The sequence below is a fragment of the Micromonospora sp. R311 genome (assembly GCF_056780015.1).
Genome location: NZ_JBSWCE010000014.1, coordinates 57,672 through 115,342, shown reverse-complemented (window position 1 = coordinate 115,342; position 57,671 = coordinate 57,672). Strand labels below are relative to the sequence as shown.

General features: G+C 74.5%; 42 protein-coding genes (2 of these 42 cut by a window edge). 23 read left to right on the top strand and 19 right to left on the bottom strand.

What is annotated here, in order from left to right; all coding sequences use genetic code 11:
* On the bottom strand, positions 1 to 1,058 hold the 5' portion of the coding sequence (locus tag AC1WTP_RS14325) for a BCCT family transporter (RefSeq protein WP_481649784.1). 478 nt of this gene lie to the left of the window's left edge; only the first 1,058 of its 1,536 coding nucleotides appear in the window; it begins with the start codon at positions 1,056 to 1,058; its stop codon lies off the left edge, out of view.
* A gap of 655 nt (positions 1,059 to 1,713) precedes the next feature.
* On the opposite strand from AC1WTP_RS14325, the gene AC1WTP_RS14320 reads away from it, so the two are divergent.
* On the top strand, positions 1,714 to 2,646 hold the full coding sequence (locus tag AC1WTP_RS14320) for a 2-dehydropantoate 2-reductase (RefSeq protein ID WP_481649733.1): 933 nt from the start codon (positions 1,714 to 1,716) through the stop codon (positions 2,644 to 2,646).
* Between the two features lie 60 nt (positions 2,647 to 2,706).
* Here the strand turns inward: AC1WTP_RS14320 and AC1WTP_RS14315 are convergent, their stop codons facing one another.
* Positions 2,707 to 3,555 (bottom strand): alpha/beta fold hydrolase, encoded by an 849-nt coding sequence (locus tag AC1WTP_RS14315; RefSeq protein WP_481649732.1) that lies wholly within the window; start codon positions 3,553 to 3,555, stop codon positions 2,707 to 2,709.
* 130 nt (positions 3,556 to 3,685) lie between these two features.
* Here AC1WTP_RS14315 and AC1WTP_RS14310 point away from each other — a divergent pair, with 130 nt between their 5' ends.
* The 4 genes from AC1WTP_RS14310 (at position 3,686) to AC1WTP_RS14295 (ending at position 7,784) form a co-directional block, all read left to right on the top strand.
* Positions 3,686 to 4,534 carry a S1 family peptidase gene (locus tag AC1WTP_RS14310; RefSeq protein WP_481649731.1) on the top strand — a complete coding sequence of 283 codons (849 nt, stop codon included), beginning with the start codon at positions 3,686 to 3,688 and terminating at the stop codon, positions 4,532 to 4,534.
* Between the two features lie 129 nt (positions 4,535 to 4,663).
* Positions 4,664 to 5,548, top strand: coding sequence for an ABC transporter ATP-binding protein (locus AC1WTP_RS14305; RefSeq protein ID WP_481649730.1), 885 nt, complete (start codon positions 4,664 to 4,666; stop codon positions 5,546 to 5,548).
* Complete coding sequence (locus AC1WTP_RS14300; protein ID WP_481649729.1) at positions 5,545 to 7,164, top strand: hypothetical protein; 1,620 nt, start codon at positions 5,545 to 5,547, stop codon at positions 7,162 to 7,164. The genes AC1WTP_RS14305 and AC1WTP_RS14300 overlap by 4 nt, the downstream gene beginning before the upstream one ends.
* Before the next feature lie 89 nt (positions 7,165 to 7,253).
* A complete protein-coding gene (locus tag AC1WTP_RS14295; RefSeq protein WP_481649728.1) occupies positions 7,254 to 7,784 on the top strand; it encodes a DUF3592 domain-containing protein in 531 nt (176 codons plus the stop codon).
* Positions 7,785 to 7,823: 39 nt separating this feature from the next.
* Here AC1WTP_RS14295 and nhaA read toward each other — a convergent pair whose 3' ends face one another.
* Positions 7,824 to 9,143: a Na+/H+ antiporter NhaA gene (gene nhaA / locus AC1WTP_RS14290; RefSeq protein ID WP_481649727.1), complete on the bottom strand. Its 1,320-nt coding sequence runs from the start codon at positions 9,141 to 9,143 to the stop codon at positions 7,824 to 7,826.
* Positions 9,144 to 9,382: 239 nt separating this feature from the next.
* On the opposite strand from nhaA, the gene AC1WTP_RS14285 reads away from it, so the two are divergent.
* Positions 9,383 to 10,009, top strand: coding sequence for a universal stress protein (locus AC1WTP_RS14285; RefSeq protein ID WP_481649726.1), 627 nt, complete (start codon positions 9,383 to 9,385; stop codon positions 10,007 to 10,009).
* A gap of 193 nt (positions 10,010 to 10,202) precedes the next feature.
* On the opposite strand, the gene AC1WTP_RS14280 is transcribed toward AC1WTP_RS14285, so the two are convergent.
* The 4 genes from AC1WTP_RS14280 to AC1WTP_RS14265 all read right to left on the bottom strand — a co-directional run bounded on the left by AC1WTP_RS14280 (position 10,203) and on the right by AC1WTP_RS14265 (position 14,002).
* Positions 10,203 to 10,433 carry a hypothetical protein gene (locus tag AC1WTP_RS14280; protein ID WP_481649725.1) on the bottom strand — a complete coding sequence of 77 codons (231 nt, stop codon included), beginning with the start codon at positions 10,431 to 10,433 and terminating at the stop codon, positions 10,203 to 10,205.
* Positions 10,434 to 10,495: 62 nt separating this feature from the next.
* Positions 10,496 to 12,925 carry a M14 family metallopeptidase gene (locus tag AC1WTP_RS14275; protein ID WP_481649724.1) on the bottom strand — a complete coding sequence of 810 codons (2,430 nt, stop codon included), beginning with the start codon at positions 12,923 to 12,925 and terminating at the stop codon, positions 10,496 to 10,498.
* A gap of 283 nt (positions 12,926 to 13,208) precedes the next feature.
* Positions 13,209 to 13,538, bottom strand: a complete 330-nt coding sequence (locus AC1WTP_RS14270; protein WP_481649723.1) for a hypothetical protein — start codon at positions 13,536 to 13,538, stop codon at positions 13,209 to 13,211.
* A 65-nt stretch (positions 13,539 to 13,603) separates the two neighbouring features.
* On the bottom strand, positions 13,604 to 14,002 hold the full coding sequence (locus AC1WTP_RS14265; protein ID WP_481649722.1) for a hypothetical protein: 399 nt from the start codon (positions 14,000 to 14,002) through the stop codon (positions 13,604 to 13,606).
* Between the two features lie 371 nt (positions 14,003 to 14,373).
* On the opposite strand from AC1WTP_RS14265, the gene AC1WTP_RS14260 reads away from it, so the two are divergent.
* Entirely contained in the window at positions 14,374 to 16,212 is a 1,839-nt protein-coding gene (locus tag AC1WTP_RS14260) for a hypothetical protein (RefSeq protein ID WP_481649721.1), read from the top strand.
* On the opposite strand, the gene AC1WTP_RS14255 is transcribed toward AC1WTP_RS14260, so the two are convergent.
* Positions 16,201 to 16,902 (bottom strand): MmyB family transcriptional regulator, encoded by a 702-nt coding sequence (locus AC1WTP_RS14255; RefSeq protein WP_481649783.1) that lies wholly within the window; start codon positions 16,900 to 16,902, stop codon positions 16,201 to 16,203. The two genes, AC1WTP_RS14260 and AC1WTP_RS14255, sit on opposite strands and share 12 nt — an antisense overlap.
* Before the next feature lie 30 nt (positions 16,903 to 16,932).
* Here AC1WTP_RS14255 and AC1WTP_RS14250 point away from each other — a divergent pair, with 30 nt between their 5' ends.
* On the top strand, positions 16,933 to 17,136 hold the full coding sequence (locus AC1WTP_RS14250) for a hypothetical protein (RefSeq protein WP_481649787.1): 204 nt from the start codon (positions 16,933 to 16,935) through the stop codon (positions 17,134 to 17,136).
* A 43-nt stretch (positions 17,137 to 17,179) separates the two neighbouring features.
* On the opposite strand, the gene AC1WTP_RS14245 is transcribed toward AC1WTP_RS14250, so the two are convergent.
* Positions 17,180 to 18,151 carry an SDR family oxidoreductase gene (locus tag AC1WTP_RS14245; protein WP_481649720.1) on the bottom strand — a complete coding sequence of 324 codons (972 nt, stop codon included), beginning with the start codon at positions 18,149 to 18,151 and terminating at the stop codon, positions 17,180 to 17,182.
* Positions 18,152 to 18,247: 96 nt separating this feature from the next.
* Positions 18,248 to 18,985 (bottom strand): alpha/beta fold hydrolase, encoded by a 738-nt coding sequence (locus tag AC1WTP_RS14240; RefSeq protein WP_481649719.1) that lies wholly within the window; start codon positions 18,983 to 18,985, stop codon positions 18,248 to 18,250.
* Positions 18,986 to 19,108: 123 nt separating this feature from the next.
* Here AC1WTP_RS14240 and AC1WTP_RS14235 point away from each other — a divergent pair, with 123 nt between their 5' ends.
* Positions 19,109 to 20,509, top strand: a complete 1,401-nt coding sequence (locus AC1WTP_RS14235) for a hypothetical protein (RefSeq protein WP_481649718.1) — start codon at positions 19,109 to 19,111, stop codon at positions 20,507 to 20,509.
* Positions 20,510 to 20,602: 93 nt separating this feature from the next.
* On the opposite strand, the gene iolD is transcribed toward AC1WTP_RS14235, so the two are convergent.
* The 4 genes from iolD to iolC are packed head-to-tail and all read right to left on the bottom strand — an operon-like array spanning position 20,603 to position 25,204.
* The gene (gene iolD, locus AC1WTP_RS14230) at positions 20,603 to 22,444 is read right to left on the bottom strand and encodes a 3D-(3,5/4)-trihydroxycyclohexane-1,2-dione acylhydrolase (decyclizing) (protein WP_481649717.1); all 1,842 of its coding nucleotides are present in this window, start codon (positions 22,442 to 22,444) and stop codon (positions 20,603 to 20,605) included.
* Positions 22,444 to 23,340, bottom strand: a complete 897-nt coding sequence (gene iolB, locus AC1WTP_RS14225) for a 5-deoxy-glucuronate isomerase (RefSeq protein ID WP_481649716.1) — start codon at positions 23,338 to 23,340, stop codon at positions 22,444 to 22,446. Before iolB ends, iolD begins: the two co-directional genes overlap by 1 nt.
* Complete coding sequence (locus AC1WTP_RS14220; RefSeq protein ID WP_481649715.1) at positions 23,337 to 24,224, bottom strand: Cgl0159 family (beta/alpha)8-fold protein; 888 nt, start codon at positions 24,222 to 24,224, stop codon at positions 23,337 to 23,339. Before AC1WTP_RS14220 ends, iolB begins: the two co-directional genes overlap by 4 nt.
* Positions 24,221 to 25,204 (bottom strand): 5-dehydro-2-deoxygluconokinase, encoded by a 984-nt coding sequence (gene iolC, locus AC1WTP_RS14215; RefSeq protein WP_481649714.1) that lies wholly within the window; start codon positions 25,202 to 25,204, stop codon positions 24,221 to 24,223. Before iolC ends, AC1WTP_RS14220 begins: the two co-directional genes overlap by 4 nt.
* Before the next feature lie 190 nt (positions 25,205 to 25,394).
* Here iolC and AC1WTP_RS14210 point away from each other — a divergent pair, with 190 nt between their 5' ends.
* The 12 genes from AC1WTP_RS14210 (at position 25,395) to AC1WTP_RS14155 (ending at position 38,539) form a co-directional block, all read left to right on the top strand.
* Entirely contained in the window at positions 25,395 to 26,132 is a 738-nt protein-coding gene (locus tag AC1WTP_RS14210; RefSeq protein WP_481649713.1) for a GntR family transcriptional regulator, read from the top strand.
* 152 nt (positions 26,133 to 26,284) lie between these two features.
* A complete protein-coding gene (locus AC1WTP_RS14205; RefSeq protein WP_481649712.1) occupies positions 26,285 to 27,682 on the top strand; it encodes an extracellular solute-binding protein in 1,398 nt (465 codons plus the stop codon).
* Positions 27,657 to 28,604, top strand: a complete 948-nt coding sequence (locus tag AC1WTP_RS14200; RefSeq protein WP_481649711.1) for a carbohydrate ABC transporter permease — start codon at positions 27,657 to 27,659, stop codon at positions 28,602 to 28,604. Before AC1WTP_RS14205 ends, AC1WTP_RS14200 begins: the two co-directional genes overlap by 26 nt.
* Positions 28,601 to 29,482 (top strand): carbohydrate ABC transporter permease, encoded by an 882-nt coding sequence (locus AC1WTP_RS14195; RefSeq protein ID WP_481649710.1) that lies wholly within the window; start codon positions 28,601 to 28,603, stop codon positions 29,480 to 29,482. Before AC1WTP_RS14200 ends, AC1WTP_RS14195 begins: the two co-directional genes overlap by 4 nt.
* The gene (locus AC1WTP_RS14190; RefSeq protein WP_481649709.1) at positions 29,482 to 30,678 is read left to right on the top strand and encodes an ABC transporter ATP-binding protein; all 1,197 of its coding nucleotides are present in this window, start codon (positions 29,482 to 29,484) and stop codon (positions 30,676 to 30,678) included. The genes AC1WTP_RS14195 and AC1WTP_RS14190 overlap by 1 nt, the downstream gene beginning before the upstream one ends.
* A gap of 2 nt (positions 30,679 to 30,680) precedes the next feature.
* A complete protein-coding gene (locus AC1WTP_RS14185) occupies positions 30,681 to 31,889 on the top strand; it encodes a CehA/McbA family metallohydrolase (RefSeq protein ID WP_481649708.1) in 1,209 nt (402 codons plus the stop codon).
* Positions 31,880 to 32,791, top strand: a complete 912-nt coding sequence (locus tag AC1WTP_RS14180) for a sugar phosphate isomerase/epimerase family protein (RefSeq protein ID WP_481649707.1) — start codon at positions 31,880 to 31,882, stop codon at positions 32,789 to 32,791. Before AC1WTP_RS14185 ends, AC1WTP_RS14180 begins: the two co-directional genes overlap by 10 nt.
* Positions 32,788 to 33,936, top strand: coding sequence for a Gfo/Idh/MocA family protein (locus tag AC1WTP_RS14175; protein WP_481649706.1), 1,149 nt, complete (start codon positions 32,788 to 32,790; stop codon positions 33,934 to 33,936). The genes AC1WTP_RS14180 and AC1WTP_RS14175 overlap by 4 nt, the downstream gene beginning before the upstream one ends.
* Positions 33,933 to 36,680, top strand: a complete 2,748-nt coding sequence (locus tag AC1WTP_RS14170; protein WP_481649705.1) for a glycoside hydrolase family 38 N-terminal domain-containing protein — start codon at positions 33,933 to 33,935, stop codon at positions 36,678 to 36,680. Before AC1WTP_RS14175 ends, AC1WTP_RS14170 begins: the two co-directional genes overlap by 4 nt.
* Before the next feature lie 160 nt (positions 36,681 to 36,840).
* A complete protein-coding gene (locus AC1WTP_RS14165) occupies positions 36,841 to 37,158 on the top strand; it encodes a hypothetical protein (protein ID WP_481649704.1) in 318 nt (105 codons plus the stop codon).
* Between the two features lie 123 nt (positions 37,159 to 37,281).
* Complete coding sequence (locus AC1WTP_RS14160; protein WP_447137151.1) at positions 37,282 to 37,785, top strand: winged helix-turn-helix transcriptional regulator; 504 nt, start codon at positions 37,282 to 37,284, stop codon at positions 37,783 to 37,785.
* A 55-nt stretch (positions 37,786 to 37,840) separates the two neighbouring features.
* Positions 37,841 to 38,539: an SDR family oxidoreductase gene (locus AC1WTP_RS14155; protein WP_481649703.1), complete on the top strand. Its 699-nt coding sequence runs from the start codon at positions 37,841 to 37,843 to the stop codon at positions 38,537 to 38,539.
* 45 nt (positions 38,540 to 38,584) lie between these two features.
* Here the strand turns inward: AC1WTP_RS14155 and AC1WTP_RS14150 are convergent, their stop codons facing one another.
* From AC1WTP_RS14150 to AC1WTP_RS14130, 5 genes are all read right to left on the bottom strand, one after another.
* Positions 38,585 to 42,004 carry a DUF3892 domain-containing protein gene (locus AC1WTP_RS14150; protein WP_481649702.1) on the bottom strand — a complete coding sequence of 1,140 codons (3,420 nt, stop codon included), beginning with the start codon at positions 42,002 to 42,004 and terminating at the stop codon, positions 38,585 to 38,587.
* A 68-nt stretch (positions 42,005 to 42,072) separates the two neighbouring features.
* Positions 42,073 to 43,110: a hypothetical protein gene (locus AC1WTP_RS14145; RefSeq protein ID WP_481649701.1), complete on the bottom strand. Its 1,038-nt coding sequence runs from the start codon at positions 43,108 to 43,110 to the stop codon at positions 42,073 to 42,075.
* Positions 43,107 to 44,447, bottom strand: coding sequence for a hypothetical protein (locus AC1WTP_RS14140; RefSeq protein ID WP_481649700.1), 1,341 nt, complete (start codon positions 44,445 to 44,447; stop codon positions 43,107 to 43,109). The genes AC1WTP_RS14145 and AC1WTP_RS14140 overlap by 4 nt, the downstream gene beginning before the upstream one ends.
* The gene (locus tag AC1WTP_RS14135) at positions 44,447 to 54,037 is read right to left on the bottom strand and encodes a DUF6603 domain-containing protein (protein ID WP_481649699.1); all 9,591 of its coding nucleotides are present in this window, start codon (positions 54,035 to 54,037) and stop codon (positions 44,447 to 44,449) included. The genes AC1WTP_RS14140 and AC1WTP_RS14135 overlap by 1 nt, the downstream gene beginning before the upstream one ends.
* Positions 54,034 to 56,202, bottom strand: a complete 2,169-nt coding sequence (locus AC1WTP_RS14130; protein WP_481649698.1) for a hypothetical protein — start codon at positions 56,200 to 56,202, stop codon at positions 54,034 to 54,036. Before AC1WTP_RS14130 ends, AC1WTP_RS14135 begins: the two co-directional genes overlap by 4 nt.
* A 527-nt stretch (positions 56,203 to 56,729) precedes the next feature.
* Between AC1WTP_RS14130 and AC1WTP_RS14125 the strand changes: the two genes are divergently transcribed.
* Together AC1WTP_RS14125 and AC1WTP_RS14120 are read left to right on the top strand one after the other, a co-directional pair.
* Positions 56,730 to 56,855 carry a hypothetical protein gene (locus AC1WTP_RS14125; protein ID WP_447137144.1) on the top strand — a complete coding sequence of 42 codons (126 nt, stop codon included), beginning with the start codon at positions 56,730 to 56,732 and terminating at the stop codon, positions 56,853 to 56,855.
* Positions 56,856 to 56,857: 2 nt separating this feature from the next.
* Positions 56,858 to 57,671, top strand: the 5' portion of a protein-coding gene (locus AC1WTP_RS14120; RefSeq protein ID WP_481649697.1) for a peptidoglycan-binding domain-containing protein. It continues 50 nt past the right edge of the window; only the first 814 of its 864 coding nucleotides appear in the window; the start codon lies at positions 56,858 to 56,860; the stop codon falls past the right edge of the window.

Sequence of the window (57,671 nt, the reverse complement as noted above, 5' to 3'; positions counted from 1 at the left end):
ACCGAGAACCAGACGAAGCTGACCAGGCTCGGGATGGCCACCACACCGAGGACGAACTGGCGAATGGTGCGGCCCCTGGAGATCCGGGCGATGAAGGCGCCGACGAACGGGGTCCAGGAGATCCACCAGGCCCAGTAGAAGATGGTCCAGCCCGCCATCCACTGCTCACCGCCGAAGGCGCCGGTGCGGAAGCTCATCGGGATGAGGTCGTAGAGGTAGCCGCCCGTCGACGCGGTGAGCGTGTTGAGGATGAAGACCGTCGGGCCCACCACGAGCAGGAAGAACAGCAGCGCCACCGCGAGCACCATGTTGGTGTTCGACAGGAACTGGATACCGCGCTTGACACCGGTGACGGCGGACACCACGAACGCCGCGGTGAGCACCGCGATGATGCCGATCGCCAGCGGAGTGGACTTCGGCACGTCCCACAGGTTCGTCAGACCGCTGTTGATCTGAAGGGCGCCCAGACCGAGGGAGACCGCCGAGCCGAACAGCGTCGCGAGGATCGCGAAGATGTCGATGGCCTTGCCGGGGCCGCCCTCGGCGCGCTTCCCGATGAGCGGGAAGAAGGCGCTGCTGATCAGGCCGCGCCGGCCCTTCCGGAAGGTGAAGTAGGCCAGCGCCAGACCGACCACGGCGTAGATCGCCCACGGATGCAGCGCCCAGTGGAAGAACGAATACTCCATGGCCTCCCGGGCGGCCTGCTGGGAGTTCGGTTCGTTGATGCCGCGCGGTGGGGTACCCAGGTGGGACAGCGGCTCGGCGGCGCCCCAGAACATCAGGCCGATGCCCATGCCGGCGCTGAACATCATCGCCACCCAGGAGACGGTGGAGAACTCCGGCTGCTCGTCGTCGCGGCCGAGCTTGATCCGGCCGTACCGGCTCAGCGCCAGCCAGATCGACAGCACCACGAAGCCGGCGCTGGTGAGGACGAAGATCCAGCCGAAGGCGCTGACCACCCAGTCGAGCGCCGTGCCGGTGACCGACGCCAGGTTGTCGGTCGCCGCGACGCCCCACAGGACGAAGAGCACCGACACCGCGGCGGCCACGCCCAGCACGGTCCGGTCGATGTCCCGCCTCCCGCGGTCCGGCCCGACAGGCGCGTCGCCCGGCAGATTGCTGTCCTCAGGTGCCGCAGGTGTGGCAGACACGGTCATGGTCTGTGACCCTCCGTGGTTCGCGGGACGCGGGCGACATCTGCGGGCGCGACGCGCCCGTTGCCCACATCCCTGGTTGGTCCCGACCGACCGAAGCGCTCGGGAACTCGGAAAGCTGTCGCGGATGCGCAAACGTGAGGACTGCTGGGGCGCGATCCTCCGATGCCGGCGACTGGTGCGCGACCACTCTCGAAGTCAATCTTGGAGGTGGCCCTGCGGTTTCATGACGGTTGCGTGACAAGGCCGACCCACGACTGACACAGACGGGTCAGACGGCCTTCCCTGGCCGATGTGGGGATGGAGGGCGAACCGGGCCGGGGAAGGCCGCCTCTCGCGGCGGCGACCAGTTGGTGTGACGAACCGGGCACCGCGCGGGGCAGCCGGTCGAGCCCCGCCTGCCTAGGGTCGAGGCCATGCGGAATGTTGTCGAGGCGCGGGCATGGCTGGGCCAGCACGACGCCAGGCCGATCGCCCGCCCCGCCGGCACGGACGGCGTCGACCACACGCCGATGGTCCGGACCAACCGGGCTCCGTCGGCCGGTGAGCGGAGCGGATCATGAGAATCGCGGTGGTGGGGGCCGGCGGCATCGGCGGCTACTTCGGCGCACGCCTGGCGGCGGCCGGTCACGACGTCGGCTTCCTGGCCCGGGGCCCGCACCTGGCGGCGATGCGTCGGGACGGCCTCCGGGTGCACAGCGTCGTGGGGGACGTCGTGGTGCCCGACGTGCGTGCCTCCGACGACCCGGGTGCCCTCGGTGAGAGCGAGTTCGTCCTCCTCGCCGTGAAGACGTGGCAGCTCGACGCTGTCGTCGACACACTCGGTCCGCTCGTCGGCCCGAGCACGGCGATCGTGACCACCCAGAACGGGGTCGAGACCCCGGAGCGGGTCGCCGAGGCGTTCGGCCGTGCGGCGGTGCTGCCGGGGACCGCGAAGATCTTCGCGCACGTCGAGGCGCCGGGACAGGTGCGGCATGTCGGCGGGCCGGGTCTGTTGACGTACGGCGAGTGGGACAACCGGGTGACCCCGAGGGTCGAACGGCTGCGCCGCGCGCTCGACGAGGCGGGCGTGGCGAGCACCGTGCCGGCGGACATCTGGCTGGAGCTGTGGTCGAAGTTCCTGTTCGTGGCGCCGTTCGGAGGCCTCGGCGCGGCGACGGACGCCCCGATCGGCGTCCTGCGTTCGCGGCCCGGCACCCGGAAGCTGCTCACCACCCTGATGCGGGAGATCCGTGACGTGGCGCTGGCCCGCGGGATCCGCCTGCCCGAGGACATCCTGGAGACCACGCTGGCGTTCGTCGACCAGCAGCCGGAAAGCGGCCGTTCGTCGCTGCAGCGCGACATCCTGGCGGGCCGCCCGTCCGAGCTTGAGGCGTGGACCGGGGCGGTGGTCCGGCTGGGCGCCGCCACGGGGACGCCGACGCCGGCACACGACATCGTCTACGAGCTGCTGGCCGCACGGGTGGCGCAGCCGGGCGATCGTCCCGGCTGATGCCGGTTGACACGGCGGTGCCGGCGTCCCTGGTGGTGCCGCCCTGACGCTGGCCGGCGGTCAGGACGGGTGTGGCAGGAAGCCGACCGTCGTCTGCCCGAACCACTCCGGATCGTCGAGCCAGGGATAGTGCCCGCCGCCGGGCTGTACGGCCAACTCGGCCTGCGGAAACAGGCCGGCGTACTCGGCGGCGCGCTTCGGGGGCAGCGAGACGTCGTACTCGCCGGCGACGAGCAGGACCCGCGCCTGAAGGCGGCCGAGGGCGGATCTGACGGCCTCCGGGTCGACGGCGCCGGCTGAGTAGTAGGCGGCCGCCGCGTCCGCGTTCCGCTGGGTCGCCTCCCCGGCGACGTGGGCCTGGCTGGCCGCGTCCCACCGGCCCCAGAGGAACGGGGCGATCGCCGCCCAGTCAGCGGCCGTGGCGTGGCCCGACCAGATCCGCTCGAACGCGGCGAAGGCGGCCGGGAACCAGGGCTCCCCGCGGCGCAGTTCGGCGACCTGTCGGCGATCCTGGTCGCTGACCTCCAGGCCGACCGCCCGTGGGCTGGGACAGATCAGCGCGAGGCGGCCGACCCGGTCGGGGTGCCGGGCCGCGTACAGCAGGGCGAGGGCGGCACCCGCGGAGTGTGCGACCAGGTCGAGCCGGTCCAGTCCGAGGTGGACGCGCAGTGCCTCGACGTCCGCGACCTGCCGGTCGCACCGGTAGGTCGCCGGGTCCGCCGGGACGGCGGATTCCCCGGTTCCGCGCAGGTCCAGCCGGACCAGCGAGCGATGTGCGGACAGCCCACCCAGATCACCGAGGTAGGCCGCGGCCTGCATGGGCCCGCCGGGAAGGCAGATCAGCGGGTGGCCCGCCCCGCTGCGCTGGTAGGCGAGCCGCGTGCCGTCAGGGCTGTCGAAGGTGGCCATCCGGAGACCCTATGCGCCGGGATCGGCTCCCGAGCGTCCCAGCCTGCCGGTTGCCCGACAGCGCGGTTGAAAGTACCGCGCCGGCACGGGATGCTGAATGCATCCATGTACGCCTATATAGGAGGGTCGGATGCGCCGCCTGCCGATCGTCGCCCTCGTCCTGGCCACCCTGCTGCTCGGCGGGCAGCCCGCCGCCCACGCCGCCACCGCGCCCGCCCCCGACGCCGCGGCGGCGCTGGCGCAGATCGGCACCCCCGGCACCGCCTGGGGCGTCGACCCGGCCACCGGCCGGGCGACCGTCACCGTCGACGACACCGTCACCGGCGCGGACCTCGCGGCGGTGCGCGCGACGGCCGCCCGGGCCGGCGCCGCGCTGCGACACCAGCCCGGCCAACTGCGCATCCTGATCGCCGGCGGGCAGGCCATCTACGGCAGCGGCGGCGGTCGCTGCTCGCTCGGCGCGAACGTGCGCAGCGGCAGCACCTACTACTTCGTCACCGCCGGGCACTGCACGACGGCCGCCGCGACCTGGTACGCCGACAGCGCGCACAGCACCACCATCGGCTCCCGCACCGCCAGCAGCTTCCCGACCAACGACTACGGCCTGGTCCGCTACACCGGCCGGATCGCCCACCCCAGCGCGGTCTACACCCATCCCGGCCTGCTCACCATCCACGGCGCCGGTACCGCGTACGTCGGTCAGGCGGTGTGCCGCAGTGGCGCCACCACCGGCGTGCGGTGTGGCTCGGTGACCGCGCTCAACCAGACCGTCAACTACGCCCAGGGCAGCGTGTCCGGGCTGATCCGCACCAACATCTGCGCCGAGCCCGGCGACAGCGGCGGGCCGCTGTACGTGGCCGCCACCGGCACGATCATCGGCATCCTCTCGGGCGGCAGCGGGAACTGCACCACCGGCGGCACCACCTACTACCAGCCGATCACCGAGGTCCTCGCCGCCTACGGCCTGACCATTCCCTGAGCCCGCCGGGCGGCGCCGGCGCCGCCCGGCAGGCGCTTCCCCGGCGTGACACCCCGTAGTACGGTGACCGGCGGTGCGCCGGGAAGCCTGGTCGGCAGTCGTGACACGTCGTCGACCGGAGGCGCCCGCATGGCCACACCTGCCGTCCGCACCGAACACCTGACCAAGCGCTACGGGCCACTGCTCGCCCTCGACGGGCTGGACCTCACCGTGCCCGCCGGCGAGGTGTTCGGGTTCCTCGGCCCCAACGGCGCCGGGAAGTCCACCACGATCCGGCTGCTGCTCGGCCTGGCACGGCCGACCGCCGGCCGCGCCTGGATCTACGACACCGACGCGGGCGACGTCGCCGCCCACCGCCGGCTGGCGTACGTGCCCGCCGACGTCGCGCTGTGGCCGCAGCTCACCGGTGCGGAGACCCTCGAACTCCTCGCCGCCACCGGTCCCGGTGTCGACCACGGCTACCGTGACGAACTGGTCGACCGGTTCGGCCTCGACCTGTCCAAACCGGGCCGGGCGTACTCCACTGGCAACCGGCAGAAGGTCGCCCTGGTCGCCGCGTTCGCCACCCGGGCGCCGCTGCTCGTCCTCGACGAGCCGACCAGCGGCCTCGACCCGCTGATGGAGCGGGAGTTCCGCCGGGCCATCGCCCACGCCCGCGACCGTGGGCAGACCGTCTTCCTCTGCTCCCACCAGCTCGCCGAGGTCGAGGCGGTCTGCGACCGGGTGGCGATCCTGCGCGCCGGCCGGCTGGTCGACGTCGCCAGCATCCCCGAGCTGCGCCGGCTGCACCGCACCGAGGTGACCGCCCGCTTCACCGGCCCCGCCCCCGACGTGCGCGGCCTGGCCGGAGTCGACGTCCTCGCCCAGGACTCCGACCTGCTGCGACTCACCCTGACCGGGCCGCCCGCACCGGCCCTGCGCGCCCTCGCGGCTGCCGAGGTGACCGCGCTCACGGTCCGGGAGCCGAGCCTGGAGGAGATCTTCCTCGACTACTACGGCGAGCCGGACCGGTGACCGCCACCGCGCACCCCGGGACGGCCCGTACCACGGCCGGCCGCGCCGCCGCCCGACTCGCCGTACGGCAGATCCACCGGGCGGCGCTCGTGGTGCTGGCCGTGACGGTCGGCATGTCCACGTTGGTCGCCGCCACCTACGCCAGCACGGTCGGCGACGGGCTCGACGCCGGTGCGCTCGCCGCACTGGCCCGCAACCCCGCGATCCGCACCCTGTTCGGCGAGCCGGTCGCCCTCGACACCGCCGGCGGTTTCACGGTCTGGCGGACCGGCACGGTGCTCGCCGTCCTGCTGTCGGTGTGGGGCCTGCTCGCCACCACCCGGGTGACCCGCGGCGAGGAGGAGGCCGGCCGCTGGGACCTCCTGCTCGCCGGCCGACTGACCCCGTCCGCCCTGCTCACCCGGCATCTCGCGGCGCTGGCCGCCGCCATGGCCGTGGCCGGGGTCGCGCTCGCCGCGGCGTTGACCGCCGTCGGCACGCCGGCCGGCGGGGCGGTCCTGCACGCCGCCGGCCTGGCGCTGGTCGGCATGTACGCCGTCGCGGCCGCCGCCCTCGCCGCGCAGGTCTTCCCCAGCCGCGCCGGGGCCACCGGGGGCACGCTGGCATTCCTGGGCGTTGCCCTGCTGGCCCGGATGGTCGGCGACGGCGTCACCGCCCTCGGCTGGCTGCGCTGGCTGCCCCCGTACGGCCCACTGGCGCTCACCCGCCCCTACCAGGACGACCGGTGGGCACCCCTGGTCGTGGTCGTCGGCACCACCGTCGCGCTGGCCGGCGCCGCCCTGTCCCTCGCGGGACGGCGGGACGTCCGGGACGGGCTGCTCCGCGCCGCGGCCGGTCGGCCGCCCCGCCTGCGGCTGCTCGGCTCGGTCGAGGCCTTCGCGGTCCGGCGGGCACTGCGGCCCCTCGCCGGTTGGGCGGCCGGGATCGGCGCGTACTTCCTGCTGATCGGGCTGCTCGCCGACTCGATGACCGCCTTCCTCGCCGAGAACCCCCGCTTCGCCGACCTGGCCGCGCAGGCCGGGTTCGCCGGTCTCGGCTCGGTCCGCGGCTACGCCGCCACGCTGTTCGCCCTGCTCGCCATCCCGGTCGGCGCCTTCGCGGCGGTGCGGTTCGCCGCGTTCGCCGGCGCGGAGGCCGCCGGACGGCTGACCCTGCTCCAGGCCGGGCCGACCACCCGGACCCGGCTGCTCGCCGCCGAGGTGGTCACCACGACGGCCGGCGTGCTCGCCCTCGTCACGGTCGGGGCGGTGGCGACCTGGCTCGGCGCCGCCATGGTCGGCGCGGACCTGCCGCTGCCCGCGGCGCTCGCCGGGACGTGGAACGTGATACCGGTGGCGCTGCTCGGCCTCGGGGCGGCGGTCCTCGCCCTGGCCCGGGGCACCCGGGCGGTGGCCGCCCTGGGTCTGCTGCCGACGGCCGGCGGGTTCCTGCTCAAGGTGGTCGCGGACAGCGTCGAGGCGCCCGGCTGGGTGGGCCGGCTGTCACCGTACGCCCATCTCCGGGCCGTACCGGACGTCGCGCCGAACTGGCCGGCGGCGGCTGTCATGCTCATCCTGGCCGGCGCGGCCCTGGTGGCTGGCGCCTGGGGCTACCGCCGCCGTGACCTTCGTCCATAGTGTCGTGACCAGGAAGGCCGTGCGTGTGGCCGGGCCCGACGGACGGACCTGGGCCGGGTGTTCTCGAGACCGGTCCCCATACTGAGGCCGTGGCAGGTCGACGGGAACGGCGTCGGCGCCGGTGGGCCTCCGGGAAGCAGCCGGAGATCCGCCGGCCGGCGCTGCGCGGGCCGAAACCGGGACGCCGGACGCGGGGCCCCGGCTTCGACCGGCCGAGCTGGACCGCCGTCCTGGTCGGGGTTGCCCTGGGCGGTGCGCTGCTGGCCATCGGCATCGATGCCTGGCGCGATCATCATGTGCTGCGGGCCCGCGGCGTCGTGACGAGCGGTCAGATCCTGGAGGTCCGCGGCGGGAAGACCACGCACCTGACGGTGCGCTTCACGACGACCACCGGCGAGGAGGTCACGGCCGAGGTCAGTGACCCCTCCACGAGGACCAGGCAGGAGCCCGGCGCGCCGATCAGGCTGCGCTACGACCCGGACGATCCGGCCGGCCGGGTGGCCGACGCCGACGACGACACGGCCGCCGTCACGCGATGGCTCCTCGTGGTCGGCGGTGGGGCGATGCTGACGGCGATCGGCTGGGCGAGGTGGCGACGGCCGCTGCGCCCGGGTCGGTGAGGGCTCGCGCGGGACGCGGTCGCCGGGCAGACCCTCAGCTCAGCGGATGTCGGGCCGGTCGGGGTCCGGGTCATAGACGTCCGGCACCCCGTCGTGGTCGCGGTCGACGGCCTCGGCCTCGCACACCTGCCGGTGGACGCGGCTGCGGGCGCGCAGGACCACCGAGGCGAGCAGCGCCGAGAGCAGAGAACCGGCGAGCACGCCGACCTTCACGTGGTCGTCCCGCTCGCTACCCAGGCCGAAGGCCAACTCGCCGACGAGCAGGGAGACGGTGAAGCCGATGCCACCGAGCAGCGCGAGACCGAACGCGTCGAGCCAGTTGAGGCCCTCCTCGGGGTCGGCGTGGGTGAATCGGGAGACCAGCCAGGTCGCGCCCAGGATGCCGATCGGCTTGCCGACGACCAGCCCGACGACGATGCCGACCGCGACGCGGTCGGTCAGCGCGGTGGTCAGGCCGGTCAGGCCGCCCACCGCTACCCCGGCGGAGAAGAAGGCGAAGATCGGCACCGCCACGCCGGCCGATATCGGCCGGAAACGGTGCTCGAAGTGCTCGGCCAGCCCCGGGCCGGCATCCGGTCCCCCGGCGGCCTCGCTGCGGACGACCGGGACGGTGAAGGCCAGCAGCACGCCCGCCACGGTGGCGTGCACCCCGGACTCGTGCATCAGCACCCAGGTCACGCCGGCCAGCGGCAGCAGCAGCCACCAGGAGCGGACCCGGCGCTGCACCAGCAGGCCGAAGACCGCCAGTGGGACCAGGGCGCCGAACAGGGGCAGGAGCGACAGGTCGGTGGTGTAGAAGACGGCGATGATCACGATGGCGATCAGGTCGTCGACGACTGCGAGGGTGAGCAGAAAGGTCCGCAGCGCCGGCGGCAGGAACCGGCCGACCACGGCGAGCACCGCCAGGGCGAAGGCGATGTCGGTCGCCGTCGGGATCGCCCAGCCCCTGGCGCCTTCGTCGCCGGCGATCAGGTAGTAGAGCACGGCCGGCGCCAGCACTCCGCCGAAGGCCGCCGCCACCGGCACCGCCGCGCGGCGTGGATCCCGCAGGTCACCGGCAACGAACTCGCGCTTGAGTTCCAGTCCGGCGACGAAGAAGAAGATCGCCAGCAGACCGTCGGCCGCCCAGGTGGCCAGGCTGAGGTCGAGGTGCAGGGCGGCCGGGCCGACCCGGAAGTCCCGGACCGCCTCGTAGTGCTCCGTCCAGGGCGAGTTCGACCAGAGCAGGGCCAGCAGCGCCCCGACCAGCAGAAGCGCTCCGCCCACCGTCTCCCGCCGCAGGATCTCGGCGATGCGGCTGGTCTCGGTCCACGAGCGGCGGGCGAACAGGCTGGGACGGCGCCGGGTGGCGTCGGTCACGGAATCTCCTCGTCGGCAGGGGTCGCGTCATCCATCGCCGACCAGACTTCCCGGCACACCGGAACCAACGTTATCCGCCGCTGCGCCGGACGCATCGACGATCCCATGCATCCGCCCGTCGGGAGGGGCCTGCCGTAACGTACCCGACCTTCGGCCGACACGGTGCGCTTACCCGTCGCCACGACGGGTAAGCCATCGCATGGTCTGCGCGTCCGGATCGCCCGTCCCGGGGAGCCCAGGTGGCTGAGCTCTGGTGGGCCGTCGTGGCGATCGTGGCATGGCTGGTGACCGGCCTGGTCACCGCGGCGGTGTTCGTCACCCGCGGCGGCCACCGTCACCTGCTCTGGTACCTCGTCGGCGGACTGCTCGGCCCGCTGTTCATCCCGATCGCCGTCGAGCGAGGTCGGGCCGCCCCACAGCGGATCGACGTCCGCTCCCGCGCACCGGCGCCGACCGGGCCCGGACTGCGCGTGCTGGTCGGGCTGGACGGGTCGCCCGACTCCGACCGGGCGCTGCGCGCCGTCGCCCACGCGCTGACCGGGACCACCAGCGAACTGGTGCTGGTCTCCGTGACCGACCCGGACCTGGTCGACATCGAAGCCCACGAGGAGCACCAGCGCGCCCGGCGGATGTTGAACGAGATTGCGAACACCCTGCCGGACGAGTTGCCCGCCGCGATCACGGAGGTGGTGGCCGGCCACCCGGTCGACGCCATCCTGACCGTCGCCGACGCCCGCGACGTGGACCTGCTGGTGATCGGGCGGCGGGGACACGGGCTCGACGAGAAGCTGCTGGGCAACGTGGCGGAGGACCTGGCGCGCCGCAGCCCGCGCGCCGTCCTGCTGGGCAGCCTGCCCGGACGCTGACCAGGCCTCCCCGGGGCGCACGTGAGCCGAGTCACTCCCGCGTGGCGCCGAAGCGGCACCGGCCTCGGCCGGGACGGGGCCCTGGTCGGGGCCGGCGGCGTTCGTCGGAGCTACCGGAACGCGGCGACGGTTCGCGCCGCCCAGTCGGCGTACGGCCGTGCCGGACGACCGAGGATCCGCCGCACGTCGGGGCTCACGCGCTGCTCCGCCGCGACCGGTGCACCGAGCATGTCAGCGTGGCGTCCACCACCGGCTCGGGCATGAACCGCAGCGTCTGCGTCCGGGCCTCCGCCCGGCTCCGCTCGACGGACCGGACCGGCTCGCCCAACGCGTTCCCGATCGCGGCCACCTGCTGGCGCGGCGAGATCGGCGCCGGCCCGGTCAGCTCGTACGTCCGGCCGTCGAAGCTGACCGTTCGTGACACGGCGGGGGTGTGCGGGGCCGGCAACCCCGCACACCCCCTGTGCGCGCTGTTCGACGTCAGCCCTACGGCAGGGCCGCGATGCCCTTGCGGTAGTTCTCCCCGTTGCCGTCCGGACGGTAGTTGTTCTCGACGTTGCCCGCCGAGTCCACCGAGAACCAGTGCACCCGGGTGCCGGCCGGGACGGTCAGCGTCTCCCCGCCCTCCCGGATGCCGGCGGAGCCGTACAGCGTGGAGCTGTACGTCGGAGCGGCGCTGTCGAGGGTGTAGAAGACCGCGGCCGGTTCGGAGGACTCGAACGTCACGTTCACCATGCCCGGCGTGGAACTCGGCGCGACCTTCAACGTGCTCTCCGGCCGCTGCTTGTCCTTGGCGAAGTCACGGGCCACCCGCATCAACTCGACCAGCCCGTTGGCGAACTCCATCGTCTCCGCGTGCGCCTCCTCCCACTGGGGTTGGAAGGAGGTGCCGACCTCGAAGTTCCAGGCGTAGATGCCGTACTTGTACCAGAGCATGTCCCCGGAGTTGCCCGCCGCCGAGTAGAGCACGTCGGAGATCGGGCCGGTGCGCGCCGGGGTGACCGCCATGTTGCGGTGCCGCTTGATGGCGGTCAGGATCCGCGACGAGGCGCCCCAGAAGGCGGACTCCTCGGCCAGCGTCGGCCGCGGCGCCGAGACCCGGTCCGGCAGCGCGTACGCGCCCGGCGACCACATGAAGTAGTTGCCCGAGGAGTGCAGGTTCATCGAGAACCTGATGTTCGGGCGCGCGGCCAGCCAGTCGAGGTTGCGGTTCTCCGGCTCGGACAGCTCGCTCGGCCCGGAGTAGGTGCCGCTGGTGCAGCTCGACGACGCACCCGAGTAGCCGTCGAAGAGGCTGTACTCGGTGTAGTTGCGGTTGTTGTCCACACCCCACGAGTTGCGGGCCAGGAAGTCGGCGGAGCCGGTCAGCGGGCAGTGGTTGGTCATGTTCTTGCGCTGCGAGTTGAAGTCGTAGAACGAGTAGTGCCCGCCGTCCGGGTTGATCGACGGCGCGATCCAGATGTCGAGGTTGTTCAACAGCTGCTTGGTCTGCCCGTCGTGGGCGTAGTTGCGCAGCAGCCGCTCGGCGGTCTCGACGGTGACCAGCGGCGGCACCCACTCCCGGGCGTGTTCCTGGGCGTAGGCGAGCACGCCGAGCTTCGATCCGTCGCGGTGCTTGCCGATCCGGATCGCGTACACCGGGTGCGGCTCCCGGGAGACGCTGGCCGGGGCGCTCAGCCCGTCGGTGAGCGGGGTGCGCGCGGCCGGCGCGACCACGCCGGTGCCCGGGCTGCCCCGATAGGTGTACGCCCGCAGCAGCGAGCCGGCGCGGGCGTTGAGCGCCGCGACGACCTGGGCGGCGGTGCTGGTCACCGTGCCCGCGCCGTCGGTCCCCAGGGTCACCCGTACCGCGGAGCCGGTGACGGCCACCGACAGCGGCGTGTTCGCCGCGCCCGGGGCGGCGATCTCCACGGAGACGTTGTTACCGCCCTCGTGCCCCCAGGCCAGCGAGTCCACCGCGACCCTGCTGTCGTTGGCGGTGCCGAACACCGCCTGCGCGTGCCGGCGGTAGCCGTTGGTCTTGTACGGCAGCTCGACGATCTCGGCCAGGTCCGGGAACTCCGCGGCCAGCTGGTGGATCCGCCCGTACAGCTCGGTGGGGGTCAGGTAGCTGGTGACGAAGTCCTTCTGGTAGCCGGGACCCTCCGGGCCGTCACCCGGGGTCGGCAGCCACTCCCGCACCGTGGCGATCGCCACGTCACCGGTCGGGCTGGTGATCCGGATGCGGTCGGGGCGGCTGGTCACCGTCGCGGCGCCGCGGTGGTAGAGGTAGACGCCGGCGTCGACGAAGCGGGAGATGGTCTGCGTGCCGCCGGAGCCGAACTCGGTGCCCGGGCCGCTGTCCCGCTCGACGGTCAGCGCGTTCGTGGCCGTCTGTCCCTGCGCCCACTTCGCCTCCACGGACAGGACCTGGTTGGTCCCGGAGGTGTAGTAGTCCGCGCGGATGATCTTCACGTCGGAGACGTCCGGCGCGGTCGGGTCGGCCGCGGCGGTGGCGAACTGCCGGTTCTCGGCGGCGTGCCCGGCGATGGTGGCCTCGCGTTCCGCCACCCGCTCCTTGGCGTCGGTCGGCCGGTGCACCACCTTGCCGAGCCGGAAGCCGGCCGCGGTCAGCGCCGCGCCCTCGCTGGCCGTGATGACCGCGTGCGCGACGACGCCGTCCTGCGTGTGGGCGACGTGGTGGTCGAGGTCGACGCCGGTGGCGACGAGGGCGTCCAGCTGGGCGGTGTCGGCGAGCAGCACCTCGACGACGTTCGCCTCCTCGTCGCCGACCCGGACCAGGTCGACGGAGGGCGGGGCGGCGGCCGGGGCGGTGGCCGAGGCCGGGCTGACCAGCAGCACCACGGCCATCGCCCCGGCCAGCGCGGCGGGCAGGGGAAGGCGGCGTCGCCACCGGGGACCTAGGGGATCACGCATCTGTCGACCCTTCTGTTTCTCGGCACGGGTGACCGAATGAGATGGCCGAGGGGCCCGCCCGGGGTACGCGGCTCCGCCCCGCTGGTCGCGGCCACGCTCGCGGCGTCACGACACAAAGGAAGGTGGTGGTGTCCGATTGCGGCGGACCGGCGCTGCCCGCATCGCCGAGTTGCGGGGCGCCGTCGAACTGGTGAAGGAATGGCTGGTCGGTGGCGGTCGGTGGACTGAGGCAATCCTCAGTGTGAACAAAGTGACCTGTCAATCCCCCGGTAGCCGGGAACGCTCAACCGCACAGCCTGGCCCGGGGGCGCAGGACGCCACTCCCACCGCGAACAGCGACGGGCCGGTAGATCGTGACCCTGCCGGTGAGGCCGCCCATGACGTGCCACCCCACCGCGCGTCCGGTCTCCCGGCGCACCCGTTCGGCGGTAAGCCGGAAGACGAGGGCCGGAGGAAGCCAGTCGCTGGGCCAGTCGACAAGGGAATGCCGGCCGTGGACGAGGCGCCACCCGCCCGCGGCGTCGTGCTCCAGTTGGTAGGCATCGATCATCCAGCCCGACGGCGCCACCGCATCATTCACGCTGATCCGCTCCTTGTCCGACCCGTACGCCACGCTCTGACTCCCTCCACGGCGCAGGAGCCGAACCTCAGGCCCGGCTCCTGCGACCGCTCAACGAACTACCTACGCTGCTTGGCCATCCGGACGTCGGCGGTGATGCCGGCCGGGGAGCTGCCCGGGCCCTGCCGAACGACGACGATCGCCACCGTGGCCTTGAGCCAGGCCAGGGTCCGCTTGACGAGATCACGGACCTTGCCGGTGGCGTACAGGGCGCTGATCACCGTGGCGATCGCCAGCCGGGCGAAGAGATCCTGGCCGTGCTCACCAGGCGTCGCGGTGAGGTAGGCGAGCCAGTACGTGGCCACGGACAGGAAGAGACCGACCGCCGTGGGATTGATGACCGGCCACTTCCTCACGATGATCCTGACCGCGAGGGCGATCGGCACCGCGGCCACGACGGCGACGCTGCTGCCCGGCAGATAGATGCCCGCGATCAGCAGCAGAGGCTGAAGCGCCACCCACTCGGTAAGGCTGTGAGCAGCCGGAACTGCTGGACCTACGACAACCGCCCGGCTATCGTGGTTGCTTGAGAACGACACTTTGGGTACCTCCAGGCGATCCAGAGTGTGGGGTGGCCGATCCCGACTCGCGATCATGAATCGGCCACCACTCGGCGGAGGCCCCCTCTACAAAGAGGGGGCCGACTGCTGTTCGCTGCTTGAACAATTTCCGTTCAACCGAACGGCTCTATTCTTGCCCCGATGTGGACGGTGACGCAAGGCAACAAGAAGCATTTCCGCAGGTCAGCGGCCTATCACCATGCCCTGGCACACCGCCTGACAGTTGCCGAAGTAATGATCAGCATTAGTATTGCTGATACCTTTCACTCATGCTCACCACACCCGTCATCGTCGACGACATTGACAGCCCCGAGCAGTTAATTACGTACGCGACGGTGGGCCAGGTGGCGTTCGCGGCGCAGCTGCAACCTCACCCCATCACGCTGACCGCGCTCGCGGACACCATGAGCATGGCGCCCCAGAATCTGGCGGCGAAGTTCCGCCCGACGCGACCGGACCGGGTGACGCCGAGGGCGCCGACCTTCGACGCGCTCCGGGAACTGGACTCGGCGATGGTCACGCTGGCGTCCGAGGTCAGCGGTGCCGGGGGCCTCGTGGCCTTCGCCAACCGGCTGAACAGGTTGGTCGGACGCAAGTCCTTCGGCGCCTCCGTCGAGCCGTCGTGGACCGACGACCTTCTGGCCCTCCTCGGTGAGCGGCCGGAGCCCGTCGGCGTGCTGATGCAGGCCTCGACGCTGCTGTCCCGGCTGGGTGGAGCGAGGAACCGGGAAGACTCGATCATCGCCGAGCACTCGGAACGACTCGACTGGGTCGTCCGGCGTCTGATCTACATCGGGGTGTCGCCGCCCACCAGGCGCAGCATCGAAGCACTCATCCTGCTCGGGAGCCTCGGCGCCTACGACTTCGACCACCTCAAGGCGCCGCTCGATCAGACCCTCGACGGGCCGATGGGCTTTCGAGCCTGGCGTTCGATCACGTCCATCGTGCTTGCCGCTTCCGATATGAAGTCCGCCAGCGCGACTCAACGTCGCCGCCTTCCCCGGCTGATCGACTGGGTGGGCAAGAGCCTGGGCAGGGCGGACGAACTCCGCAAACAGAGCATCTACCCGGCGCGATCGCTCGACCTCGAACTGGCCGTCGCCATCCCGGACCACTGGGACAAAACAGTCGGCGCCGCAGCCGACAGGTTGTTACGCAGTCGGGCGGAGATGGCGGACGCCACGGTCCGGGAGCGCGCTATGGCCGCACACGGGCTGTGGGAACGCGCGGTGCGCCAGGGCCGGCATCGCCAGGAGCACCAGCACGTGCTCGCCCTCGCCGAACTCTTCGAGCAACAGGCCCGCCAGCGGAACAACCACACCGGTCTGCGGTGGACGGCGAGCACGCTCCGCGCCGTCGTGGAGCGCGAGCAACGGGTGTGCAACGAGTGGCCCGACTTCGACGGACCGTTCCGGGACGTCGTCGAATCCGCGACCTCGAAACTCGACCAGGTCCCGGCGGCGCTTCGAGATGCCACGAAGTTCCTCTTCCGGCAGGCGCTCCTGCAGAATGCCGGAGTCTCCCGGCGGCGAGCGGTCGACACCCTCCGGGTGGGTGGATGGGTCGTTCCCGTCACGGAGGCATTCGGGAAGGTGCTCGAAGAGGCCCAGGAACCGTGGATCCGCACCAGGGCCCTGTTCGCTCTCGGATTCATGCAGGTCCGCGGCGCCTTTGTGCAGACCGTGTTCGCGGAAGCCTGCGAACGGGCATTCAACGCGCTGGACGGCTCCCACGAACGCACCTCGGAGATGCACGCGGTGATTTTCGCTCTGGGCGACTGCTACGGTGCCGCCGAGGCCGCCCCCCAGGACGTCCGGAGAATGCTCCGCGCGGTACAGAACATTGTCGAGGATCTCGTGGAGAAGACGCTGACACAGGACGAGCTCTATCCCGTGGCGCGCGCTCTCGTATACCTCATCGCGGTAACCGCGCCGGTGAATCCGGTCCGGTCCCGGGAGTTGTTGGAGACACTCGCAAACCATTCCGACCGGGAGACCCACCGGTTCAGCGTCTGGGCGATCAACGGACTTTTCCAGGGGTATCCCGATTCCGCGGTTCTGCCCCTGCACGCTATCGACATCGACCCCCGGGATCGGCTAGGCCGGTGACCGCGGTGGATCGACAGGGCGAGGGTCGGTCGCCGGCCGCGTAGCCGACCGCGCGGCCCGGATCCGCCGGCCGGCCGCGACGCACAAAATCGCCACGGTGCCGTTGGCCGCGCGCTCCCGGTCAGGGTAGAAGTCGGTCGCGCGGGGGTCGAGGACCACGAACCGGGCACTGTTCGCCGGTCGAACCGGGCCGCGTGGGCATCGGCGGTGGTCCTGCTGCCAGCCACCCGCGAGTTCCCCGCCTCGTCGTCTGGGTACGCGATGGCCTGTTGTCGTCCTCAGCAGGACGGAACTGAAGGTCCATGCGAGCGACTTTGATGTACGGCGCCGGCGATGTGCGCGTGGAGGAGATCCCCGACCCGACGCTGGAGCAGCCGACCGACGCGATCGTCCGGATCGTGCGCACCTGCGTCTGCGGCAGCGACCTGCACCCGTACCACACCATGCCCGCCTCGGAGCAGGGTAACCAGATGGGTCGACGGCACGGTCCAGCCCGGAAAGGTCTTCGACCGCACCATCAGCCTCGACGAGGTACCCGACGGGTACTGCGCGATGAATCGGCGGGAAGCCCTGAAGGTCCTCGTCCGGCCCTGAGTGACTGCTCTTCGCGCTTAGCGGGGACCGAATCCGCTCCGGAACGCGGGGCGGGCCCGCGAGCGCGCGGGCGAACGGCGCGGTCCTCGGCCGCATGGCCGGCACGGCCGTGGGTAGCCGGCAGACATGACTGGTTCGGTTGCGCATCTGCACGGCGGGCCGCTCGACGGGGTGGACCGGCAACTGGCCGGAGCCGCCGACGAACTCGTTGAGTTCACCCATGAGACCCGCGACGGCACCTGGTACGTGGAGTACCGCAGGGATCGCCGCGCCGATGACGGGTGGCACTACGAGGCGACCGGCGGGATGGATAAACAGGACGAAGAGTAATCAACAGCGTCAGCAGAGTCGCCCGCCCGGTGCGGACCTCCGCTCATCGCCGCCACCGGCGGAGCGCGGCCGCGGCCGTCCCGACCAGAAGCGTCCCGGCAGTCGCCGCAAGCCGGCGGGCTCTGACTTGCCGCTCGCTCCAGCCCCCCAGGGTCGCCTCGGACTCCAGGGCCGGCCGGTACAGGTTCCCGACGTTGGCCGGCTCGGGCCGCTGCATGAGGTGCTTCCGGTCGACCTGGATGGCCATCATCCGCTCGACCAGGCCGGGAACCAGCCGGGACTGCAGGAGCAACGCGTGGGCCAAGGTCCCGACGGCCACCTCGCGCCGTGGCAGCCGCACCAGGTTCACGATGGTCCGCGCGACCCGCTCCGGCGGGTACACCGGGGGCATGGCGCGCACCGCCCGGCCGGTGTAGTTGGCGGCGTGCTGGAAGATCGGCGTGTCGATCGTCGCCGGCAGAACGGTGCAGACGTGGATCCCGGAGGCGCCCTCCAGCTGCAGCTCCTGCCGCAGGCTGCCGCTCAGCGCCCGGATCGCGAACTTCGCCATCGTGTACGCATGGGTGTACGGCTGCGGGACCACCCCGACCACCGATGACACGTTGACCAGCACGCCGTGGCCCTGGTTCCGCATCACGGGCAGTGCCGCCCGGGCTCCGTACACGTAGCCCATCACGTTGACGTCGAGAACCCGCCGGAAGTCCTCCTCGGGAACGTCCTGAAACCGCCCGAAGGCACTCACCGCGGCGTTGTTGACCCAGACGTCGATCCGCCCGTACCGCTGGAGGGTCCGCTCGGCCAACTCCCGCACCGCCTGCGCGTCGCTGACGTCGGTCGGCACCGCGATCGCCTGCCCGCCGCGCCCCACGCACTCCTGGACGACGTCGTCCAGCGCGGCGTCGCCCCGCGCCGCCAGGGCGAGGGCGTTGCCCTGGTCGGCGAAGGCATGGGCGGTGGCCCGGCCGATGCCGCTGGACGCCCCGGTGACGACGACGACGAGATCCCGTGTCCGCATGGGCGCCGGATACCCACCCCTGCCGGGTCAACCCCTACCGGCGGCCAGCCGGCCGAACAGGGAAGGGCTCGCCTCCCGGTCGAGGGTTGCTGACGGTCAGGAGACCCGGGTCGCGAAGCGGCGTATCGGCTCCGACCACGCCGTCGGGTCCAGCCACGGGAAGGTGTGGGCGCCCGCGACCTCGACGTACCCGCCCGCCGGCGACATGGCGGCCAGCCGGCGGCCCCACCGGGAGGTACTGATCATGTCGTCGCGGCCGCGGATGACCAGCAGCGGAACCCGCAGACGGGTCACCGGTTGCTCGATCGGATGGTCGAGGTGCGCGCGTGCCAGGTGCAGCATGCGGCGAAGCCCTGCCCGCTTCCATTCGGGGCGGTGCGACTCGGTCAACCCCGGTGGCTCGCGGCGTCCGTCCAGACGCCACCGGATGAGCAGCCGCAGCGGGCCGCGAGCGACGGGATCAATCGTGGGGCTGGCCAGGACGACACCACGCACGTCGGGGTGGCCCACCGCGGCCTGCGCGGCGATCTGGGTGCCGCTGGAATGGCCGGCGAGCACGAGCGGACCGAGTCGCCGGGCGGTGAGCCACTCGGCGACGGCACGCCCGAACTCCGCCACGGTGAGTTCGTGCGGCGGCTCGCCGCTGCCGGCGAAGCCGGGTAGCTCGACCAGGTGGGCCCGGGTCCACCCGCCGAGAGCGCCGAGACCCGGCATCAGGTAGTCGGCCACTCCCATGCCCTGGACAAGCACCACCTCGGGCACGTCGGATCGCGGCTCGCCGACCGCCCGGCTGCGCATCCGGCCCAGCGGGCCGTCGTGGTACGACGTCGCCACGTCCGTCGGGAACGGTGGGGCGTATGGCTCAGGCTTGCTCCGCATACCCGGGGTTACCCGACAGCTGCGGACGGAATCGGGCGTACCGGGCGACTTTCCGGGTAACCGCCTGCGGGAGGTGAGATGAAACTACCCCGTGAGGTGGCCGCCTTCGACTCCGCTTCCGCGATGGTCATGTCAACCGCCCGCTTCCTGCGTGACCGCGACACGCCACCGATGGGTCAGCCGGCGGGCCGCCTCCTGCGTCCGGTGGCCGCCGCCGCGACCCGGCTTCCGGTCCGGCTGCGGGAGACGATCTACAGCCTGGCCAGCGGTGCCGAGGGGCGGCCGGCGGCGCGGATGGCGGCCCTCGACATCGAGGACGTCGCCGCCCGGATGGTCGACCTCTACCCGCGGCGCCGCCGGTATCCGGCGGTGGTCGTCGGCTCGTCCAACGGGGCGCTCGTCCATCTCTGCGCGGCCCTCGGTATCGCGTGGCTGCCCCAGACGCTGCTGCTGCCGCTTCGTCAGCGGCGGGTGGCCCCGGATGATCCGATGCGCGCCCTGCACGCCTTCGACGCCACCGCCCAGGCGCTGCTGGCCCGCAACCCCGACTTCGTCCTGCACCATCTGCACGATCCGAACCAGGATCGGTTGACGTCCCGGCGGATTGCCTACTTCCGGGTCAAACGCACCCGGCTCGGACCCGCGTACGAGCGATTCCTGAACCGGACGCTCGACGTCGGCGGCGTGCTGCTGCTCGCCGAGTGCACCCGGCGGTGGCCGACGACCCGCGTCGGCGAGCGGCACGTCTTCCAGTTCGGCGCCGTCGGCGGGCTGGAGCCCGCGCAGTACCACGCGGGCGACCCGCGAATAGCCGCGTACCTGCGCCGCTACGGGGTGGCGCGGACCCGGTGGGAGGCGCCGACGCCGGACGGCCAGAGCCCCGAGGCGGAGTGGGGGTTCGAACCGGCGCTCCGGGACGACGCGATCGCGTTCGCCCGCCGGCACGGCTACCAGGTGCGGCGACTGGTCTTCGACGACCCCGAGGACCTCAGCCCGCTCGTCGCCGACCTGTACCGCTGGTGGTACCGGGAACGGGGCCTGCCCGCCGATCGGCTGCTGGTGGAGTCGTTCATCCTCATCGACCCCTGGTGGGCGCTGCGGACGGGTTGCGTGCCCTACTGGAGCACCTTCCCCGTCCAGTCCTCGGCCGACGCCCTCGCCCGCTATCTCGACCAGTCGGACCGCTACGGCCACGTCCACGTCGCGCTGTTCTGCCACGGCGTGGAATCGGTGGGACTGGCGCCCGTCGACCAGTGGCACCGGCTGCTGCGACGCGCCGGGGTGGCGGGGTCGTTCGCCGGCGTGGACCCTCGTCGCTACCCGAGCGACCTCTCGACCTTCTTCCGGTTCCAGTCGGCCCTGCGGGCCATACCCGCCCGGTACCCGATGCCCGAGCCGCTCTCGCTGCGGGAGTTCGATACCTTCTTCGCGCGGCACCGCCACCGCTACCCGGCCGTGCAACTGGAGGCCGTCGAGTGAGGGTGCCGGCGGGCGCTCAGACGACCCGGGTCAGGGGCGGCCCGGGAGGGTATGCGGCGGGACCAGGCCCGGGGGCGCGGGAAGCGACGGGGGTCAGGCGGGCCGCAGGTGGGCGCGGCGGCTCTTGCGCCCCGCCTCGTACGCGGCCCGCGCGGCCCGCCCCTCAGCCGTCGTGGACACCTCGGCGACCGGCACGTCCCACCAGGCGCCGCCGTCCGGACCGGCCTCGAACCGGTCGGTGACCACGTGCACCACGGTGGTCCGCGGCGAGGCCTTCGCCGTGTCGAGGGCGGCGCGCAGCTCCTGCGTGGTCGACGCCCGGATCAGGTCGGCGCCGAGGCTGGCCGCGTTGGCGCCCAGGTCGATCGGCAGCGGCGCCCCGGCCCGGTCGGCGTAGGCGGTGCCGAGCCGTTGCGCGCCGACGCTCTCCGACAGCCGGCCGATCGAGGCGAAGCCGGAGTTGTCGACCAGCACCACGACCAGCTTGACGCCCTCGGCGACCGCGGTGGCCAGCTCGCTCGGCAGCATCAGGTAGGACCCGTCGCCGACCAGCACGAAGACCTCGCGCTCCGGCGCGGCCAGCTTCACCCCGATCCCACCGGCGATCTCGTAGCCCATGCACGAGTAGCCGTACTCGACGTGGTAGCTCTTCGGGTCGCCGCTGCGCCACAGCCGGTGCAGGTCGCCGGGCATCGAACCGGCCGCGCACACCACCACGCCGCGCTCGCCCGCGGCGTCGTTGACCGCGCCGATCACCGCGGTCTGGGTGGGGCGCGCCTCCGGAGCGGCGTGCCGGGCGGCGTCCGCCACGGTCGCCCACCGCTCGCGCAGCCGCGTCACCGACTCCCGGTAGGCCGGCTCGGTGGCCCAGCCGGCGCAGGCCGCGTCGAGGGCGGCGAGGCTCTCCCGGGCGTCACCGACGACCTGGGTACCGGAGAGCTTCGCCGCGTCGAAGCGGGTGACGTTCAGGTTGACGAAACGCGCGTCCGCACCGAAGAGGGTGCCGGAGGCGGTGGTGAAGTCGCTGTAGCGGGTGCCCACTCCGATCACCACGTCCGCGCCGGCCGCGATCTCGTTGGCCGCCGTGGTCCCGGTGACACCGACCGCGCCGAGGGCGAGCGGATGGTCGTACGGCATCGCCCCGGTGCCGGCCTGGGTCTCCGCCACCGGCACCCCGCACTCCTCGGCGAACTGGCGCAGCGCCTCGGTGGCCCCGCTGTAGATCACGCCACCGCCGGCCACCACCAGCGGCCGGCGGGCCGCCCGCACGATCCCGGCCGCCCGGGCCAGCGCCGCGATGTCCGGGAGGGGGCGCGGCACGTGCCAGACCCGTTCGGCGAACAGCTCGTCCGGCCAGTCGTACGCCTCGGCCTGCACGTCCTGCGGCAGGGCGAGGGTGACCGCGCCGGTCTCCGCCGGATCGGTGAGCACCCGCATCGCGGCCAGCAGCGCCGCCGGCAGTTGCTCGGGCCGGTTGATCCGGTCCCAGTAGCGGGAGACCGGCCGCAGCGCGTCGGTGACGCTGACGTCGTAGGAGCGCGGATCCTCCAGCTCCTGGAGCACCGGGTTGGCCACCCGGGTGGCGAAGATGTCGCCGGGCAGCAGCAGCACCGGCAGCCGGTTGATGGTGGCGCCGGCGGCGCCGGTGACCAGGTTGGTCGCGCCCGGGCCGATCGAGGTGGTGCAGGCCAGGGTGCTGAGCCGGTCGGTCATCCGGGCGTACGCCGCCGCGGTGTGCACCATGCCCTGCTCGGTACGGCACAGGTGGTAGGGCAGGTCGGCGCCGGCGGTGGCGAGCGCCTCGCCGATGCCGGCGACGTTGCCGTGGCCGAAGATGCCGAAGCAGGCCGGGATCAGCCGCCGCCGCCCGTCGCGTTCGGACCACTGCCGGGCCAGGAACGCCACCACCGCCTGCGCCACCGTCAACCTGGGCATCACGCCTCTTTCGTTCCGGGCCGGGTCAGCGGCAGTCGCGGGTCGACCGGCTGGTCGGCCCAGCTGCCCCGGATCCAGCCGTGCCGGGGATCGTCCACACAGGCCATGGTCCGGGTCGCGGCGGGCCCGGCCAGCACGTTGAGGTAGTACAGGTCGTAGCCGGGCGCGGCCATCGACGGCCCGTGGTAGCCGTACGGGACGAGCACCACGTCGCCGGTGCGCACCTCGGCCAGCACGTCGATCGGCCGGTCGGCGGTGCCGTAGACCCGCTGGTAGCCCGCCGGACCGGTGCCGGGCGCGCCGCCGGCGACCTCGAAGTAGTAGATCTCCTCCAGCGCCGCCTCCACCCGCCCGCCGTCGTGGACCCGGTCCTCCTCGTGCTTGTGCGGCGGGTACGACGACCAGTTCCCGCCGGGGGTGAGCACCTCCACGGCGACCAGCCGGTCGCAGTCGAAGGCGTCCGGCGCGCAGAAGTTGTTGACCTGCCGGCTGGCCGGGCCGGCGCCGCGCAGCTCCACCGGCACGTCCCGGGCCGCGCCGTAGCGGGGCGACAGCCGGCGGGTGGCGGGCGCCGACGGCAGCGCGAAGCGGCCCTCGCCGCGGATCGTCGCGGTGGCGTCCCGGGGCAGGTAGGCGAAGTCGGTGACCGCGGCGAACACCGACTCGCGCCCGCTCAGGGTGAGCCGCAGCCCGTCGCAGTGCACGGTGGCGGCGCCGGCCAGCGGCAGGACCAGCATCTCCTCGTCACCGGTGGCGAAGCTGACCGTACCGCCGGCGGGCAGGGTGAGCACCCGCAGCCCGGCGTACCGCCAGCCGGCCCGCTCCGGGGTGACCTCCAGCGCCCACGGCTCGCGGGCGGTGCCGCCCCACGGCAGGTACGCCTCGCCGGTCCTCATGCGTCCTGCCCGGTGGGCAGCAGCGACCCGGCGACGTCCACCGCGGCGGCCACGTCGTCGTCCGGCGGGTAGAGCAGGGCCCGGCCGACCACCAGGCCGCGCACGCCGGGCAGCCGCAGCGCCCGCTGCCACCGCGCGTACACCACGTCCGGCGCCTCCACCGGGTCACCGCCGAGCAGCAGGACCGGCAGCGTGGTCGCGGCCATCACCCGCTCCATCTCGTCGATGGCCGGCAGCTTCAACCAGGTGTACGCGCTGGTCGAGCCGAGCGCCTGGCCGACGCTGACGCCCTTGATGACCGCCTCCGGGTGCAGGTCGGCGGCGACCCGGCCGCCGGTGCGGGCCACCCAGAGCGGCTCGACCAGGGCGACGGTGCGGTGCGCCGCGAGGGCGGTGACCGCCTGGGCGCACGCCTGCAGGGTCGAGGCGGTGCCCGGGTCGTCCGGGTCGATCCGGCAGAGCATCTTGCCGCCGTCGTAGCGCATCGCGGCGATGCTGTCCGCGTCGTAGGCGGTGAACCGGTCGTCGAGCTCGAAGGTGGCGCCGGAGAGGCCGCCGCGGTTCATCGACCCGATGGCCAGGCGGTTCTCCAGCGCTCCGAGCAGCAGCAGGTCCTCCAGGATGTCCGGGGTGCCGAGCACGCCGTCGACGCCCGGCCGGGACAGCGCCACCCGCAACCGGTCGAGCAGGTCCACCCGCCCGGCCATGGCCATCGGCCGGTCCCGCACCCCGAGGGCGCCGCGGGCCGGGTGGTCGGCGGCGATGACGAACAGCGGCCGCCCGGGCTCGGGCCAGGGCCGGCGGGTACGGCGGGCGGCGGCCTCGGCGATCGCCTGCGGCCGGTGCGCGCGGGTGCGGGTCAGCGCGTCGTACTCGGTGCTCACCGGTCTTCTCCTGTCAGGACGGCGGTCGACGACGCCGAACGCGGTGCGGGGTGCCCGGCCAGCGCGGCCGTCTCGGCGTAGTCGGGCATGGCGGCGGAGCAGGCCAGGCGGGAGGCGACGATCGCGCCGGCGGCGTTGGCGAAGCGCAGCGTCCGCTCCAACGGCCAGCCGCGCAGCAGCCCCAGGCAGAGCGCGCCGCCGAACGCGTCGCCGGCGCCGAGCCCGTTGACCACGTCCACCGGCACCGGCGGCACCCGTACGCTCTGCGTCGCGGTGCGGGCCAGCACGCCCGCCGGGCCGAGCTTGACCACCGCGAGCCGGGGCCCGCGGTCGAGCAGCAGGTCCGCGGCCCGGTCCGGGTCGCGGGTGCCGACCGCGACCTCCACCTCGTCGAGGTTGCCGACGGCGACGGTGACCCGGGGCAGCGCCTCGGCGACCGCCGCGGTCGCGGCGGCCGGGTCGGGCCAGAACATCGGCCGGTAGTCCAGGTCGAGCACGGTGTGCGGGCGGCCGTCCCGGGCGGCCAGCGCGGCGGTGTGCGCCTCCCGGCTGGGCTGCTGGCACAGGCCGGTGCCGGTGAGCCAGAAGATCCGGGCCGCCGTGATCGCGTCGAGGTCCAGCTCCTCGGGGCGGATCTGCAGGTCCGGCGCGGTGGGGGTGCGGTAGAACCAGAGCGGGAAGTGGTCGGGCGGGAAGATCTCGCAGAAGGTGATCGGGGTGGGCAGCCCGTCGACCGGGCGGACCTGGCTGTCGTCCACACCGAACTCGCGCAGCGCCCGGTGCACGTAGTCGGCGAACGCGTCGGCGCCGGTGCGGGTGACCACTCCGGCGCGCAACCCCTGCCGGCTGGCCGCGACCGCCACGTTGGTGGGGCTGCCGCCGAGGAACCTGCCGAACGTCTCCACCTCGGCCAGCGGCGTGGCGACCTGCAGCGGGTAGATGTCCACCCCGACCCGGCCGATGGTGAGCACATCGAGCATGCGGCGCCCTCCGTCCCGGCCGGCGTCGGCGTGCCCGCCAGCTCGATTCCGTCCCTGATTGGTAACAGTGCTCTGCGAGTTGTGTCAATGTGTTGTCATGACATCCGTGCTCTGCGCTCGGTGACCGCTTCGGTACAGTGGCGCCCATCATCACGCCCCGATCCCGCGCAGCCGAAGCGAGGAGGCTTCCGTGACCGGCCCCGAGATCGCCGTCGACCGCAGCAGCCCGGTCCCGCTCTACTTCCAGGTCGCCGAGCAGTTCGCCGCGGCGATCCAGCGCGGCGACCTGGCCCCGGGTGACCGCCTGGACAGCGAGTTGCAACTGGCCGACCGGCTCGGGCTGTCCCGGCCCACCGTGCGGCAGGCCATCCAGCACCTGGTCGACAAGGGGCTGATCGTCCGCCGGCGCGGCGTGGGCACCCAGGTGGTCCGGGGTGAGGTCCGCCGGGCCGTCGAGCTGACCAGCCTGCACGACGACCTGGTCCGGGCCGGCCAGCGACCGTCCACGTCGGTGTTGGAGCTGGCCACCGTGGCCTGCCCGCCGGCGGTCGCCGCCGCGCTCGGCCTGCCGCCCGGCAGCGAGGTGCAGCACCTGCGCCGGCTGCGGTTCTCCGACGGCGAGCCCCTCGCGGTGATGGAGAACTGGCTGCCGGTCGACCTGCCGCGGCTCACCATGGAGGCGTTGCAGGCCGACGGCCTCTACGCGATCCTGCGCGCCGGCGGACGGCGGATCCGCGGCGCCCACCAGCGGATCGGGGCGCGGGCCGCCACCGCCGCCGAGGCGCAGATGCTCGGCGAACGGCGCGGCGCGCCGCTGCTCACCATGACCCGCACCGCGTACGACGACCAGGGCCGCTACGTCGAGCACGGCGCGCACATCTACCGGGCCAGCCGTTACTCCCTTGAGGTGACCGTCGCCGAGCGGTGACGGTGCATGTTCCGCGCTCATTTCAGTGACAGGTATTTACGTCGTCAAGCTGTCATGACATTGTGGCCGCAAGCACCGCCGGCGGCGGACGTGCGGCCGGTGGTGACCCCGCGAGTCTCTTCGAAGTCTCTCCTTGCGAAGGGAAACAGCCCATGTCAGCCAAGCCGAGACACGCAGCAGGCGTGCTCGCCGCGCTCACCGCCGTCGCTCTCACCGCCACGGCCTGCGGCGGCTCGGACGAGCCCGCCGGCAAGGACGCCAAGAACATCACTCTCACCATCTCCGCCAACGCGATCGCCGGCGGCAAGAACTCCGCGGGTGCGGAGTGGATCGAGAACTGGGTCATCCCGAAGTTCGTCGAGGCGCAGAAGGCCAAGGGGGTCACCGCCAAGGTGACGTTCGTGCCCAGCGGCGTCGACGACGAGCAGTACAAGACCAAGCTGGCCCTGGACCTGCGCTCCAAGGGCGGCGCCGACGTGATCGCCGTGGACGGCATCTGGGTCGGCGAGTTCGTCCAGGCCGGCTACCTCAAGCCGCTGTCCGAGGTGGCCGGCGACCAGGTCGACTCCTGGGAGGGCTGGTCGCAGATCCCGGACACCGTGCAGGGCCTCGGCTCGTTCGAGGACAAGCGCTACGGCATCCCGCTCGGCACCGACGGCCGGGTGCTCTACTACAACAAGAAGCTCTTCACCCAGGCCGGCCTGCCCGCCGACTGGCAACCCAGGAGCTGGCAGGAGATCCTCGACGCCGGCGCGAAGCTCAAGGCGCTGCCCGGGGTGACCCCGATCCAGATCAACGCCGGCACCGCGATGGGCGAGGCCACCTCGATGCAGGGCGCGCTGCCGCTGCTGGTCGGCGCCGGCGGTGAGATCTACGCGGGCGGCAAGTGGGCCGGGGCCAGCCAGCCGGTCAAGGACATGCTCGACTTCTACACCAAGGTCTACGGCGGCGGGCTGGGCGACCCGAAGCTGCAGCAGGAGGCGAAGGGACGCGACAAGTCCTTCGCGGAGTTCGCCGCCGGCAAGATCGGCATCCTGGCCGAGGGCGACTACTTCTGGCGCAGCGTGGTGAACCCCAAGGACGGCATCGCCAAGATGGCCGACCGGGACACCACCGTCGGCTACGCGATGATCCCGGCCAAGCAGCCCGGCGCGGGCATCCGCGGGCAGGACTTCGTCAGCATGTCCGGCGGCGGCGTGCGGGTGCTCAACCCCAACTCCAAGTTCCCGTCCCAGGCGTGGGAGCTGCTGTCGTTCATGCACTCGGCGGAGGCGGTCAAGGCGGAACTGGCCGGGGCCACCCGGATCACCGCCCGCACCGACGTGAACAAGGAGGTCCTCGCGGCCGACCCGATGCTCAACTTCGTCGCCGAGAAGGTGCTGCCGATCACCGCGTACCGGCCGCCGCTGGCGGTCTACCCGCAGGTGTCGGTGGCGCTGCAGGAGGCCACCGCCGACGCGACGGCGGGCAAGAGCGTGGACGAGGTGGCCGCGGCGTACCAGAAGAAGGTCGAAGGGTTCGTCGGTGGTCCAGGTAACGTCACCTCCTGACGAGGTGGTCGAGGGAGCGCGCCCGGTCACGGGCGCCTCCCCGGCCCCCGACGCCGCCGGGCTCGGCCGGGCCCGGGCCACCGGGTTCCTCGTGCCCGCCATGGTGCTGATCCTGGTCTTCCTGGTGGTGCCGGCCGCGTGGACGATCTACCTGGGCGTCACCAACTACCGGCTGACCGGGCTGGCCGCCGCCAACCCGGAGATCGTCGGGCTGGACAACTACACCCAGGCGCTGGGCGACGAGCGGTTCCGCACCTCGCTGCTGCTGACCCTGCAGTTCGTGCTCGGCTCGGCGGTCATCGGCCAGGCCGGGCTCGGCTTCGCCATCGCCTTCGCGCTGCGCGACCGCCGCGGCCCGCTGCGCCGGGTGGTCGAGGGGTTCGTCCTGCTCTCCTGGATCCTGCCCAGCTCGGTGGTCGCCTTCCTGTGGATCGCCCTGCTCGACCGGGACGCCGGCACGCTCAACGCGCTGCTCGGCATCCCCGGGATGGCCTGGCTGCTCGACTACCCGATGCTGTCGATCATCATCTTCAACACCTGGCGGGGCACCGCGTTCTCGATGATGCTCTACGCGGCCGCGCTGGAGAACGTCCCCCGCTCGCACCTGGAGACCGCCCGGCTGGCCGGCGCGTCGACCTGGCAGCAGCTGCGCGACGTGGTCTTCCCCCGCATCCGCGGGCACGTGCTGACCAACCTGCTGCTGATCAGCCTCTGGACGTTCAACGACTTCGCGCCGTTCCTGATCACCGCCGGCGGCCCCGAGCAGCGCTCGGAGATCCTGCCGGTCTACGTCTACAAGGTGGCGCTCTCCGGCGGCGAACTCGGCTTCGGCGCCGCGATCTCGTTCATCATGCTGCTGATCAACCTGGTCATCGCGCTGGTCTACCTGCGCATGCTGGGCCGGCGGAAGGAGCCGGCGTGACCGCCACCACCGCGACGCCCGCACCCACCACCCAGCCGACCGGCGAACGGCCTCCCGTCGCGGTACGCCACGTGCTCGCCCAGATCGGCCGTTACACGTTCCTCTGCGCCGTCCTCGGCTTCTTCGCGCTGCCGCTGCTCTGGCTGGCCACCGCCCCGTTCGACGACACCCCGACCATCACCGCCTCGCTGCCGCAGTTCACCCTGGACAACTTCCGCGCCCTGCTGGACAACCCGTACGCGGTGAGCTCGCTGCTCAACTCCGTCTACCTGGCCGGCGGCACCGCCGCGCTGGTGGTGACGTTCGCCGCGCTCGCCGCGTACGCGCTGAGCCGGGTCCGGGTGCCCGGCCGGGACGCGCTGCTCTACGGGCTGCTGCTGCTGTCGTCGATCGTCACCGGCACCGCCACCATGGTGCCGCTGTTCGAGCTGGCCTTCCGGCTCAACCTGATCGACTCCCGGCTCGGCGTGATCCTGATCCTCAGCGGCGGGCTGCTGCCCGCGGCGATCTTCATCCTCAAGGACTTCATGGACTCCACCCCGACCTCCTACGAGGAGTCGGCCCGGGTCTTCGGCGCCAGCCCGTTGCAGATCATGCGGCACATCGTGGTGCCGGTGGTCCGCCCCGGCCTGGCCACCGTCGGGGTGTGGGCGGTCGCCAACGTCTGGGGCAACTTCCTGGTGCCCTTCCTGCTGCTGCGCGGCCCGGACAAGGCCCCCGCCGCGGTGATCATGTACACCCTCTACACCGAGGGCGGCCAGGCCGACCTGCGGCTGCTCTCCACCTTCTCGCTGCTCTACTCGCTGCCGGTGGCGCTCATGTTCGTCTTCGTCAGCAGCCGGTACGGATTCCGCTTCCACGGAGGGATCAAGCGCTGATGTCCGCCATCACCATGCGCGAGCTGACCAAGGTCTACCCCAACGGGGTACGCGCCCTGGACGCCCTCGATCTGGAGATCGCCGACGGCGAGTTCTTCGCCCTGCTCGGGCCGTCCGGCTGCGGCAAGACCACGCTGCTGCGCACCATCGCCGGGCTGGAGGTCGCCTCCGGAGGCAGCGTGCACATCGGCGACCGGAACGTCACCAACCTGCCGCCGGGCAAGCGGGACGTGGCCATGGTCTTCCAGGACTACGCCCTCTTCCCGCACATGACCGTGCAGGACAACATCGCCTACCCGCTGCGGATCAAGAAGGTCGACCGGCGGGCCCGCGCCGGCAAGGCCGCCGAGACCGCCGAGGAACTCGGCCTCTCCGCGTTGCTGGAACGCCGCCCGGGGCAGCTCTCCGGCGGCCAGCAGCAGCGGGTGGCGCTCGCCCGGGCGATGGCCTGCCACCCGCAGGTGTTCCTGCTCGACGAGCCGTTGTCCAATCTCGACGCCCGGCTCCGGCTGGAGGCGCGGACCTTCCTCAAGCGGCTGCAACGGGAACTCGGCGTCACCACCGTCTTCGTCACCCACGACCAAGCCGAGGCGCTCGCCCTCGCCGACCGGATCGCGGTCATGGAGGGCGGCCGGATCCGCCAGGTCGGCACCCCGACGGAGGTGTTCCGCCGCCCCGCCAACACCTTCGTCGCCGGGTTCATCGGCTCCACCCCGATGAACCTGGTCGACGCCCGGGTGGCCGGCGACGAACTGGCCGTGGGACGGGCCCGGCTGCCGCTGCCCGAGGACGCCCACGGCCAGGTCACCGACGGCGAGCCGCTGGTCTACGGGGTCCGCCCGGAATACCTCGACTACTCCCCCACCCCGGTCCCCGGCGCGCTGACCGGACAGGTCGTGGTGGTGGAGAACCTGGGCAGCGTCTCCCTGGTCTCCCTCGACGTACCCGCCGCCGACACCGCCGGCGACAGTGGCGACCCGGCGGGCGCGGCCGGCGACCCGGGCGCCACCGGCCCCGCCACCAGCGTGCAGGTCGTCGTCGCGGAGGGCAGCGAACCCGAACCGGGCGACACCGGCTGGGTGGTGCCCCGGCCCGGCCGGTCCCTGCTCTACCGCGACGGCAACCTGGTCGCCGCCGCCGAAACGGCCAGCGTGCCGGCTCCCCGCGCCGGCGCCGGCGCCGGCGTGCAGGGTTGAGCATGGTCGCGCACCGGGGCAGGTGGACCCTGCAGGACCGCGCCGACGACGTGATGCGGGCCCTGCCGGTCACCGTCGCACCCGGCACCGCCGCGCTCACCGTCCGGCTGGACTACCCGCGCCAGGCCGGGGTGCTCGACCTCGGCTGCGTCAGCCCGGCCGGCTTCCGCGGCTGGTCCGGCGGCGCCCGCGACGGATACACCATCGCCGCCGACTGGGCCACCCCCGGCTACCTGCCCGGCGACCTGGAACCCGGCGAGTGGCAGGTGCTGCTGCGGCTGCACCGCATCCCGCCCGACGGGCTGGACTACGAGGTCACCGCCACCACCAGCAGCATCCCGCCACCCGCACCCGAGGCGCCGGCCGCGCCGCCGCGCCCGGACCGGCCGCCCCGCCGGGACCTGCCCGACGTCGACGGCCGGTGCTGGCTCGCCGGCGACCTGCACGCGCACACCGTGCACAGCGACGGCGCGCACACCATCGACGAACTCGCCGCGCTCGCCGCCTCCCGCGGCCTGGACTTCCTCGCCGTCACCGACCACAACACCGTCAGCCACCACCCGTGCCTGCCGGCCGCCTCCGCCCGCTACGGCATCACTCTGCTGCCCGGCCAGGAGGTGACCACCGACCGGGGGCACGCCAACGTCTTCGGCCCGGTGGCCTGGGTCGACTTCCGCCGGCCGCCCGACGAGTGGCTCGCCGCCACCCGGCGCGACGGCGGGCTGATGTCGGTCAACCATCCGCTCGGCGGGGACTGCGCCTGGCGGCAGCCGCTGGCCGACCGCACCCCGCTGGTCGAGGTGTGGCACTCCGGCTGGTGGGACCGCACCTGGGGCGCCCCGCTGGCCTGGGCGCGGGCGTGGCGGGCGGACGTCGTACCGGTCGGGGGCAGCGACTTCCACCGCCCCGGCGCCGACGCGCTGCCCGGCTCCCCCACCACCTGGGTGCTCGCCGACCGCGACGCCGCCCCCGGGAACGCGGTGCTGGACGCGCTGCGCGGCGGCCGTACCGCCATCTCCGCCGACCCCGACGGCCCGCTGCTGCTGCGCCTCGGCGACGAACTGCTAGCGCTCGACGCCGACGGCGCGCTGCTGGCCTACCCGGACGGGCGGCACCGGCTGGTCCGCGGCGACCGGTGCCTGCTACCGGCCGGCGACGGGCTGCACGTCCTGGAGTCCCACCGCATGGAGGTGATCGCACTGTGCAGCTGACCGGACGAACCCGGGTGGCCGGCGCCCCCGTCAACTACGGCATCTACCAGAGCACCGACGCACCCGTCGGCCCCGATGACCTGCTCGCGGCGCTGGCCGACGACGGCTACACCGGGGTGGACTCCGGCCCGATCGGCTACCTCGGCACCGGCGAGACCCTCGCGCGCCGGCTGGACGCGGCCGGCATCGCGCTCGCCGGCGGCTGGGTCGACCTGCGCTTCGCCGACCCGGCCGGCTTCGCCGAGGACCTGGCCCAGCTCGACGCCGCACTCGACGTGTTCACCGCCGCGCCGGCCGACAACCCCCGCTTCGCACCCCGGCCGACCCTGGCCTGCCCGGGCAACCCGGCCCGGATGGCCCGCCCGGGCACCCCGACCGACCTGGCGTCGGCGCTGCCCGCCGCGGCCTGGCCGGATTTCGCCGCCCGGGTGCAGCAGGCCGCCGACCGGTGCCGTGACCGCGGCCTGGAGCCGGTGTTCCACTACCACCTCGGCACCGACGTGGAGACCGAGGCCGAGGCCGACCGGCTGCTGGAGCTCACCGACATCAACATCTGCCTGGACACCGGGCACCTGCTGCTGGCCGGCGGCGACCCGGTGGCCGCGGCACGCCGCTGGGCCGGGCGGATCGGCCAGGTGCACGTGAAGGACGCCGACCTCGCCGCCCACGCCCGGGTCCGGGCGGCCGGCGGTGGGCTGATGGACGTGGTCGCCGCCGGGGGCTTCTGCGCCCTGGGCCGCGGCGACGTCGACCTCGCCGGGGTGCTCGCCGGTCTCGACGCCACCGGCTACACCGGCTGGCTGGTGATCGAGCAGGACGCCCCCGCGGACGGCCGGGACCTCGACCGGATCCGCGCCGACCAGCACGCCAACCTGCGCCGGCTCGAGGAGGCGCTGCGATGACCGAGCCGGGCAAGCGGATCCGGATCGCGGTGGCCGGGCTGGGCATCATCGCCCGCACCGTGCACCTGCCGCTGCTGCAACGCCGGGCCGACCTGTTCGAGATCGTCGCGCTGGCCGACCTGTCCCCGTCGCGGGTGACCGAACTGGGCGAGCGGTACGGCGTCGAGCCGGCCCGCCGCTACACCGACGCGGCCCGGATGGTGACCGACGGCGGCTGCGACGCGGTGCTGCTGGCCACCTCCGGCTCGCACGGCGAACTGGCCGCGCTGGCGCTGCGCGCCGGGCTGCCGGTGCTCTGCGAGAAGCCGCTGGCCTACACGCTCGCCGAGACCGCCCGGCTGGTCGAGCTGGGCGCCGGCGGCGCGGCGCTGATGGTCGGCTACATGAAGCAGTACGACCCGGCGGTGGCCGAGGCCGCGCGACTGCTGGCGGAGCTCGGCGGCGCGGAGCGGGTGCACGCGGTCGAGGTGACCGTGCTGCACGCCGGCGGCGACCGGCAGTTGCGCTTCGCCAACCTGCCCCCGGCCCCCGGCGACGTGCCGGCCGAGGAGGCGGCCCGGTTCGCGGCCGCCGACCGCGGGCTGCTCGACGCCGCCGTCGGCGCCGACCCGGGCGCCCGCGCCCTCTACCAGATCCTGATCAACAGCATCTCGCACGACCTGTCCCTGCTGCGGTTGTTCACCGGCGCACCGGCCACCGTGGAGCACGTGGCCACCTGGCCGCTGCGCCCCGACGGCCCGGTCGAGCCGTCGGTCGAGGTCGGCGGGCGGCTGCCGGACGGGGCCCGCTACGGCATCCGGTGGCTCAACCTGCCGGACTACCCGGCCTACCGGGAGACGGTCACCCTGCACCACGCCCGCGGCTCGCTGGAGCTGGTGTTCCCGTCGCCGTACCTGCTCAACGCGCCCACCACGCTGACCGTGGTGGACGACCACGGCGGCGGCGAGCGGCGGGCCGCGTTCCGGTCGGTGACCGAGGCGTTCGAGCAGGAACTGGTCGCGTTCCACGCGATGGTCACCGCGGGCGTCGCGCCGTTGACCGGCATCGCCGAGGGCGCGGCCGACGTACGGACCAGCCAGCAGGTGGTACGCCGCTACGGTGAGCTGACCGGGGTGGCGATCAGCGGAGAGGCGGCGAGCCGATGACGCGACCGACCGACATCATCGTGGTGCCGCACACCCACTGGGACCGGGAGTGGTACGAGCCGTTCCAGCGGTTCCGGCTGCGGCTGGTGGCGCTGCTCGACGAGGTGTTCGACCGGATGGAACGCGACCCGCGGCAGCGGTTCACCCTGGACGGGCAACTCGCCGCGGTCGACGACTACCTGGAGGTCCGCCCGGAACGGCGCGAGCAGGTCATCGCCCTGGTGCGCGCCGGGCGGCTGGCGGTGGGCCCGTGGCAGATCCTGCTCGACGAGTTCCTCTGCTCCGGGGAGAACATCGTCCGCAACCTGGAACGCGGGCTGGCCCGCAGCGCCGAGCTGGGCGGGGCCATGCCGGTCGGCTACCTGCCCGACATGTTCGGCCACATCGCCCAGATGCCGCAGATCCTGGCCGGCGCCGGGCTGACCCACGCCTGCGTGTTCCGCGGCGTACCCGAGCGGATGCACCACCACGCCTTCGCCTGGCAGGCGCCCGACGGCACCACCATCCGCACCGAGTACCTGCCCGGCGGCTACGGCAACGCCGCCGGCCTGATGGACGACGCCGCGCAGGTCACCCGCCGCGCCGGCGACCTCGCCACCAAACTCGCCGCCTGGCGGTTCGACGGGGAGGACGGCCCGGCGCTGGCCATGTACGGCACCGACCACGCCGCCCCGGCGCCGGACGCCCCCGACCTGCTGGCCGCCGCCGACCTCGCCGACACCCGGCTGCGGCTGGGCACCCTCGCCGAGTACTTCGCCACCCAACCGGCCACCGTCGCCGGCCTGCCGGTCGTCCGCGGCGAGCTGCGCTCGCACGCCCGGGCCAACATCCTGCCCGGCGTGATCTCCGTCCGCGGCCAGCTCAAGCGGGCGATGAACCGTGCCGAGCGGCGCGTCGAACGGTACGCCGAGCCGCTCGCCGCGCTGACCCACGACGCGTCCGTGCAGCGCTTCCTCGACATGGCCTGGACCCGGCTGATCGACGCCAGCTGCCACGACTCGGTGACCGGCTGCGGCTGCGACGAGACCGCCGAACAGGTCGCCGCCCGCCTCGCCGAGGCCGACCAGCTCGGCCGGGCGGTCTGCGACCTGGTCGGCGCGCGGCTGGCCGCCACCGTGCCCCACGACGGCTACCTGCTGTTCAACCCCACCCCGGCGGCCCGCACCGCGCTGGTCCGCCTGGACGTGGAGGCGCCCGCCGACGGCACCGTGGCGCTGGCCGACGCCGCCGGCCGCAGCGTCGCCGCCCAGGTCCTCGACCGGGGCCGCACGCTGCTCGCCGACGACCTGGTGCCGGCGGCCGACCTGCCGGCCGTGCTCACCCGGGTGCACGGCCGGGAACTCTACGGCCAGGAGGTCACCGCCTGGTCCGTGTCGCCCGACGACGCCACCCTCACCTTCCAGGTGGCCCGGCACGGCGACCCCGCCTTCGACGTGGAGGACGTCCGGCTGGCGCTCGCCGCCGCCGGGCCGGCCGACCGGTGGCGGGTGCGGATCCTCGCCGCCCCCCGGGCCACCGTCGCCGCCCTGGTCGAGGTGCCGCCGCTCGGGCGCGCCGCGGTCCGGCCGGTGCCCCTGCCGGCGACCGCGGCGCCCGGATCCGCGCCGGTGACCGCGGCCGGCCGCGGCCTCGACAACGGTCTGCTCCGCGTCGACGTCGCCGAGGACGGCACGCTGGCGCTGACCACCCCGGACGGCGTGACGGTGGACGGAATCGGCCGCGTCGTCGACGGCGGCGACGTGGGCGACAGCTACAACTACGCCCCACCGGCCGCCGACGAACTGGTGGACAAGCCACGGGCGGTGCGCACCGTGGTGCGCCACGACGGGCCGCTGGTGGCCGTCCTGGACGTGGTGCGGGAGTACCGCTGGCCGGAGGCGGCGGACGTCGACGCGGGTTCCCGCGCGGTGGATCGCGAGCCGATCACCGTCACCACCCGGGTCGAGCTGCGCTGCGGCGAGCCGTTCGTCCGACTGCGCGTCGAGTTCGACAACCGCTGCGACGACCACCGGGTCCGGCTGCACCTGCCGCTGCCGTCGCGGGCCGACGCGTCGTACGCCGAGGGGCAGTTCGCCGTCGTCGAGCGGGGCCTGACCGCGGAGGGCGGCGGCGGTGAGGTGCCGCTGCCCACCTTCCCGGCGAACGGGTTCGTCGCCGCCGGCGGTCCGGACGGCGCCCTCGCCCTGCTGCTGACCCAGCCCACCGAGTACGAGCTGACCGACTCGGGCCGGGAACTGGCGGTCACCCTGCTGCGGTCGATCGGGATGCTGTCGCGCAACCGGCACGCCCTGCGCGACGAGCCCGCCGGCCCGCAGCTGCCGACGCCCGAGGCGCAGTGCCGCGGCACCCGCACGGTCGAGCTGGCGGTGCTGCCCTACCGGGGCGCCTGGCACGAGGCCGGGGTGCTGGCCGCGGCCGAGGCGTACCGGCACGAGCTGCTGGCCTTCCCCGGCACCGCCGACCCGGCCACCGCGCTGCCCACGCCGGCGGGCGGGCTCGCCGTGGACGGTCCCGGCGTCGCGCTGACCAGCGTGCGGGACCGCGCCGGCCGCACCGAGGTGCGGCTGGTGGCGCAGACCCCGGCGGACACCGTCGCCGTGCTCGGCGGGGCGACCATCCGCGGGGCGTGGCGGGCGGACCTGCTCGGCCGGACCGGCGAACCGCTGGCCGTCGACGATGACGGGCAGGTCCGGCTGCCGCTGCGGGCCTGGGAGATCGCCACGGTGCACCTCGACCTGGGCTGACCGGCACTCACCTCCGCCCATCCCCACGCTCGCTGCCGGGCAGTCAGACTTTCGGGTGAAAACACCCTCATAACCGGCGCGACGTAACGCCAGGAGGTTTCGCGGGCGCTCAAACTGGTGAAGGTGGGCCCAGCACCTGCGCCCAAGGGGGGATCTTTTCGTGTCCGACACCAGCCTCGACCGGTCCGACCACCAGGCCGACCGTCCAGAAGAGGTGACCGACCCGCTGCTGTGGAAGCTGGCCCTGGAGGTGGCCGACGCCCACGAGCCGGACGACGACGGCGGCTGCCGTAACCTGCTCTGCGCCGGCCAGCCCTGGCCCTGCCAGGCCTGGAACAACGCCCAGCACGCGCTCAACCTGGCACGCACCGACGCCACGGCGGCGCCCACCGCCGAAGGGCCGGACGGCCCGGCGCCGGTCACCGGCTGGTCCGGCGCGCCGGCGCAGCGCCAGCCGGCCGCCCGGCAGGCCGCGTAACCACGTTCGTCAGACGGATGCCGACCACCGACGAGGTGGTCGGCATCGTCGTATCCGGGCTCAGGCCGGCTGTGACCCAGCTGACTTTGGCAAAGCTAAGTCAGCGGGGGTAGCGTCGCCGGCATGACCGACGACCTGCTCGCCGACCGGGACTCGTGGCTGGCCAGCACCTGCTCGATCGCCAGCGCCCTGGACGTGGTCGGCAACCGCACCACGCTCCTGCTGCTGCGGGAGGCGTCGCTGGGCACCCGCCGCTTCGACGCGTTCGCCCGCCGGGCCGGCGTCAGCGAACCCGTCGCCGCCGCCCGGCTCAAGCAGCTCGTCACCGACGGGCTGCTCGAGCGGCACCCCTACCGGGAGCCCGGCCAGCGCACCCGCGACGAGTACCACCTCACCCGCAAGGGCGCCGAGCTGCTGCCGGTGCTCACCGCGCTGCGCCAGTGGGGCGACGCCTGGGCCGCCGACGAGGCCGGGCCGTCCATCCGCCTCGAGCACCACGACTGCGGCGCCGCCGTGCACGCGCGACTGCGCTGCGACGCCGGCCACGACGTGGCCGCCGACGAGATCGCCGTACGCCCGGGGCCCGGCCTGCGCCGCGCCGACCGCGACGCGCCGACGGCGTCCTGAACCCCACCCGCCGGCGCGTGACCGTCACGCGCCGAACCCACCCAGGAGTACGCCCATGAAGATCGCCGGAACCACCGCCCTCGTCACCGGCGCCAACCGGGGCTTCGGCCGGCACCTCGCCGCCGAACTGACCGCCCGGGGCGCCACCGTGTACGCCGGCGCGCGCAACCCCGACCAGGTCGACCTGCCCGGCGTCACGCCGGTCCGGCTGGACATCACCGACCCCGCCTCGGTGGCCGCCGCGGCCGACCTCGCCCGGGACGTCACGCTCCTGGTCAACAACGCCGGCTCGGCCACCGGCGCGGACCTGCTGGACGCCGACCTCGACCGGATCCGGCTGGAGATGGACACCCACTTCTTCGGCACCCTGTCGATGGTGCGGGCGTTCACCCCGGTCATCGCCGGCAACGGCGGCGGATCGATCCTCAACGTGCTGTCCGTGCTGTCCTGGGTGAGCTTCCCGCACCTCGGCGCGTACAGCGCGGCGAAGTCCGCCGAGTGGTCGATGACCAACGCGCTGCGCGCGCAGCTCGCCGACCGCGGCATCCGGGTCGCCGGCCTGCACGTCGGGTACATGGACACCGACATGGCCGCCGGGGTCACGTCGCCGAAGTCCGACCCGGCCGACATCGCCCGGATCGCGGCGGACGCGATCGAGGCCGACTCGTACGAGATCCTCGCCGACGACGTCAGCCGGCAGGTGCGGACCGGGCTCGCCGGTGGGGTCGCGGCCCTCTACCCGCAGCTGCCCTGACGATGCGGAGGTGGTGGCACCGACCCGGTGCCACCACCTCCGTGTTCACCGGACGTGGCCGCACTCCGGCAGGCTGTCGAGGTTGTTCGGGGAGGCGTCGTCGGCCACCGTCCGCAGGTACGGCCGGCCCAGCCTCGGCCGGACCACCCGGATGGCGGTCCGCGCCGTGCCCGGCTCCTGCACGAAGAAAGCGAACCGCCCGCTGCCGATCAGCTCGATCGCCTCCGGCACCGGGATCAGGAAGTGACTGCCGTCGCCGTTCTGCCCGCCCAGCCCGATCGTCGTCCCGTTCAACGTCCGCACGCAGCTCACCCGCACCGGCACCGCGGCGTCGTGGTACTCGGTGTCGGCGACCAGTGCCACCTGCAACCAACCCTCGCTGGCCACCGACGGCTCGTTCGGCAGCAACGCGTCCGGGGTGGTCGGCACCACCGGGTCGCTGGTCCACTCCCCGGGCCGGGGCCGCCGGTGCCAGTGCCACGAGCCTCGCACGTCCTGCGGCAACGGCAGGCGCGTGGTCTCCAGGTCGCGCAGCACCGGGCCGTAGCGCAACGCCGGCGACAGCCGGGACAGGGCCGGCGCCGTCCACTCCCGCAGCAGCCCCACCGACTTCTGCGGTACCAGCCCGGCGGTGACGTGCACGTCCGAACCGGGCACCATCAGCAGGGTCAGCGGCACCGGCACCCCCGGGTTCACCGTGAACACCCCTGAGGTGTCCACGTACGGCGAGGTGATCGGGTCCGCGCCCGGCAGCGCGGCCACCCCGCTCTCGTCCGGCAGACCCGGCGCGAGCAGCGCCACCGCCGGGTCCACGATGTGCAGCCGGTCCATGTCGTCACCGACGCAGTACGCCAGCAGCCCGTCCTGCGCCCGCGACAACGTGCCCAACCGCACCCGTACACCGGTCCGCGCGTTCTCCGGAGGCTGCCGCGGATCCTCCACCTCCACCTTCAGGTACGCCCGCACCACCGCGACCGGACGGCCCAGCAACAGCGCCAGGTGCTCGTCGCCGGCCCGGCCGGTCACGTCCACCGTCCACCGGGTGGTGTCGAGCACCCGCAGCAGCGACTCCAGCGCGCTCTGCGCCCCGCCGGCCGGATGGCCGTCCGCCCGGGCGGTGGCCAGCGCGTTGTCGGCGGCCAGCATGCGGTCGGCGAACCGCGCGAGCAGCGGGTTCGGCAGGAACCGGCTCGGCGGTGCGCCCAGCGTCGCCGGCCGACCCGGATCCTCCTCCCAGGCGGTCACCGTCTCCGGGTCCGGGCGCAGCCGCCCGTAGCCGCTGCCCTTGTCGTCGAAGAACTCCAGCGTCCGGTCCACCAGCGACGGCACCAGGTATCCGCAGACCGGGTTGACCCCGGCGTCGGCGTCGCGGGGCGTGCCGGAGGCGTCGGCGAAGCGCAGCAGCACCCGGGCCGGGGCGGTGAACCGGGGCCGCAGCGCGGCCAGGTCCGGGTGCCCCGGCACGGCCAGCGTCACCCCGTGCGTCACCGGCGCCGCCGTCGCCACGTCGGGGCCGAGCACCTCCAGGAACCGGCCGAAGCCGTCCACCAGCCGGGCCCGCTCCACGCGCAGGTATCCGGCGCGCAGGGCGACGAAGTCCGACGCGCGCGGCGGCTGCGGCGGCTGCGCCGAGTCGGTGGCGTTCGGCGCGTCCACCACCAGGCCGGTGGCGTCGCGGCGCAACTGCTCGGCGATCCCCACGAGCTCGCCGGAGAGCAGGTCGCGTTCGGCGTCCTGCGCGTCGATCGTGCCGTCGAGCAGCGCGGTCGCCGACGCCGACAGCATCACCCGCCCGCGCAGCGTACGGCCGGTCTCGGCAGCCGGTTCGGTCACCGCGACCGGCAGGTCGTAGTCGACCTCGCCCAGCGGCCAGTCGTGCGCACCACCCGGGGACGGCAGGTAGCTGGCCGTCCACTCCAGCAGCAACGGGTTCCACGGCCGGCTCGGCGGGGTCACCCCCACCGGGCTGGGCAGCTGACCGTCCACCACGGCACCGGGCGGAGCTGTGGTCGGATCACCGACACCGGGGTCGAACGACGCCCACCAGGCGGCCCGGGCGGCGGCCACCGGGGACGGCTGGGTGGCGGTGGACCGGGCCAGGTCGGGCGCGGAGCCCGGGTCGAGGCTGGCCAGCTCGACGAGCAGGTCGGTGGCGACCGCCGGCACCGCGTACTGCGGCAACAGCCCGGCCAGGGGGGTGGGCGGCAGCACCGCCGCGCCCCGGCCGGGGTCGCCGCCGGCGACGCCGAACCCGCGTACCGTCTGCCCGTCCACCCGGCACAGCAGGTTGCCCAGCTCGGAGTAGCGGCCGTCCGCGCCGTGCTTCGGGCTGCGCCCGCCGCCGGCCACCACCAGCGCCGGCTCCAACGCGTGCCACACCCGCGGCCGGGTCCGCTCCACCTGCACGAAGGCCCCACCACCGGCGGCGCCGCCCGAGCCGGTCGCCGGCTGCCAGATGTACTCGTTGCCGGCCGCCGCCGGGGTCGAGCCGAACCGGCTCTGGTGCAGCGAGGCGTCCAACTGGGCGGGGCCGTCGGCGGCGGTGACCTCGGCCAGCGCGCCCTGCAGCAGCGCCTCGACCATCCGGGCCGCGTCGGCCGGGTCGTCCGGCTCCGCGGCGACCGCCGCGAGCGCCTCGGCCAGGGTCTCCCCCAGGGCCAGCGCCACCTGGTCCGGCGCCGGACGGTAGTCGGTCTCCCGGCCGAGCAGCCCGCCGTCGCCCGGCCAGTTCGGCGCCGGCCAGCCGATGGACACCGCCGCCGCGTGGTAGACCGACCGGTCCGGCACCGGCTGGTCCGCGTCGCCGTCGCCGTCCTCGTCGAGCGGCGGGTGGACCTGCCAGCCGAGGTCCTCCATCCGCTCGGCGTGCGCGGTCTCCCCGGTCACCCGCAGCGGGTCCCGGGTGAGGTCGGTGTACCAACCCACCACCAGGTACGCCACCGGCCCGGTCACCCCGGTCAACTCGTCGTGCAGCGCGAACCGGTGGGTCACGTTGTCGTAGTAGCCGGCCCAGCCGAGGTCGCCGTGGCCAAGCGCGGTCAGCGGGGACTTCGGTGCGGCGCCGGGGGCGGGCAGGGTCGGTCCGGTCAACGCGCGGTCCACCCGCACCGGCTCGACCGCGCCCGCGTACGGCAGCAGCCACGCCTCCACCGCGCGCGGACCGGGCGTCGCCGCGCCGGAGAGCCGCACCACCAGCCACCGGTCGGGCACCGGGGGGAAGGTGGTGGCGCCGGTGTCGTCGGCGACGCCGCGGGTCAGCCCGTCGGGGAGCCCCCAGTGCAGGTGCGCGCCCGGCGGCCGGGCGGTGGACCGGGCGCTGAACGGCTCGGGCAGCAGGTCCTGCTGCACCCGGCCGCTGGCGGGCGGGGTGGGCCGGGTCAGCGCGGTGTTCGCCCAGTCGGACGCGGCACCGGGCTCCCGGACGACCAGGACGTCGAGCGCGACCGGGACGAGGAGAGTTGTCACGGAAGGGGCTCCCTTGTTCGGGGCGGGCCGGGTGTCGGGCCCGGCGGTGGGTCGGCGGGGCCGCGGGATCAGGACGGTGGGGTGGAGGAGCCGAACCGCTGCCGGGACGGCGCCTGCAGCAGGGACAGCGCCAGGGCGGCGCCGCCGCGTGGCTGGGGCAGGCGGCGGGCCTGGTCCAGGGCGGCGGCCAGACCCTTGACGTCCACCACGCCGGGCACCGGGCCCGGGCGCATCGGCACCACCACGCTGCCCAGGTCGGGTCCCGCCCCGTCGCGGATCGGCGCCCGCCAGCCGGTCCCGTCGGCTTCCAGGCCGAACTGCACGCTCTGCGGCGGCTCCTCCAGCCAGACCAGGCGGGGGGCGCCGCGGAACAACGCCACCAGCACCGACGGCGACAGCCGCTCCAGCCGCAGCAGCTCCACCACCAGGTCGGGTCGGGTGCGGGCCAGCTCGTCCGGGTCCACACCCGGGCGTACGTCGGCCGGGTCGTCGTTGGCCCAGGCCCGCACCTCCATCCCGGGCCAGCCGCTGACCAGCGAGGAGCGCAGCAGGAACCCGGTGACCGGGACCTCCCCGGCCGCCGCGGTGAGCTCCCCGGTGGTCCGGGCCTCGGCGAGCAGGTCCGCGGCGACCGGGATCGACATGCGGGTGCGCTGCACCTCGCGTACCAGCGGCAGCTGCTCGGTGACCGCGGCGGTGACCCGCGGCAGCAGCGTCCGGGTGCCGGCGCGTTCCCGGCTGCCGTCGCCGCCGACCGCGAGCGCGCCCGCCCGCAGCCGCTCCAGCCAACCGGGGTCCAGCCGGAAGAACCGGATGGACTCCGGGGGCAGCAGCCGGGCGTCGGGCACCAGGTAGCGGAACGGCAGGTCGTGCAGCAGGCTCCAGCGGGCCAGCAGGTGCTCGACGTACGGCGGCAGCGGCGGCGTGTCCGTGGCCGCCGTCGCGGTCGCCCCGGCGACGGCGGCCACGGTACGCGCCGGGGACCGCTCGGCGACCAGGGCGCGCACCCGCGGTTCGGGCTGCCCGGCGGTATCGGCCAGCGGGCCGACCAGCGCCCCGAGCCGCTCGGCGAGCAGTCGCCCGCCGGTGGACAGGTGGGTGGTCACGAGGGTTCTCCTTCCGGGCGCAGCTGGCGCGGGATGACGCTGTCGCCACCCGGGTGCGCCTGCCACAGGTCGGCGCGGGTGGTCCGGGACAGCAGCCGCTGCGCGAACGTCGTGCCGAAGTCGGCGAGCGGGTCGACGCTGTCGGCGGCTGGCGGGGCAGCGCGCAGGTCCGCCGCTGCGGCGGCGGGACCGTCGGCGGGTACCGCCGCGGCGGCGCGGCGCAGGGCCGGGCCGGCGGCGGTGTAGGCGCGGGCGCTGTCCGCGCGGAGGTTCGCCGCGCTGCCGGCGCGGGCGGCGTCGTCGGCGGCGCGGTGCCAGCCCACCACCTCGCGGATGAACCGTCCGTCGGCGGCGGCGAGCAACCGGCCCAGCTCGAACGCGGCGCCGCCGGTCACGTCGTCCGGCCCGGCGGGCAGCGGGTCGGGGGCCGCGCCGAGCAGCGGCGAGCGGTAGCCCATGGTGGCCGGGGTGCCGTCGCGGCGGGTGCCGGCCAGCGCGAGCGCCCCGTCCGCGTCCACCAGCGGGGGCTGCCCGGCCGGCGGGGCGCCGAACGCGCCGAGGTCGAGGTGCGCGGCGACGTGCTCGAAGGTGCCGCCGGCGGAACTGGTCACGAACGGCCAGGACGCCAGGACGATCAACGTGGGTGTGCTGGTCAGGTTGGTCGCCCAGACGTCGTCGCGGGCCTCCAGCGAGACCAGGCAGGCCGTGTACCTGACGGGCGTGGCCCCGCCCAGCGGCAGCCGGTTGGCGGTGACCACGGCGAACCAGCCGTCGTCGTCGCTGCCGGCCAGCGCGGTGTCGGCGACGTTGACCTGGCGGACGTGGGTGAGCAGCCCGACATCGGCGCGGTTGGGCAGCAGCGCCCGGAAGGTGGCCAGGTCCTTGGCGCGCAACCCGACGACCGCCCGGTTGGGATCGACCGGTTCGATGCCGTCGAGCCGGTTGAACGCCGTCTCGCCGATGATCGTCCGCAGTGGGCCGGTCACCAGGCTCGCCTCCTCCGCCCGGACGACCAGCAGTGCCAGCCAGGGCGTGCCGTCGGTGAACCGCCGTTCCCACGGCAGGGTCCGCCGACCCAGTACGACGTGCGGCAACCGGTCGCCGAACGCGCCCACCGCGTCCCGGGGCGGGTGGTGCCCGGTGACCTCGCTGGTGTCGAGGGCTAGCCGGGGCGCGCCGACCTGGACGTGGGTGAGGTGCTCGGGCGGGGGGCCGGCCTCCGTTCCGCGGCCGGTCAGCTCCAGCTTGCTGGTGAACCGGTAGATGCCGGCGGTGAGCGACGGCGTCACCTTGTCGTGCAGCCGGATCGAACCCGGCGCCACGGGAGTCTCCGTCATCACGCCTCCGTTTCCTCGTCGTCGAAGGCGACGAACGCCGCCGCTGGTGCCGGGGTCGCCGGCTCGGAGAGCGCGGCCGCCGGGGCGACCGCGGTACGCGCCGCCGACCGGGCGGCGACGCCCGGCCGCCCGGGCACCCTCGCGGGTCTGGTGACCCGGGCCAGTTCCCGACGGGCGGCGGTCAGCCGGGTGTCGACGGCGTAGTCCGGGGTGCCGATCACCCCGGAGACCCGCCAGCCCTCCCCCGCGACGACCTGCACCGAGATCGTGTCGGCGCCCCGTTCCGCGTCGACGGTCAGCAGGATGCGGTGCGGCTGGTCGGCGTCGGGGGCGTCCTCCCGGCTGCTCACCCGCACCCCGCCCAGTTCGATGCGGACGTCGTCGAGGCGGGCGTCGGCGGACACCGGCTCCAGCGACACCACGACCGCGCGGGTCGTGCCGGGCAGGTTGGTGACCAGGCCGTCGACGGCGGCGGAGAGCAGCGCCGCGGGCACCGGAACGTGCTCGCCGGCCTGCTGGTAGCGGACCGGCGGACGCCACGGGTGCGGCAACAGCACGGTGGCGCCCGGCGCGACCAGCACGCCCTCGGTGACCGGGACCAGCGGCGTGTCGGCGGCCCAGCCGGCGGCCCCGCCGGCCGCCGGGGTGAGCACCGCGCGGGCGGCGTCGGCGGGCACCCGGGCACCGGGCCGGGCCGGGCCGTCACTGAGCGGCGCGCCGGTGCCGGTGAAGGTGACCAGTCGCAGCGGCGCCGGCCCCTCGTCGAGGCGCAGCCGCAGCCCGCCGGCGTGGGTGGTGTCCCAGACCTGGGTGCTGCCCACCGGCAGGGCCGTCCCGGCGTCCCGCCCGGCCGGGCCGGCGACCCGGCGGGTGGCCCGGGCGGCACCCCGGTGCTGGTCGGCCGAGACGGTCGCCCGCAGCCGCGGCCCGGTCGGCACCGCCCGGGTGCGCAGGGCCGCGGTGCCGGCGGGCTCGGCGGCGGTGGCGCCGGCGGTACGTCGCAGGCGCAGCACCGACGGTGCCGGCGCCACCGTGCCGGGGACCGACAGCGGCAGGTGCCGCTGCGTCTCCTCCTCGATCATCGTGGCCAGGGCCACGTCCGGCAGCACGCCGGTCGCCTCGGAGACGGTGATCGGCGCGGCGAGGTCCACCGAGGACAGCGCGCGGACCATGGTGGACGTCGAGCCGCCGTTGGCCGCACCGGCGAGGGCGGCGTCCCACAGCGCAGCCGGGAAGCCGGTGCCGGCCGTGGCCAGCCGCAGCTGCTGGATCTGCGCGGTGGGCACCGCGACCCAGGTGCTGCCGCTGCGCTGTTCGACCGTGACGACCATGATCGCGCGGGTCCTGGCCATGTTCGAGCCGGCCGGGACCACGTCGACCTCCCGCCCGCCGGTGAGGTCGTCGGCGCGGCCACTGCCGGTCAGCCGCCAGCCGTACAGCGGCATCAGCGACTCGACCCGGACCGCGAATTCCGGCGCCACCGTCCACGGCCGCTCCGCCGTGCCGTCCGGACGGCTGCCCACCACCGGTGGCAGCGTGCCCGCGGTGACCGTGCCGCTGGTCGCCGGCCGCGCCGGGTCGCCGCCGCCGAGGTACTTGACCCGGACCTCCTTCCAGCTGAGGTACGGCTGCGGCTGCGCCTTGCCGAACCGGACGGTGACCGAGGCGATGGCCAGGTCGACGGTGACCGTGCCGTGCAGCGGCGGGCCCTGGATGCGCACCCTGGCGCCGAGGGAGACGCTGACGTTGATCCGCGCGCAGGCGAAGAAGCACACCTTGATGGTGAAGCGGGCGCCGACGCTGACGCTGGCGGTGATGTCGTACGTCAGCGGGTCCCACCGCAGGTACACGTCGAGGGCGGCGATGAACCAGACCCGCACCGGTGAGCGGTCGTACGAGGCCTCCAGGCGGCCGCCGAGCATCACCGTCGACGGGGTGAGGGTGAAGTAGGCCTGGCCCTTTACCACCACACCGCCGCCGACCGACCAGTGGAACCCCACCCGGGGCACGTCCGGGTAGTGCGCGGGCTTGTTGAACCGGGGGTGGTAGCCGCCGATGGAGAGCAGCACCTCCGGCCGGTCGAACCACACCACGAAGGCGAACCCGCCGGTGACCTGGCAGTCGCGGCTGAGCAGCCACGAGTTGCGGGTCAGCGCCGCCCGGACGGAGAGCACCTTGTCCACCGTGCTGTACCGGGCGGCCAGCGCGAGTTCGAGGTTCACCAGCGCCGACTGCGAGTCGGGCAGCGCCATCCGCATCAGGCCGAGCAGGCCGACCTCGAGTCCCCGGTCGGCGGAGACGTAGGCCAGCGCCGTGGTGTGCAGCAGCTGGAAGGTGGAGAACTTCACCCCGGCGGCGAGCCAGAACGCGCCCCGCGCCGGCGGGATGTCCTTCGACATCCGGGCCAGCGCCCCCATCGGTCCGCCGGAGCCGCCGAACCCGCCGTCGTCGATCGCCTTCACCAGCGGGAACGCCGGCACGCCCTGCGGGTCGCGGGGCACCATCAGCCGGCGGTTGTACCCGGCGCCGCCGGCCAGGCCGAGGACGTACAGGTACGGCGGGCCGCCGAGCGGGAACCCGGCGGAGAGGAACACGAAGAGCGAGGTGTACTCGCCGAGGTCGTCGCGGGGCCGGGCGTACGAGCCGACGGCGGTCAGGCCGCGGCCGGCCAGGTCGACCGAGAGCATGCCGTCGTACTGGACGCCGTTGGCGCCGGTGACCTTGACGAGCCCGCCCGCGACCGACACCCCCGGCGAACTGAACGACACCGACAGGCCGGCCAGGTCGACCTCCCAGGCGCGGAGGTCGGCCGGGTTGCGCAGCGGCACCAGCAGCGACAGGTCGTCGACGTCGACGGTGAGCCCGGCGACGGCCACGCCGCCGTCGACGGCCACCCCGACCTTGCCCGGTCCGGACGTGGCCGCCCGGTACAGCAACGCCAGCTCGGCGATGTGCAGCGGACCGAAGCTCCGGTTGATCTCGAACCGGGCCTCGGCCTTCCCGCCGAAGAGCACCAGCCACCTGCCGCCGCCCCGGGCGACCAGCACGTCCAGTGGCGGGTTGGCCGGGGCCGCGTCGCCGCCCCCGCCGGTCTGCAGCAGCGACGCCGCGACCGGGTTGGCGCCGCCCCCGCCGGGGGCCATCGGGAAGCCCAGCCCGTCGAGCATGACCGCGCCGTCCACCACGGTCGGTCGCTTCAGCGCCACCGTGCCGGTCAGCGCCAGGTCGGCGCGGACGTGGGCGCTGGCCGCGCCGAGGCGGAACCCGCCGGTCTCGACCAGCGCCTTGCCGGACGCGGACGAGGCGACCCGGATGCCCAGCCCGCCGAGCCGCAGCACCGGACGCAGCTGCGGCGCGGCCGGGTCGGTGAGGTCCAGCAGCAGCAGGCCGACCCCCCGACCGGCCGGGCCCCAGCCGGGATCGACGGTGTCCGGGAGGCCGAAGCGCAGCTGCACCGCGGTGTCGCCGGCGGGCAGCGTCAGCGCGCCCTTCAGCACGATGCCGTAGCGGGCGCCGTCGGCGGCCACCGAGAGGGCCAGCCCGCCCGGCACCGGCACGTCGACCCCGGCGACCGCGTCGAGCGCCCCGCGCAGCACGCCGAGCGGGGTGGGCAGGACGGCCGCCATCCGCATCCCGTCCGGGGTGTCGACGGCCACCTCCGCGCCGGCGAGGATCTGCGCCGCGGTACGCCCGCCGGACCACAGCGGCCTGCGCAGCCACGGCTCGGCCGCGCGCAGCGCCAGGGTGCCGGCCATCGGCACCACCAGCCGCTGGGCGAGCTGCGCCAGCTCCGCCGGCCCGGGCAGTTGCACCACCGGCGCGAGCTGGACGCCCAGTTCCCCGGTGCCGGCGTCGTCGCTGCCCAGCAGGCCGAGCCGCACGGCCAGCCCGGCGGCGGTGGCCTGTGCGGACAGCCGGGCCCGCAGGGTCACCCCGAGGCCGGTGTCGACGTACGCGCGGGCGGCCAGCTGGGCGGTCACGTTCGGGTGGGCGTAGCCGACCACCACGTCGGCGGTGACCGCGCCGGCGGTGACGTCCCGTACCGACAGCCGCAGCGCCGGCGGTGACGCGGCCAGGTCGGTGCGCAGCTCGACGGTGCCGCCGAGGACGCCGACCTGCACCACCACCTCCCCCGGCGTGGCCGGCTGCGGCACCTGGGCCGTACCCAGCACGCGGCGCAGCAGCGCGACGACCGCGGGCGCGGCGACCCGGCCGGCGTCGGCGAGGGTCCCGGCGGCCAGGTCCTGCACCAGGTCGGCGAGCGCGCCGGTGCGGGCGGCGAAGCCGTGCGGCGCGGCGGCCGGGTCGTAGACGCCGAGTGCCGCGGCGACGGTGAGCGCGTCGTCGAGCACGGCGGGACGCGGGGTACGCGCGCCGACGCCCTCGACCAGCCGGTCGAGGACCTCCGGCAGCAGCCGCGCCCCGGCGGCCTCCACCAGGGCGTCCAGGCCGCTCACCGCCGGCAGCAGGGTGACCGTGGCGCCCAGCGCGGCCGGGGTGACGGCCACGGACAGGCCGCCGGCGTCGGCGCGCAGCCGCAGGTCGAGCGCGCCCCAGTCGCCGGGCAGCGGCAGGTGCAGGGTCAGCTCACCGCCCGGCTGGACCTGCCGGGCGGCGTCGACGTCCAGCCGCAGCGCGAGGTCCAGGGTGGCCGGACCGGCGTCGTCCTCCCAGAGCACGATCGGGGCGTCGGTGCCGACCAGCAACCGCAGCGCCCGGGCCTCGGCGGTGCCCACGTCCAGCAGGTCGACGGCGACGCCGCCGGGCAGGGTGAGGGCGTGCGCCGGATCGGCGGCCAGGCCCAGCGGTGCCGCGGCCAGCCGCAGCAGGTCGGCCAGCGGCGCGGCCTGCGGCGGCGCGCCGGGCGCGCCGGCGAAGGTGCGTCGCAGCCAGCCGGCCGGGTCGGTCAGCAACCCGTCGAGGGAAGCCACCCGGACGTCCTCGCCGGTCAGCTGTTCGAGCAGGACGCCGAGCGCGCCGCCGACGAGCAGCCGGGGCAGCAGCGGGGCGAGCCGGGCGGCCAGATCCGGGGCGGCCGGCCACAGCCCGACCGGCTCGGGCAGCCACGACGCGGCCAGCGACACCCCGCCGGCGGTCCGGGTGAGGGTGACGCCGCCGACCGCGAGTGCCGCCCGCACCTGCGGCGTGGGGTCGGCCAGCCGGACGGTGGTGGCGCCGGTCAGCGTCGCCCCGTGGCCGAGCCGCAGGCCGGCGCCGGTGGTGCGGGCGGTCAGGCGCCACGGCTGGGCCTCCAGTACCAGTTCCACCGGCAGCCCGGTGAGGGGACGTCGCCAGGGGCCGCCGCCGGCGGCGGCGCCGGGGTCGCGGACCAGTCCGAGCAGCCCGGCGGTCCGGTCGACCAGCGCCGGCAGCCGCGGCGCCAGCCACCCGGTGGCGTCGGTACGCAGCGCGCCGACCGCGTCGGCGAGCAGCCCGGCCGGCCGGCCGGGCGCGGCGCGGTGCAGGACGCCGAGGGCGGCGAGTTCGTTCAGCAGCCGGGCCAGCCGGCCGTCGGCGGCGGCGACCCGGTCGAGTTCCCGCACCAGGGCGTCGAGCAGTTCCGGCGCCCGCGGGTCGGTCAGGTCGGCGGCGGTGGCCGACTCGCCGCGCAGGGCGGCGTCGTGCAGCACCACGTCCACCTCGGTGACCGGGGCGGCGACGCCGGCCCGCACCGTGGCGCGGACGGTGAGGGCGCGCACCCGGGCGGGCAGCGGACGGCCCGTGCCGGGCCCACCGAGCAGCCACCCGTCGGGACGGGCGACCCGGATGCGGACCTGCGCGGACGGGAGCTCGTCCGGCGCCGCCGGGTCCAGCGCCACCGCGCCGAGTCCGAGGCGTACGTCGACGTCGACCTCGGGATCCCCGGCCGCGGGGCTGCCCAGGTCGAGCGCGAGCCGGAGCGCGGCGACCGCGTGGCTGGGCGGTGCGACCGGCCCGGCCTCCTCGACGGTGTGGGTGGTCAGCGCGGCGAGCAGCACCGCCCGCAGATCACCGCTGCCGTCGGCGTCGCCGAGGCTGCCGTACAACGCGAGCGCCGGTACCCCCGCCAGGTCCACCGGTGTGCCGAGCCAACGGGTGAACGCGGCGGCGGGCAGTGGGCCGGGACGGGCCTGCACGCCGGGCTCCGCGGCGGCGTACCCGTCGAGCAGCCGGCGCTGCAGGCTCAGCGCGGCGTCCAGCAGCGGCGCGGCCGGCAGACCGGCGGGCGCCAGTACGGCGGCCAGCCGCACCCCGTCGGCCACCGCGGGCGCGTCCAGCGGCAGCAGCGTGCCGTCGAACGCGGTGCCCACGGTGACCAGGCCGAGCACCTGCGCGGGGACGGTCGCGGCGAGCTGCCGGGCGACCAGACCGAGGTACGAGTGCCCGACGAGCACCGTCCGCACCCCGGGTCGGACCGCCCGCACCGCGTCCTGCACGTGCCGCAGCGCGCCGAGCGCGGTGGCGGCGGGAAGGGTGCCGTCGTCCGCGAGGTCCACCACGTACCAGTGGGCCGCCGGCAGCGTGCCGAGGTCGACCAGGTGCGGCGGGGTCCCCGGCACCCGCAGGTCCACGGTGGCGACCTGGTCGGGGGCGACGTCGCCGAGCAGGTCGGCCCACGGCCGCGACCCGGCCAGCGGCGGCGCGAGCAGCAGCACCGCCCAGTCGTCACCGGCGGCCGCGGTGCGGGCGGCGATCTCGTCGCGGATCTGGGTGACGGCCGCGGGCGCGCCGGTGAGGGTGTCGTGCGTGGCCGCGATCGGGGTGCCGGCGCGCCAGCCGGGTTCCGGCGGCGGCGCGGCGCCGGCGGGCACCAGCCCGTCGCCCTCGGCGAGCACACCGGCCAGCGCGCCGAGCGCCGCCGCGGCGTGGGCGGCGTCGATGCCGTCGAGCACGTCGCCGAGTTCCGGCCGGTACGCCCCGGCGACCTCGGCCACCGCGAGCACGTCGGCGCCGGTGACCGGGATCGCCTCGGTCGCCGCCGGATCGTCGGAGTCGGCTCCGGCGTCGGCGAACCGGTCGGCCAGCGGGGCGATCGCCCACTGCGCGGGCGGGCCCTGCGGTTCCAGCCAGGCGAGCACCTCGACCGCGTCCTCGCCGGCGTGGTGGATCGGCACCCGCCAGGGTGCCGTCGCGGTGCCGCCGCCGGCGACCGGCAGGTCGACCTGCGGCAGGTCCTGCCCGGGCAGGGCGGGCAGCCGGTCGGTCAGCGCGGCCTGCAGCAGGCGCAGCAGCGCGACCAGGTACGGCGTCCCGTCGTCGGTGCGGGCCTCCTCGTCGCGGGCCAGGTCGGCCAGCCACCGGCGCGCCGCGGCGGCGGGGTCGGCCAGCAGCGACGACAGGTCGGCGGGATCGGGCGGCAGCAGCGGCGGCAGGCCGGCCAGCGGGCCGGTGCTGCCCGGTCCGGCGATGCCGACCAGCGCCAGCAGGTCGCGGGCGGTCGGGCCGGCCCAGGACTCGGCGACCCGGGCGAGCAGGCCGCGGGCGGCCCCCCACAGCGCGGTGGGGTCCAGGCCGAGGCCGAGATCGGGCAGCGCCGGGTCGATCGGGCCGGCCGGCGGCAGGGTGAGGTCGCCCAGCACGTGGGCCACCCCGTCGACGGTGACCGCGAGGTCGTCGACGGCCGCGGCGACGTGCACCGGCGACCCGAGCGACCAGGTGACGTGGACCCGGATCCCGTCGGTGGAGACCCGCACCGGCGCGCCGACGGCCAGGGCCGGCGGCTCGAAGGCGGCGGTCGCGGTGACCCCGCCGAGCCAGGCCGGACCGGTCGCCCCGTCGAGCGGGATGCTGGCCAGCGCGGCGCGGACGTCGACCCGCCACGGCAGGGTCGCGTCGAGGTGGGCGCCGCCGCGCAGGGCGAGGCCGAGCTCGACGACCGGCGCGGCGGCGGTGCCCGAGTCCCACAGGACCAGGTCCAGGGCAACGGGTGCGCCGGCCGGGGCCGCGAGCGCGTCCACCGGGACCCGCCACGGGTCGGCCGGGGTGCCGGCGCCGGTCACCACCGCACCGGCGGTGCCCGCGAGCCGGGCCACCTCGCGCAGCACGCCGGGCCAGCCGTCGGGTTCCTGGCGCAACTGCCGGTAGTAGGCCGCCAGCGCGCGGGTCGGCGCGGTGGTCAGCAGCCCGAGGTCGACGCCGGGGGTGGTGCCCAGCCCGAGCAGGTGCCGCAGCGCGGCGACCGGGCCGGCGGCCGGGCCGAGCCCCGCCTCGATCGCCTCCTCGAGCAGCGACTGCGCGGCCGAGGTCAGCGACCGGGCGTCGGTCAGGTCGACCCGGTCCAGGTGGTGCGGATCGTCGCCGATGGCGACGGTGACGTCGCGCAGTTCCAGCACCGGCGTGATCGCGCCGCTGGCCGCGAGGTAGCGCAGCCCGGCACGCAGCCCGCCGACCTGCACGGGGCCGGCCGGCTCGCCGGCGGCCGGGTAGAGCCGTCCGCCGTTGGCGGGTGCGGCGACCAGCACGTCGAGGCGTTCGAAGAGGGTGACCGGCGCCGACCCGCTCAGCGGCACCACCAGCAGCACGGCGTCGCCGCGGACGGCCGCGTCGAGCGCGGCGCCGCCGCCGTGGTAGGTGACCCGGGCGCCGACCACCAGGGCGTTCGCACCGGTGGCCGGGTCGGTGCGGACGGCCACGGTGAGGTCGACCGACGGCGGGCCGGCGACCACCGGGATGAGCAGCGGGTCGGCGTCGGTGGGCAGGTCGGTGCGCTTGGACGGGTCGGCGCCGAGCAGGCCGGCGACCGAGTCCAGCCAGCCGACCAGGCCGGGCGCGCCGTCGGGGGTGCGGGCGGTGACCAGCGCGGCCAGCCAGGACCGGAACGCGGCGGGGTCGGCGGCCAGGTCGCCCAGCGGCAGCGGCACCAGCCCGGGGGTCAGCCCCAGCAGGCCGGGCAGGTTCGCCGCGACCAGGTGCACCGGGCCGGGCACGCCGTCACCCACCTCGGCCAGCACGTACCGCAGCAGTGCGGTGACCAGCAGGGCGAGCTGGGAGCTGTCGGCGGCCGGGTCCAGCACCAGCGGCTCGGTGGTGCCGGGCAGGCCCCGGACGGTGACGGTGACCCGGCTCAGCCCCTCGTCGGGCGGGGCGACCAGCAGGACGGCGGCCTCCACGCTGGCCCCGGTGTCGCCGAGCGGCGCCCGGGCCCGCAGCCGGATCGGGTGGTTCCGGCTGGCCGCGACCGGGGTGACCGCGCCGCCGGCGGCCACCAGCAGGTCCAGCCGCGCGGTGACGGCGGGGCCGCCGGCGACCGGCCCGGCCTCGGCCGCGACCGCCAGGGTCAGCGGGGCGGACGCGGCCACCCCGGTGCGTTCGACGACCAGGTAGACCTGCCCCTTGCCGCCCTCCTCCAACAGCGGCACGTGCCGGGCGATCCGGCCGAGCTGGCCGGCCGGGTCGGTCGGGAAGCGCGGCGGGGCCGCGGGCAGCAGGCCCTCGATGGCGCGTACCAGCGCGGCGCGCTGCACGTCGTTGGCGACCAGCCTGCCGACCCGGGTCCACGGGTCGGCGAAGAACTCCTCGACCAGCCGGACGCCGCCGCCGGACGGCGCCAGCAGGCCCAGTGCGATGCCGAGGTCCTCGACCTCGGCGGGAATGCCGTCAACGTTGATCATGGGCCCACCCACCCCGCGAAGCTGCCGGGTTCGGGATCGAGCCCGGTCCATCCATTGGTGTCGTCGAACCGGTCATGCAGACCCGTGATCCGCATGTCCCGGTCGGCCTTGCCGACGAGGTTCCGCTCGGCGAGGTAATTGATCTGGAAGAGGCGTAGCCACGGCGCGCGCAGCGGACCCGAGGCGCCCTCGTCGAACGGCCGGAACTCGGTGCGCGCCGGCTCGGCCATCCTGGCGATGGCCCGCTCGGTGCGGTTGATCGCCCGGTCGATCGCCTCGGTCACCCAGAACGGCGCGTTGATGTGCTGGTCGATGACGAGCGCCGCGGCGTACTCGGAGGTGACGAAGTCCCGGATCCGGTACTGCCGGCCGCGGACGAGCAGCTTCGCCTTGCCCAGCGGCTGGCGGGCCAGCCGCTCGAACCGCCAGACCGCGGTCCACACCTGCACCACGTTGTAGGGCACGGAGCAGAGCGAGGCCAGCCGGATCCGGCCGCACCACTCCGGGGCGACGGTGTAGGCCTTGCCCTTCGCGCTCACCCCGAAGAACGTGTGCCGCGGCAGGACCTGGGTGACGCTGTCCGGCGGCTCGGCCAGCCGCTGGCGGCCGCCGCCGGACGGCACCCGGAAGAGCGTGGCGTACCGCAGGGCGTACTCCTTGCCCTCCCGGGCCGTGCCGGCGGCGTCGAAGGCCTCCGGGTTGGCGGCGCGGACCTGCGCCGGGTCCGCGACCTCGACCGCGGCCTCCTTGCCGCCGGCCCGCCACCACGGCTCGGTGTCCAGCCCGTACATGCCGAAGAAGAGGTCGTAGTGGTCCGGCGCGACCCGCTTGAACCGGGCGAGCAGGACCGGCAGTTCCTCGTTCAGGTGCGCCGACCACTGCTGGATACCGGTGGAGAGCGTGCCCTTGTCCGCGCCGCGGGCGGCGTCGAGCCGCCCCTCGTTCGGTGCGATCAGCTCGGTGACCCGCAGCCGGGCCCGTTCCTCGGCGGTGGTGAACCCGATCGCCGCGGCGTTGTCCTGGATGAACCGCGCCGGGTCCAGCCGACCGGCGTAGGCGGGACCGGTCCAGCTGGTGCCGTTCTTCTGGGTGTAGCTGTCGGTGACGCCGAGGCAGAGGTCCCGGCCGAGGACCATGCTGTGCCGCCCGCCGGGGTTCTCGGTGGGCTCCTTCCAGGGCGACCGCAGGCCCGGTGGCGCCGGCTTCTTCCCCTTCACCGCCGGCGCCGGCGGGACCGGGGGCAGCTCCTCGGGGACCACCGTCGGGCCGACCACATCCGGCGGCTGCCAGTCACCGGAGCCGGTGCGGGTCAGGCCGAGCGCCGGCCCGAGGGCGTCCCGGGCGTCCCGGGCGTCGCCGTCGTCGGCGGGGCCGACGAGCGCCCACAGTCGACGCAGCAGCGCGTGCCCGGCGGTCACGCCGGCCAGGGTCACCAGCTCCCAACCGGCCAGCCGGCGGACGAGGGCGGCGGCCAGTTCCACGGCGTCGTCCGGATCGTCGGCCCGCACCTGGCGCAGGATCTCCACGATCCGGAACACCGCCTCGAACGGGTTGCCGACCAGGTCCCGCTCGACGTCGTCGGCCACCTCGTCGAGATCCCGGCCGGCCAGCCCGGCGGTCACCGTTCGGGTCAGCGCGGCCGGGTCGGGCAGCGGCAGGTGCTGGGCGGGCTCGTCCAGCAGGACGCCCACCCCGGTCGGGAGGCCGTCGGCCCAGCCGGCGACGGTGTCCCAGTCGGTCACCCACTGCGCGCCACCGGCCGCGATCTCCACCGGCACCGGCAGCCACAGGCCGGTACGCCAGGCGGCCGGCCCGCCGAGCGCGGCCAGGTAGTCCCGGTTCCACGCCCACAGCGCCCGGGCCACCCGCATCTCGTCGTACGGCGTGGCGGCCGGCGCGCCGGCCGGCTTGACGGTCTTGAGCAGCCAGTACGCGATCCCGCGCAGCGTCGCGCCCGGCCCCAGGAAGAGCGAGAGCGTCGGTCGCTGCGTCGGGGCGCGTCGGCCGCCGACGGTGTTCTGCAGGGTGCCGGCCACGGTGGTCGGCGTGCCGGCGGCCGAACCCGCGGGCACCCGCAACAGCACGTTGTAGGTCATGGGTGGCGTGGCACCCGGATGCTCGGCCACCAGGCCGGCGGCGGCCACCGCCTCCGCGACCGCGGTCACGACTCGTCCACCCGGCGGCCAGCCCGCCGTACACGCGAATCCATTGTCCCCCCTCGGTTCCCGCCCTCACCGACAGGTTCGGCGCGGGAGTTGCCGGGAGGCTACGGATGGTCGACCGCGAAACTCTGTCGCCCTTCGGACGCTACGGTCCGTGCCGGCGGGGGAACGAACCGAAACGACAGCCGCCCTCCACCGTTGAGCCGCTCCGGCCGGCCTACTGGTTGGCCCGGTCAACCAGTCACGGTGGACAACAGTTGACTGTGCACTCAGTCGAACGCCGGCTCGCGTCGGTGGAAGGCCTGCCCACGGTGGACACCTTCGACCGGGCCCGGACGTCGATCAGCGACCGGCCAGCGCCGGTCGGGCAGTCGTGCTGCGGAAAGGCGACTCATCCCTTGCCGGTGTGCCGCCGTGATCCCGAAGGTTTGCCCCACGACGCCAGTCACCCGACGGCGATCCCCCGTGCCCGCGGCCACGCCCACGGGACGCCGCGGGCGGGCCGGCGACGATCGGAAGGGGGACCACTGATGGACACCGCCAGCATCGACACCGAGTACCTGGTGGCCACGTTCGAGGAGGACGACGACCCGGAGGCCCTGATCGGCGACGCCGTCGACGTCGATCTCCTGGCCGCGCTGGAAGAGGAGGAGTGAGGATGGGCACCCACCTGGCCCCGACGCTCCGCGTCCTGCGGGAGGAGATCAACACCCGCTGGCCGCACCGCGACAAGGGCTCCGACGGGTGGATCGGCGACGCGGCCCACCAGGCCCGCCGGTCCGACCACAACCCGGACAGCGACGACCGCTCGGTCAACGCGGCCGACTTCGACATCGACGGGATCGACCCGCTGCTGGTCGTCCGGCAGTGCATCGAACACCCGTCAACCCAGTACGTCATCTTCAACCGGACGATCTGGAGCCGCACCCGCGACTTCCGGGCCGCCCGCTACACCGGGTCGAACCCGCACACCAAGCACCTGCACGTCAGCGTCAGCCACTCCCGCGCCCTTGAGGACAGCCTCCGGCCGTGGGGCGTGGCCACCGCCCGTGCCGCCAAGCTCGGTGACCGGGTCCTGAAGACCGGCTGCAAGGGCAGCGACGTGCGGGAGCTGCAGACGCTGGCCAACCGGCTGGGCGCCGGACTCACCGTCGACGGAGCGTTCGGTCCCCGGACCACCGCCTGGGTCCGGTCCTTCCAGAAGTCCCGCAAACTGGCCGTCGACGCGCTGGTCGGGCCGAAGACCCTCGCCGCGCTGCGCGCCGCCACCAAACCGCCGGCCCCCAGGCCGGGACCCGGCCGGACGCCCGGATCCCGCACCGTCCGCGCCGGCAGCACCGGCGAGGACGTCGCGTACGTCAAGCGGTTCATCGGCACCCGCCGCTGCGGCCCGCCCGGCGACCGGTTCGACGCGACGACCGAATCGGGGGTCCGCTGGTACCAGCGGATGCGGGGGCTGACCGACGACGGCG

Coding starts and splice junctions, on each gene's coding strand:
- AC1WTP_RS14320 (WP_481649733.1), top strand. CDS start 1,714: ATGAGAATCGCGGTGGTGGGGGCCGGCGGCATCGGCGGCTACTTCGGC.
- AC1WTP_RS14315 (WP_481649732.1), bottom strand. CDS start 3,555: ATGGCCACCTTCGACAGCCCTGACGGCACGCGGCTCGCCTACCAGCGC.
- AC1WTP_RS14310 (WP_481649731.1), top strand. CDS start 3,686: ATGCGCCGCCTGCCGATCGTCGCCCTCGTCCTGGCCACCCTGCTGCTC.
- AC1WTP_RS14305 (WP_481649730.1), top strand. CDS start 4,664: ATGGCCACACCTGCCGTCCGCACCGAACACCTGACCAAGCGCTACGGG.
- AC1WTP_RS14275 (WP_481649724.1), bottom strand. CDS start 12,925: ATGCGTGATCCCCTAGGTCCCCGGTGGCGACGCCGCCTTCCCCTGCCC.
- AC1WTP_RS14260 (WP_481649721.1), top strand. CDS start 14,374: ATGCTCACCACACCCGTCATCGTCGACGACATTGACAGCCCCGAGCAG.
- AC1WTP_RS14255 (WP_481649783.1), bottom strand. CDS start 16,902: ATGCGGCCGAGGACCGCGCCGTTCGCCCGCGCGCTCGCGGGCCCGCCC.
- AC1WTP_RS14250 (WP_481649787.1), top strand. CDS start 16,933: ATGACTGGTTCGGTTGCGCATCTGCACGGCGGGCCGCTCGACGGGGTG.
- AC1WTP_RS14245 (WP_481649720.1), bottom strand. CDS start 18,151: ATGCGGACACGGGATCTCGTCGTCGTCGTCACCGGGGCGTCCAGCGGC.
- AC1WTP_RS14235 (WP_481649718.1), top strand. CDS start 19,109: ATGAAACTACCCCGTGAGGTGGCCGCCTTCGACTCCGCTTCCGCGATG.
- iolD (WP_481649717.1), bottom strand. CDS start 22,444: ATGCCCAGGTTGACGGTGGCGCAGGCGGTGGTGGCGTTCCTGGCCCGG.
- iolB (WP_481649716.1), bottom strand. CDS start 23,340: ATGAGGACCGGCGAGGCGTACCTGCCGTGGGGCGGCACCGCCCGCGAG.
- iolC (WP_481649714.1), bottom strand. CDS start 25,204: ATGCTCGATGTGCTCACCATCGGCCGGGTCGGGGTGGACATCTACCCG.
- AC1WTP_RS14205 (WP_481649712.1), top strand. CDS start 26,285: ATGTCAGCCAAGCCGAGACACGCAGCAGGCGTGCTCGCCGCGCTCACC.
- AC1WTP_RS14190 (WP_481649709.1), top strand. CDS start 29,482: ATGTCCGCCATCACCATGCGCGAGCTGACCAAGGTCTACCCCAACGGG.
- AC1WTP_RS14185 (WP_481649708.1), top strand. CDS start 30,681: ATGGTCGCGCACCGGGGCAGGTGGACCCTGCAGGACCGCGCCGACGAC.
- AC1WTP_RS14175 (WP_481649706.1), top strand. CDS start 32,788: ATGACCGAGCCGGGCAAGCGGATCCGGATCGCGGTGGCCGGGCTGGGC.
- AC1WTP_RS14170 (WP_481649705.1), top strand. CDS start 33,933: ATGACGCGACCGACCGACATCATCGTGGTGCCGCACACCCACTGGGAC.
- AC1WTP_RS14160 (WP_447137151.1), top strand. CDS start 37,282: ATGACCGACGACCTGCTCGCCGACCGGGACTCGTGGCTGGCCAGCACC.
- AC1WTP_RS14155 (WP_481649703.1), top strand. CDS start 37,841: ATGAAGATCGCCGGAACCACCGCCCTCGTCACCGGCGCCAACCGGGGC.
- AC1WTP_RS14140 (WP_481649700.1), bottom strand. CDS start 44,447: ATGACGGAGACTCCCGTGGCGCCGGGTTCGATCCGGCTGCACGACAAG.
- AC1WTP_RS14135 (WP_481649699.1), bottom strand. CDS start 54,037: ATGATCAACGTTGACGGCATTCCCGCCGAGGTCGAGGACCTCGGCATC.
- AC1WTP_RS14125 (WP_447137144.1), top strand. CDS start 56,730: ATGGACACCGCCAGCATCGACACCGAGTACCTGGTGGCCACGTTCGAG.